At 72.0% G+C, this 55,899-nt stretch carries 56 protein-coding genes, 1 pseudogene and 1 riboswitch (2 of these 58 cut by a window edge); of the genes and pseudogenes, 23 read left to right on the top strand and 34 right to left on the bottom strand.

Annotation, left to right across the window (positions count from 1 at the left end):
• Positions 1-112: the 3' end of an RNA polymerase sigma factor gene (locus LADH09A_RS14305; RefSeq protein WP_238645569.1), read on the top strand. Its footprint begins 1,142 nt before the window's first position; the window shows 112 of its 1,254 coding nt (coding positions 1,143-1,254); the start codon falls outside the window, past its left edge; its stop codon occupies positions 110-112.
• A gap of 6 nt (positions 113-118) precedes the next feature.
• Here LADH09A_RS14305 and LADH09A_RS14300 read toward each other — a convergent pair whose 3' ends face one another.
• On the bottom strand, positions 119-703 hold the full coding sequence (locus tag LADH09A_RS14300; RefSeq protein ID WP_238645568.1) for a helix-turn-helix domain-containing protein: 585 nt from the start codon (positions 701-703) through the stop codon (positions 119-121).
• 86 nt (positions 704-789) lie between these two features.
• Here LADH09A_RS14300 and LADH09A_RS14295 point away from each other — a divergent pair, with 86 nt between their 5' ends.
• The gene (locus LADH09A_RS14295; RefSeq protein WP_238645567.1) at positions 790-1,422 is read left to right on the top strand and encodes an SAM-dependent methyltransferase; all 633 of its coding nucleotides are present in this window, start codon (positions 790-792) and stop codon (positions 1,420-1,422) included.
• Positions 1,423-1,477: 55 nt separating this feature from the next.
• Here LADH09A_RS14295 and LADH09A_RS14290 read toward each other — a convergent pair whose 3' ends face one another.
• The 7 genes from LADH09A_RS14290 to LADH09A_RS14260 form a co-directional block, all read right to left on the bottom strand.
• Positions 1,478-2,950: an alpha/beta hydrolase gene (locus LADH09A_RS14290; RefSeq protein WP_238645566.1), complete on the bottom strand. Its 1,473-nt coding sequence runs from the start codon at positions 2,948-2,950 to the stop codon at positions 1,478-1,480.
• Positions 2,951-3,074: 124 nt separating this feature from the next.
• Positions 3,075-3,344 carry a hypothetical protein gene (locus LADH09A_RS14285; protein ID WP_238645565.1) on the bottom strand — a complete coding sequence of 90 codons (270 nt, stop codon included), beginning with the start codon at positions 3,342-3,344 and terminating at the stop codon, positions 3,075-3,077.
• On the bottom strand, positions 3,341-3,688 hold the full coding sequence (locus LADH09A_RS14280) for an ArsR/SmtB family transcription factor (RefSeq protein ID WP_238645563.1): 348 nt from the start codon (positions 3,686-3,688) through the stop codon (positions 3,341-3,343). Before LADH09A_RS14280 ends, LADH09A_RS14285 begins: the two co-directional genes overlap by 4 nt.
• A gap of 162 nt (positions 3,689-3,850) precedes the next feature.
• Complete coding sequence (locus tag LADH09A_RS14275; RefSeq protein ID WP_238645561.1) at positions 3,851-4,024, bottom strand: CsbD family protein; 174 nt, start codon at positions 4,022-4,024, stop codon at positions 3,851-3,853.
• Between the two features lie 77 nt (positions 4,025-4,101).
• Positions 4,102-6,354: a heavy metal translocating P-type ATPase gene (locus LADH09A_RS14270; protein WP_238645560.1), complete on the bottom strand. Its 2,253-nt coding sequence runs from the start codon at positions 6,352-6,354 to the stop codon at positions 4,102-4,104.
• A gap of 12 nt (positions 6,355-6,366) precedes the next feature.
• Positions 6,367-7,323, bottom strand: coding sequence for a DUF8832 domain-containing protein (locus LADH09A_RS14265; protein WP_238645559.1), 957 nt, complete (start codon positions 7,321-7,323; stop codon positions 6,367-6,369).
• A 13-nt stretch (positions 7,324-7,336) separates the two neighbouring features.
• A complete protein-coding gene (locus tag LADH09A_RS14260; RefSeq protein ID WP_238645558.1) occupies positions 7,337-7,546 on the bottom strand; it encodes a heavy-metal-associated domain-containing protein in 210 nt (69 codons plus the stop codon).
• Between the two features lie 99 nt (positions 7,547-7,645).
• Here LADH09A_RS14260 and LADH09A_RS14255 point away from each other — a divergent pair, with 99 nt between their 5' ends.
• The 3 genes from LADH09A_RS14255 to LADH09A_RS14245 all read left to right on the top strand — a co-directional run bounded on the left by LADH09A_RS14255 (position 7,646) and on the right by LADH09A_RS14245 (position 10,936).
• Positions 7,646-7,942 (top strand): metal-sensitive transcriptional regulator, encoded by a 297-nt coding sequence (locus LADH09A_RS14255; RefSeq protein WP_088951268.1) that lies wholly within the window; start codon positions 7,646-7,648, stop codon positions 7,940-7,942.
• 302 nt (positions 7,943-8,244) lie between these two features.
• A complete protein-coding gene (locus LADH09A_RS14250) occupies positions 8,245-9,615 on the top strand; it encodes a YibE/F family protein (RefSeq protein ID WP_238645557.1) in 1,371 nt (456 codons plus the stop codon).
• Between the two features lie 166 nt (positions 9,616-9,781).
• Positions 9,782-9,912: riboswitch (cyclic di-AMP (ydaO/yuaA leader) on the top strand.
• Positions 9,913-9,916: 4 nt separating this feature from the next.
• The gene (locus LADH09A_RS14245; RefSeq protein ID WP_238645556.1) at positions 9,917-10,936 is read left to right on the top strand and encodes a coiled-coil domain-containing protein; all 1,020 of its coding nucleotides are present in this window, start codon (positions 9,917-9,919) and stop codon (positions 10,934-10,936) included.
• Positions 10,937-10,992: 56 nt separating this feature from the next.
• Here LADH09A_RS14245 and LADH09A_RS14240 read toward each other — a convergent pair whose 3' ends face one another.
• Positions 10,993-11,721 carry a carbonic anhydrase gene (locus tag LADH09A_RS14240; RefSeq protein WP_238645554.1) on the bottom strand — a complete coding sequence of 243 codons (729 nt, stop codon included), beginning with the start codon at positions 11,719-11,721 and terminating at the stop codon, positions 10,993-10,995.
• 226 nt (positions 11,722-11,947) lie between these two features.
• On the opposite strand from LADH09A_RS14240, the gene LADH09A_RS14235 reads away from it, so the two are divergent.
• Positions 11,948-12,283, top strand: coding sequence for a helix-turn-helix transcriptional regulator (locus tag LADH09A_RS14235; RefSeq protein WP_238645552.1), 336 nt, complete (start codon positions 11,948-11,950; stop codon positions 12,281-12,283).
• 71 nt (positions 12,284-12,354) lie between these two features.
• Positions 12,355-13,587 (top strand): type VII secretion-associated serine protease mycosin, encoded by a 1,233-nt coding sequence (gene mycP, locus LADH09A_RS14230; RefSeq protein WP_238645550.1) that lies wholly within the window; start codon positions 12,355-12,357, stop codon positions 13,585-13,587.
• Between the two features lie 143 nt (positions 13,588-13,730).
• Here the strand turns inward: mycP and LADH09A_RS14225 are convergent, their stop codons facing one another.
• The 3 genes from LADH09A_RS14225 to eccCa form a co-directional block, all read right to left on the bottom strand.
• Complete coding sequence (locus LADH09A_RS14225; protein WP_238645548.1) at positions 13,731-14,009, bottom strand: WXG100 family type VII secretion target; 279 nt, start codon at positions 14,007-14,009, stop codon at positions 13,731-13,733.
• 25 nt (positions 14,010-14,034) lie between these two features.
• Positions 14,035-14,343, bottom strand: coding sequence for a WXG100 family type VII secretion target (locus LADH09A_RS14220; protein WP_088951260.1), 309 nt, complete (start codon positions 14,341-14,343; stop codon positions 14,035-14,037).
• Positions 14,344-14,549: 206 nt separating this feature from the next.
• A complete protein-coding gene (gene eccCa / locus LADH09A_RS14215) occupies positions 14,550-18,515 on the bottom strand; it encodes a type VII secretion protein EccCa (RefSeq protein WP_238645546.1) in 3,966 nt (1,321 codons plus the stop codon).
• Positions 18,516-18,587: 72 nt separating this feature from the next.
• On the opposite strand from eccCa, the gene eccD reads away from it, so the two are divergent.
• On the top strand, positions 18,588-20,078 hold the full coding sequence (gene eccD, locus LADH09A_RS14210; protein ID WP_238645545.1) for a type VII secretion integral membrane protein EccD: 1,491 nt from the start codon (positions 18,588-18,590) through the stop codon (positions 20,076-20,078).
• Positions 20,079-20,091: 13 nt separating this feature from the next.
• Here the strand turns inward: eccD and LADH09A_RS14205 are convergent, their stop codons facing one another.
• Positions 20,092-21,279 (bottom strand): type VII secretion protein EccE, encoded by a 1,188-nt coding sequence (locus LADH09A_RS14205; RefSeq protein ID WP_238645543.1) that lies wholly within the window; start codon positions 21,277-21,279, stop codon positions 20,092-20,094.
• Positions 21,280-21,439: 160 nt separating this feature from the next.
• Between LADH09A_RS14205 and eccB the strand changes: the two genes are divergently transcribed.
• The 9 genes from eccB to LADH09A_RS14155 all read left to right on the top strand — a co-directional run bounded on the left by eccB (position 21,440) and on the right by LADH09A_RS14155 (position 28,120).
• Complete coding sequence (gene eccB / locus LADH09A_RS14200; RefSeq protein WP_238645542.1) at positions 21,440-22,972, top strand: type VII secretion protein EccB; 1,533 nt, start codon at positions 21,440-21,442, stop codon at positions 22,970-22,972.
• Positions 22,973-23,061: 89 nt separating this feature from the next.
• On the top strand, positions 23,062-23,430 hold the full coding sequence (locus LADH09A_RS14195; protein ID WP_238645540.1) for a hypothetical protein: 369 nt from the start codon (positions 23,062-23,064) through the stop codon (positions 23,428-23,430).
• Positions 23,423-24,703, top strand: a complete 1,281-nt coding sequence (locus tag LADH09A_RS31660; protein WP_308194556.1) for a WXG100 family type VII secretion target — start codon at positions 23,423-23,425, stop codon at positions 24,701-24,703. The genes LADH09A_RS14195 and LADH09A_RS31660 overlap by 8 nt, the downstream gene beginning before the upstream one ends.
• Before the next feature lie 205 nt (positions 24,704-24,908).
• Complete coding sequence (locus LADH09A_RS14180; RefSeq protein ID WP_238645538.1) at positions 24,909-25,073, top strand: hypothetical protein; 165 nt, start codon at positions 24,909-24,911, stop codon at positions 25,071-25,073.
• Between the two features lie 9 nt (positions 25,074-25,082).
• The gene (locus tag LADH09A_RS14175) at positions 25,083-25,439 is read left to right on the top strand and encodes a hypothetical protein (protein ID WP_238645536.1); all 357 of its coding nucleotides are present in this window, start codon (positions 25,083-25,085) and stop codon (positions 25,437-25,439) included.
• A 155-nt stretch (positions 25,440-25,594) separates the two neighbouring features.
• Positions 25,595-26,392 carry a hypothetical protein gene (locus LADH09A_RS14170; protein WP_238645534.1) on the top strand — a complete coding sequence of 266 codons (798 nt, stop codon included), beginning with the start codon at positions 25,595-25,597 and terminating at the stop codon, positions 26,390-26,392.
• Between the two features lie 33 nt (positions 26,393-26,425).
• On the top strand, positions 26,426-26,767 hold the full coding sequence (locus LADH09A_RS14165) for a YkvA family protein (protein ID WP_238645532.1): 342 nt from the start codon (positions 26,426-26,428) through the stop codon (positions 26,765-26,767).
• 31 nt (positions 26,768-26,798) lie between these two features.
• Positions 26,799-27,206 carry a pyridoxamine 5'-phosphate oxidase family protein gene (locus LADH09A_RS14160; protein ID WP_238645530.1) on the top strand — a complete coding sequence of 136 codons (408 nt, stop codon included), beginning with the start codon at positions 26,799-26,801 and terminating at the stop codon, positions 27,204-27,206.
• A gap of 269 nt (positions 27,207-27,475) precedes the next feature.
• Positions 27,476-28,120 carry a C39 family peptidase gene (locus LADH09A_RS14155; RefSeq protein ID WP_238645528.1) on the top strand — a complete coding sequence of 215 codons (645 nt, stop codon included), beginning with the start codon at positions 27,476-27,478 and terminating at the stop codon, positions 28,118-28,120.
• Between the two features lie 10 nt (positions 28,121-28,130).
• Here LADH09A_RS14155 and LADH09A_RS14150 read toward each other — a convergent pair whose 3' ends face one another.
• Entirely contained in the window at positions 28,131-29,474 is a 1,344-nt protein-coding gene (locus LADH09A_RS14150; RefSeq protein ID WP_238645526.1) for an FUSC family protein, read from the bottom strand.
• A 149-nt stretch (positions 29,475-29,623) separates the two neighbouring features.
• On the opposite strand from LADH09A_RS14150, the gene LADH09A_RS14145 reads away from it, so the two are divergent.
• Complete coding sequence (locus tag LADH09A_RS14145) at positions 29,624-30,229, top strand: hemerythrin domain-containing protein (protein ID WP_238645524.1); 606 nt, start codon at positions 29,624-29,626, stop codon at positions 30,227-30,229.
• Positions 30,230-30,299: 70 nt separating this feature from the next.
• Here LADH09A_RS14145 and LADH09A_RS14140 read toward each other — a convergent pair whose 3' ends face one another.
• Entirely contained in the window at positions 30,300-30,470 is a 171-nt protein-coding gene (locus LADH09A_RS14140) for an antitoxin (RefSeq protein WP_274529508.1), read from the bottom strand.
• A 226-nt stretch (positions 30,471-30,696) separates the two neighbouring features.
• Between LADH09A_RS14140 and LADH09A_RS14135 the strand changes: the two genes are divergently transcribed.
• Complete coding sequence (locus LADH09A_RS14135) at positions 30,697-31,800, top strand: AI-2E family transporter (protein ID WP_238645519.1); 1,104 nt, start codon at positions 30,697-30,699, stop codon at positions 31,798-31,800.
• Here the strand turns inward: LADH09A_RS14135 and LADH09A_RS14130 are convergent, their stop codons facing one another.
• Positions 31,801-32,454, bottom strand: coding sequence for a dienelactone hydrolase family protein (locus tag LADH09A_RS14130; protein WP_238645517.1), 654 nt, complete (start codon positions 32,452-32,454; stop codon positions 31,801-31,803). It lies immediately after the preceding gene.
• 146 nt (positions 32,455-32,600) lie between these two features.
• Here LADH09A_RS14130 and LADH09A_RS14125 point away from each other — a divergent pair, with 146 nt between their 5' ends.
• Positions 32,601-32,786 carry a hypothetical protein gene (locus tag LADH09A_RS14125; RefSeq protein WP_238645516.1) on the top strand — a complete coding sequence of 62 codons (186 nt, stop codon included), beginning with the start codon at positions 32,601-32,603 and terminating at the stop codon, positions 32,784-32,786.
• 46 nt (positions 32,787-32,832) lie between these two features.
• On the opposite strand, the gene LADH09A_RS14120 is transcribed toward LADH09A_RS14125, so the two are convergent.
• The 10 genes from LADH09A_RS14120 to LADH09A_RS14075 all read right to left on the bottom strand — a co-directional run bounded on the left by LADH09A_RS14120 (position 32,833) and on the right by LADH09A_RS14075 (position 46,323).
• Positions 32,833-35,205: a glycoside hydrolase family 65 protein gene (locus LADH09A_RS14120; protein ID WP_238645515.1), complete on the bottom strand. Its 2,373-nt coding sequence runs from the start codon at positions 35,203-35,205 to the stop codon at positions 32,833-32,835.
• Positions 35,202-36,005 (bottom strand): HAD family hydrolase, encoded by an 804-nt coding sequence (locus LADH09A_RS14115; protein WP_238645514.1) that lies wholly within the window; start codon positions 36,003-36,005, stop codon positions 35,202-35,204. The genes LADH09A_RS14120 and LADH09A_RS14115 overlap by 4 nt, the downstream gene beginning before the upstream one ends.
• Positions 36,006-36,064: 59 nt before the next feature.
• Positions 36,065-36,529: a DUF4442 domain-containing protein gene (locus LADH09A_RS14110; RefSeq protein ID WP_238645512.1), complete on the bottom strand. Its 465-nt coding sequence runs from the start codon at positions 36,527-36,529 to the stop codon at positions 36,065-36,067.
• 62 nt (positions 36,530-36,591) lie between these two features.
• Positions 36,592-37,590 (bottom strand): hypothetical protein, encoded by a 999-nt coding sequence (locus LADH09A_RS14105; protein WP_238645510.1) that lies wholly within the window; start codon positions 37,588-37,590, stop codon positions 36,592-36,594.
• Between the two features lie 94 nt (positions 37,591-37,684).
• Entirely contained in the window at positions 37,685-38,986 is a 1,302-nt protein-coding gene (locus LADH09A_RS14100) for an ABC transporter ATP-binding protein (protein ID WP_238645507.1), read from the bottom strand.
• Between the two features lie 134 nt (positions 38,987-39,120).
• On the bottom strand, positions 39,121-41,331 hold the full coding sequence (locus tag LADH09A_RS14095; RefSeq protein WP_238645505.1) for a bifunctional glycosyltransferase/CDP-glycerol:glycerophosphate glycerophosphotransferase: 2,211 nt from the start codon (positions 41,329-41,331) through the stop codon (positions 39,121-39,123).
• Positions 41,332-41,346: 15 nt separating this feature from the next.
• Positions 41,347-43,308 (bottom strand): DUF5941 domain-containing protein, encoded by a 1,962-nt coding sequence (locus LADH09A_RS14090; RefSeq protein ID WP_372492267.1) that lies wholly within the window; start codon positions 43,306-43,308, stop codon positions 41,347-41,349.
• Positions 43,305-44,051: an ABC transporter ATP-binding protein gene (locus tag LADH09A_RS14085; RefSeq protein ID WP_030329600.1), complete on the bottom strand. Its 747-nt coding sequence runs from the start codon at positions 44,049-44,051 to the stop codon at positions 43,305-43,307. The genes LADH09A_RS14090 and LADH09A_RS14085 overlap by 4 nt, the downstream gene beginning before the upstream one ends.
• Position 44,052: 1 nt before the next feature.
• Entirely contained in the window at positions 44,053-44,880 is an 828-nt protein-coding gene (locus LADH09A_RS14080) for an ABC transporter permease (RefSeq protein WP_238645503.1), read from the bottom strand.
• Between the two features lie 72 nt (positions 44,881-44,952).
• Positions 44,953-46,323 (bottom strand): L-serine ammonia-lyase, encoded by a 1,371-nt coding sequence (locus tag LADH09A_RS14075; protein ID WP_238645501.1) that lies wholly within the window; start codon positions 46,321-46,323, stop codon positions 44,953-44,955.
• A 460-nt stretch (positions 46,324-46,783) separates the two neighbouring features.
• On the opposite strand from LADH09A_RS14075, the gene LADH09A_RS14070 reads away from it, so the two are divergent.
• Complete coding sequence (locus tag LADH09A_RS14070; protein WP_238645500.1) at positions 46,784-46,993, top strand: PspC domain-containing protein; 210 nt, start codon at positions 46,784-46,786, stop codon at positions 46,991-46,993.
• Between the two features lie 677 nt (positions 46,994-47,670).
• On the opposite strand, the gene LADH09A_RS14065 is transcribed toward LADH09A_RS14070, so the two are convergent.
• The 8 genes and pseudogenes from LADH09A_RS14065 to pdxH all read right to left on the bottom strand — a co-directional run bounded on the left by LADH09A_RS14065 (position 47,671) and on the right by pdxH (position 53,833).
• Entirely contained in the window at positions 47,671-48,486 is an 816-nt protein-coding gene (locus tag LADH09A_RS14065) for a DUF4230 domain-containing protein (protein WP_238645497.1), read from the bottom strand.
• Positions 48,425-48,637 (bottom strand): annotated as a pseudogene (locus LADH09A_RS32085) (pentapeptide repeat-containing protein); the annotation flags it as partial. The pseudogene LADH09A_RS32085 and the gene LADH09A_RS14065, both read right to left, overlap by 62 nt.
• Positions 48,638-48,657: 20 nt before the next feature.
• Positions 48,658-49,821 carry an acyl-CoA dehydrogenase family protein gene (locus LADH09A_RS14060; protein ID WP_238645496.1) on the bottom strand — a complete coding sequence of 388 codons (1,164 nt, stop codon included), beginning with the start codon at positions 49,819-49,821 and terminating at the stop codon, positions 48,658-48,660.
• 44 nt (positions 49,822-49,865) lie between these two features.
• The gene (locus tag LADH09A_RS14055; RefSeq protein WP_030329612.1) at positions 49,866-50,171 is read right to left on the bottom strand and encodes a type II toxin-antitoxin system VapB family antitoxin; all 306 of its coding nucleotides are present in this window, start codon (positions 50,169-50,171) and stop codon (positions 49,866-49,868) included.
• A gap of 187 nt (positions 50,172-50,358) precedes the next feature.
• Positions 50,359-50,961, bottom strand: coding sequence for a nitroreductase family protein (locus LADH09A_RS14050; protein ID WP_238645495.1), 603 nt, complete (start codon positions 50,959-50,961; stop codon positions 50,359-50,361).
• Positions 50,961-51,890: an aldose 1-epimerase family protein gene (locus LADH09A_RS14045; protein WP_238645494.1), complete on the bottom strand. Its 930-nt coding sequence runs from the start codon at positions 51,888-51,890 to the stop codon at positions 50,961-50,963. The genes LADH09A_RS14050 and LADH09A_RS14045 overlap by 1 nt, the downstream gene beginning before the upstream one ends.
• An 18-nt stretch (positions 51,891-51,908) precedes the next feature.
• Positions 51,909-53,207 (bottom strand): MFS transporter, encoded by a 1,299-nt coding sequence (locus LADH09A_RS14040; RefSeq protein WP_238645492.1) that lies wholly within the window; start codon positions 53,205-53,207, stop codon positions 51,909-51,911.
• A complete protein-coding gene (gene pdxH / locus LADH09A_RS14035; protein ID WP_238645616.1) occupies positions 53,204-53,833 on the bottom strand; it encodes a pyridoxamine 5'-phosphate oxidase in 630 nt (209 codons plus the stop codon). The genes LADH09A_RS14040 and pdxH overlap by 4 nt, the downstream gene beginning before the upstream one ends.
• 279 nt (positions 53,834-54,112) lie before the next feature.
• Between pdxH and LADH09A_RS14030 the strand changes: the two genes are divergently transcribed.
• Entirely contained in the window at positions 54,113-55,219 is a 1,107-nt protein-coding gene (locus tag LADH09A_RS14030) for a citrate synthase 2 (protein ID WP_238645490.1), read from the top strand.
• A gap of 206 nt (positions 55,220-55,425) precedes the next feature.
• Positions 55,426-55,899 carry the 5' portion of a phosphoserine transaminase gene (gene serC / locus LADH09A_RS14025; RefSeq protein ID WP_238645489.1) on the top strand. It continues 654 nt past the right edge of the window, so the window shows 474 of its 1,128 coding nt (coding positions 1-474); its start codon is at positions 55,426-55,428; its stop codon lies off the right edge, out of view.

The raw sequence follows: 55,899 nt of genomic DNA, 5'->3' as shown, positions 1-55,899 counted from the left end.
GGACGCCGAGGCGGCGCGGGAGGCGTACCTGGCCGCGGCGCGCGGCACCACGAGCCTGCCCGAGCAGCGGTACCTGGAGCTGAGGGCCGGCCGACTGGCCGGGCAGCGATGACCTGGGTCAGTCGGCCTTCGGGGCGGCGCGGACGTGGGCGCGTTCGCCCTGTTTCCCGATCAGGCTGAGGAACTCGACGGGGCCGGAGCTGGTGGCCCCGAACCAGTGCGGGGTGCGGGTGTCGAACTCGGCGGCCTCGCCGGGGCTGAGGACGAGGTTGTGCTCGCCGAGCACCAGCCGCAGCGTGCCGTTGAGGACGTAGACCCAGTCGTATCCCTCGTGGGTGCGCAGGTCGGGTTCGCGGTCGTCGGCGCTGGCGGGGAGCACGTACTTGTAGGCCTGGATGCCCCCGGGCCGCCGGGTCAGCGGCAGGATGACCGATCCGTCGCTGCACGTGATGGGGCGCAGGTTGATGCGGGGATCGCCGGTCGGTGGCGCGCCGACGAGCTCGTCGAGCGTCACGCCGTGGACGCGGGCGAGCGGGAGGAGCTGCTCCAGCGTGGGGCGACGCAGGCCGGCTTCGAGCCTGGACAGGGTGCTGGCGGAGATGCCGGTCTCGGCGGCGAGGTCGGTGAGCGTGATGTCGCGGCGGAGCCGGAGGTGCTTCAGTCTCGGTCCGACAGCGTCGAGGGTGCGGTCCGGCTCGTCCATGTCCCCGATTTTGCCATTCGGCAAGATGCTTTGCGGACGGGTGGGCGGGTCGGTCACAGTCGCTACCGACGCGAAGGAGCAGGCAGATGGCCGAGCAGCACGAGTTCGACAAGGGCTACTGGGATCGGCACTGGCACGAGGTTCAGCATGATCATCCCGGTGCCGTCGGCGCGGCTCCCCCGCACCCGTACCTGGCCCGGGAGACCGCCGGCCTGACGCCGGGCACGGTGCTGGACGCCGGGTGCGGCACCGGCACGGAGGCTATCTGGCTCGCCTCCCACGGCTGGCAGGTCACCGCGGTCGACATCGCCTCCGGGGCCCTCGCTCTCGCGGCCGGACGCGCGGAGAGCGCCGGGGTGGCCGAGCGCGTGCGGTGGGTGGAGGCGGACCTGACGACCTGGGCCCCGGGGACGCGGTTCGATCTGGTGACGACGCACTACGCGCACCCCGCGATGCCGCACCTGGCCTTCTACGACCGCATCTCCCGGTGGGTGGCGCCGGGCGGCAGCCTGCTGATCGTCGGGCACCTGCACACCTCGCAGGCCGCCGGGCACGGCCACCACCCGCCCGAGGAGGCATCGGTCACCCTCGCGGACATCACCGCCGGCCTGGACAGCACCACCTGGGAGACGGTCACCGCCGAGGAGCACCGCCGCTCGGTGCCCGGCCGGGAGGTCCCGCTGTACGACGTCGTCGTCCGCGCCACTCGACGCCGCTGAGCAGGGCACTGCCGGCCGTCGGGCGAACCTGACCACCCGACGTCCGGCGGCGGGCTCACACGTCGGGGTCGACGGCCGGGCAGGTGGCACCTCGGGCGGGCACCACCTGGTCGATCAGGTAGGCGTCGACGGCTCGTTCCACACAGGGGCTGCTGGTGTAACTGCCGTGCCCCCACCCCTGGTAGGTGAGCAGAGCGCCGTGCCTGCCCAGTTGCCGGGTCACCGTGCGGGCCCAGTCGTACCCGCTCGCCGGGTCGTGCACGGTGGCGGCGAGCAGCAGCGGCACGTCGGTGCGGACCCGCAGTCGGTGCTGCGGGTTGGCGACCGGCGTCGGAGTGCCCAGGCAGGTCACGAGGGCGAACAGGGCCGGCGGGTACCGCAGGTCCGGTGCGAGCAGGGCCGCCCGGCGCACGTGCGCGGCGTACTCCCGGTAGTCGCGGACGGGCAGGCTCCAGTCCTGGCAGAAGACCGCGAAGGGGTACGGCGCGACGGCGTCGGCCGTCACCGTGGCGTCGGCCGGGGGCACGGCGGTCGGCGGGGCGGCGGCGTCCATCCTGCCGAACCATTCGGCCAGCCCCGGCCACCGCCACGTGTCGTAGAACTTCTTGTGGGTGAGCCGGGCCAACTCGAACGGGGTCAGCACGACCCCGGCCCGGTCCGGGTCGGTCAGGGTGCCGCGCTCGGCCCGGGCGCGCAACCCGACCCAGATCGCCCGGACGTCCCGCCCGTTGAGCCCGCAGGTAGCGGACCGGTCACACCAGGCGACGAACTCGTCGAACGCGTTCTCCGCGGTGACCGCCTGGCTGTCGAGGAAGGCGCGGGTGCCGGCGCTGTGGTCCATCGATGCCTCCAGCACGACGGCCCGGACCCGGTGCGGGTACAGCTCCGCGTACCGCTGCCCGAGCAGCGTGCCGTACGAACTGCCGTGGAAGGTCAGCTGTCGCTCGCCGAGCGCGGCCCGGACCGCGTCCAGGTCGCGGGCGGCGCTGGTGGTGTCGACGTGGTCGTAGAGCGCTCCGGTGCGGGCCCGGCAGTCGGCGCGCAGCAGCGCGTTGCCGGCCAGGGTCGCGTCGAACTGGGCCTGGTCGGCGATCAGCTGCGGTTGCCGGGCGAGCAGGTCCCGCGCGCAGATCACCGGGTGGCTGCCGCCGGTGCCGCGTGGGTCGAAGCTGACGATGTCGAACCGGGCACGCAGGTCGGCACTGAACCGGGAGCTGCCGTTCACCACCCGGTCGACCCCGCTGTCGCCCGGCCCACCCGGGCCGAAGACCAGCGCACCCTTGCGGGTGGTCCGGTCGGCGGCCCGACGCGCCAACGCCAGGTCGAAGCGCTCACCTCGGGGTTGGTTCCAGTCCACCGGCAGCGACAGGGTGCCGCACTCGGCGTCGGCGTCGGAGGCGCAGGGCCGCCAGTCGATCGTCGGACCGGGCTGTGGTCGGGCGACGGCGGGGCTCGCCGGGGTCAGGCCGGTGGCCGTGAGGGCCAGGGCAACCGCCCAGATCCCGGCGGATTTGCGTACGCGCAGCATGAGGTGCTGTCCTCTCCTCGAAGGAGCGTTACCGGTGAAGCTCGCCCACTGGGCGAGGTGATGCTGCTTCCACCCGGGCCGTCGAGTAGCCGCTCGGCGGCCCGGGGCCCTGCGCCTCAGCGGGTCACTCGACCTCGCGCAAGACGCGTTCGAGCGTGGTCATCCGGGTTTCCATCCCGCCCAGCCGCCCGTCCATCGCGGCGAGCAGTCGGGCGTTCTCGGCCTGGGCCTGCGTCGCCGTCTCGGCCAGCCGGCGGTAGTCGTCCGCGCGGGCCAGTTCGAGCCGGGTCCGGCGGGTCTTGGCCAGCTGGACGACGCTCACCGTGAACACGCTGATGATCAGGGCGAAGATGCCGATCGCGCCGACCACCTCGGTCCAGTCGTGTCCGCTCATCGGTCCGCTCCCGGCTGCTCGACCGAGGCGGGCATGGTCAGCGTCTCGACCGCGATCGCGATGACCTCGGGGGTGAGGGTGAGCACGAACGGCGTCACCTCGTAGTAGTTCATGGCCTTCCCGTCCTCCGACAACTCCAGGCTGGCGGTGACCAACCCGGCCGCCGCCAGCTTCCGTAGGTGGACCTGCAACAGCGCCCGGCTGATGCCCAGTTGCCGGGCCAGCCCGCTGACGTACGCACGTTCGCGGGTCAGCGCGGCGATGACCCGCAGCCGGTGCGGGTTGGCCAGGGTGGCCAGCACACGGACCAGGTCGTCGCCGGCCGGCGGTGGGGCGCTGCTCATAACCCTCCCTCGCAGGTGCAAATGGAAGTTAGCAGGTAGAGGCGTGCGGCGGTGGGGCCCGGAAACGGAATCAGGGGGATCTCAGGGTCACGAAGAGGGCCGGACACGCAGAACGCCGGGCCGGTGATGATCACCGGCCCGGCGTGCGATGTGCGTCGTACGTCAGCTCTTGAAGGCGTCCTTGATCTTCTCGCCGGCCTGCTTGAGCTTGGCCGTGGACTGGTCCGCGCGACCCTCGGCCTCGAGCTGCTCGTTGTCGGTGGCCCGACCGGCGCCTTCCTTCAGCTTGCCGGTCGCGTCCTCGGTGGCATTGTTGATCTTGTCATCCATACCCATTGCGAACCTCCATTGCAAGCGTCGCTGCTACGACACCAGCAATACCCCCGCCGTCACCGGCCCAACCATTCCTCTCGTCACAGTCCGCGATCGGCGGCCGGACGGAAGCGGCGCAGCCGCAGACTGTTGGCCACCACGAAGACCGAGGACAGCGCCATCGTGGCACCGGCGATCATCGGGTTGAGCAGCCCGGCGGCGGCCAGCGGCAGGGCCGCCACGTTGTAGCCGAAAGCCCAGAACAGGTTGCCCCGGATGATGCCGAGTGTGCGCCGGGACAGTCGGATGGCGTCCACCGCGGCGTCGAGGTCACCCCGGACGAGGGTGAGGTCGGACGCCTCGATCGCCACGTCGGTGCCGGTGCCCATGGCCAGCCCGAGGTCGGCCTGGGCCAGCGCCGGAGCGTCGTTGACCCCGTCGCCGACCATCGCCACCGACCGCCCCTCGGCCTGGAGCCGCTTGACCACGTCGACCTTCCCGACCGGCAGCACCTCGGCGATCACCTCGTCGATGCCCACCTCGGCGGCGACCGCCCGGGCCACTGTGGTGTTGTCCCCGGTCAGCAGGACCGGAGTGAGCCCCAGTGCGCGCAACCGGGCCACCGCCGCCCGGCTGGTCGGCCGCACCACGTCGGCCACCGCGAGCACACCCCGGGCCTGCCCGTCCCAGCCGGCGACGATCGCCGTACGGCCGGCGGCCTCCGCGTCGCGCACGGCCCACTCGACCTCTGGGGGTACGTCGACGTCCCGCTCCCGCAGCAGCCGGACCCGACCGACCAGCACGACCCGCCCGTCGACCGTGCCGGTCACGCCCAGCCCTTCGAGGTTGCGGAAGCCGCTCACCGGGGGCAGCTCGCCGGCCTCGGCGGCACCCGCGGCGACCGCACGGGCGATCGGGTGCTCGGAGGCGGCCTCCACCGCGCCGGCGAGCCGGAGCAGCTCGGCCCGGCCCTCCCCGCTCGCCGGCACCACGTCCACCAGGGTCATCCGGCCGGTCGTCACGGTGCCCGTCTTGTCCAGCACCACCGTGTCCACCCGGCGGGTCGACTCCAGGACCTCCGGCCCCTTGATCAGCACACCGAGCTGCGCGCCCCGGCCGGTGCCGACCAGCAGCGCGGTCGGGGTGGCCAGGCCGAGCGCGCACGGGCAGGCGATGATCAGGACGGCCACGGCGGCGGTGAACGCGGCGGTCGGGCCCGCTCCGGTGCCGAGCCACCAGCCGAGAGTGCCGACCGCCAGCGTGATGACGATCGGCACGAAGACGCCGGAGATCCGGTCCGCGAGCCGCTGCACGGCCGCCTTGCCGCTCTGCGCCTGCTCGACCAGGTCGGCCATCCGGGCGAGCTGGGTGTCCGCGCCGACCCGGGTCGCGGTGACCACCAGTCGGCCGCCCGCGTTGATGGTGGCGCCGACCACGCCGTCGCCGGGGCCGACCTCGACCGGCACCGACTCACCGGTCAACATGCTGGCGTCCACGGCGGAGGTGCCCTCGTCGACCACCCCGTCGGTGGCGATCTTCTCCCCGGGACGGACCACGAACCGGTCACCGACGGCGAGCTGGTCCACCGGGATCAGGGTCTCCACCCCGTCACGCAGCACCGCCACCTCCCTGGCGCCGAGTTCGAGCAGGGCGCGCAGGGCGGCACCGGCGGTCCGCTTGGAGCGGGCCTCGAAATAGCGACCGGCCAGGATGAACACCGTCACACCGGCGGCCGCCTCCAGGTAGATGTTGCCGGCGCCGTCGGTGCGGGTGATGTCGAAACGGAACGGGTGCGTCATCCCCGGCACCCCGGCGTCGCCGAGGAAGAGCGCCCAGAGCGACCAGCCGAACGCGGCCAGGGTGCCGAGCGACACCAGCGTGTCCATGGTCGCCGCGCCGTGCCGCAGATTGGTCCAGGCGGCCCGGTGGAACGGCAGCCCACCCCAGACCACCACCGGGGCGGCCAGCGTCAGCGACAACCACTGCCAGTAGTCGAACTGCCAGGCCGGGACCATGGCCAGCAGGACCACCGGCACGCTCAGTGCCACCGAAACCCAGAGTCGGGTACGCGGGCCCTTCAGCGGGTCCACCGACTGCTCGTCGGTCGGCGGGCTGGGCAGCGCGGCCGTATAGCCGGTCTTCTGCACGGTCTCGATCAGGTCGTCCGGCGTGACGGCGTCGGCGTACCGGACGGTCGCCTTCTCGGTGGCGTAGTTGACGGTGGCACTCACGCCGTCCATCCGGTTGAGCTTCTTCTCGATCCGGGCGGCGCAGGCGGCGCAGGTCATCCCGCCGATCGCCAACTCGATCCGGTTCGGTGCCTCGGGCAGTGGTCTGCTGCTGGTGGTGGTCATCGTCTGGTCCCGTCAGTTGTGCCCGTGCCCGGGGGTGCCGTGGTCGGCGCCCCCGGTCGGTGCGGGTCCGCTCGGGTCGCCCCCGGTGGGTGGGGTGCCGACCGTTGGGGTGCCGGCGACGACGGTGAACTCGGCGGTGTGCACCGCCCCGCCGTGCCGAAAGTCGAGGTAGAGCCGGTAGCTGCCGGCCGACGGCACCTCGGCGAGGAAGGTGACCGCCGGGCCGGGCCGGGTCCGCCCGTCGCCGGGAACCCCGTCCGGGTGCACGTGCAGGTACGCCAGGTCACCCCGGCGCAGGGCCACCAGGTGCCCGTACGCGCCCAGGTAGGGCTCCAGGTCGGTGACCGGCTGCCCGCCCCGGCTCACCGTCAGGGTCAGCGGTGAGGTGCGGCCGGGCTGCGGCGAGCCGGTCAGGGTGACCGTGTAGCCGTCGACCGTGGTGCTGGTCGAGGGGGCGGGCAGCGGCCGTTCGGTCAGTTCACCGGGGACGGTCACGTCCACACCGAGGGTCAGCGGCTCGCCCCCGGTCGGGGTGAAGTCGGCGAACGCCCGCCACTGCCCGGCGCCGGCCAGTGGGGTGTCGACCCGCCAGGTGCCGTCCGGGGCCAGCTCGGGGTGCACGTGACGGAAGCCGGAGAGGTCCCGCCGGGCGACGATCAGGTGCATCCGCTTGTCGTGCGCCACGTCGTAGCGGGTCACCGGGCGACCGTCCGGCCCGGCGATCCGGAAGGCGAACTCGTCGGCCGGGGCGTCGAGGTGTTCGAGGGTGTAGCCCCGGTCGGAGACGAGCAGGCCGCCGGGGAGCCGGTCGGTCGCCTCGTCGTGCTCGCCCGTCGCGTGGGCGGCGTCGCCGTCGTGCCGGCCCTCGACCACGGGGGCGCGGTCGACCACCCGGCCGATCCCGTACGTCGTGCCGAACACCGCCGCAAGGCCCACGGCGAACCCGGCCAGTCTCGTCACGGTGCGCATGCCCGCCCCCCGATCACGCGTCGACGAGGTCGTAACCGGCCTCGTCGACGGCGGCCCGGACGACTCCCGGGTCAAGTGGCTGGTCGCTGCTGACGGTGACCCGGCCGGCAGCGAGGTCGACCTGGACGTCCTGCACGCCCGGGATCGCACCGACCTCGGCGCTCACCGCGCTGACGCAGTGCCCACAGGTCATGCCCTGCACCTGGTACGTCGTGTTGACCATCGCGAACGCCTCCCAGAACCGATTACCCGTACCCGGTGGGGGTATCCCACCCGAAGACGACCGTACCATACCCCCCAGGGGTACGCTATCCTGGTTCGCATGACCGCACCCACCCCGATCCGCGGGTACACCGCCAGCAAGGACCAGCTGCTCACGCGGCTCCGCCGCGTCGAGGGGCAGGTCCGCGGCATCGAGAAGATGGTCGACGACGACCGCTACTGCATCGACGTGCTCACCCAGATCTCCGCCATCCAGGCCGCGCTCGACAAGGTTGCGCTGGGGCTGCTCGACGGGCACGCCCGGCACTGCATGCACGAGGGGGCGGCCGAGGGTCGGGCCGACGAGATGGCCACCGAGATGATGGCGGCGGTCGGCCGGCTGATGAAGCGCGGCTGAGGCCCCTCACCCCGGCGGCGGTACGCGGCGGTTCGACCGACGACACTCCGTCACGACCTGCGCCCCCGGGCCGGGCTGGTTAGCATTCCCCACGATGACCCCCCGCATGCCGCTGCGCGAACGGGCACCGGCGCCGCCACCAGGCCGCGACGCTGCTCACCGTCCGGGCCGGGCACTGACCATCCGTGATCAGCTGGTCGCCAGTCAGCGATCCGCCGCGTCTCCCGCCGCGATTCCGCGGCGCGGATGAACCGACCGGCCCACTGACACGTATCCCGCACCGGATCGTTGGGAGTCTCGCCTTGGGTTCCGACCACACCCGCCCTGCTCCGTCCGCCCCGCCCCGGGTCCGGCGGATCCTCATCATGACGGTCGTGCCGCTCTTCGTCGCCACCGTGCTCGCGGCGCTGCTGCTCTGGCCGCGCGGCGGGTCACCCGACTCTGTCGGCGGGGCGGACGTGCCGCGCTTTCCCGGCACGGTGACCCGGGTGGTGACCGAACCATGCCCGCCGACGCCGTCGAGCCCGGAGGGCACGCCACGCGTCGGCGGCGGGCCGTGCGGCACGGTCGACGTCCGGGTGGACGACGGGCCGTCCGCCGGCCAGCAGGTGCAGACACCCGTGCCCGACGGGCCCGGCGCACCCCGGGTCGAGGTCGGCGACGAGGTCATCCTGGTCGAGCTGACCGATCCCACCGATCCCACCATCAGCAACTGGAACATCGCCGAGCACCAGCGTGGCACCCCGATGCTGTGGTTGGCGGTGGTCTTCGCCGCCGCGATCGTCGCGTTCGGTCGGTGGCGAGGCCTGGCCGCGCTGGCCGGGTTGGCGGCCAGCTTCGCCATCCTGCTCACCTTCGTGCTGCCGGGCATCGGCGCTGGCAAGTCGCCCCTGCTGGTGGCGGTGGTCGGTGCTGCCCTGATCATGTTCGTGGTGCTCTACCTGACGCACGGGGTCACCGCACAGACCTCCGTCGCGGTGCTCGGCACCCTGGGCAGCCTGGTGCTGACCGGCGTGCTCGCCACCATCGCCACGGCCGCGACACACCTCACGGGCTTCGGCAGCGAGGACGCCACCACCCTGTCGATGTTCCAGGGCGACGTGGACCTGCACGGTCTGCTGCTCGCCGGGATCATCATCGGCTCGCTCGGAGTCCTCGACGACGTGACGGTCACGCAGGCGGCCACCGTCACCGAGCTGGCGCACGCCAACCCCGGCCTGACCCGGTTGCAGCTCTACCGCGCCGCCACCCGGGTCGGGCGCGCGCACATCGCCTCCACCGTCAACACCATCGTTCTGGCGTACGCGGGCGCGTCGCTGCCCCTGCTGCTCCTGCTCACCGCCGACGCGCGACCGATCGGGCAGATCCTCACCAGCGAATTCCTCGCGCAGGAGATCGTCCGCAGCGCGGTCGCGACCCTCGGACTGATCGCCGCCGTGCCGCTGACCACCGGGCTGGCCGCGGTCGTCACCGCGGCCGGGCGCGCGGACGCCCCGCCGACCACCGGCGATTCCGCCCCGCGACCTCAGCCGGATCGGGCGGAGGCACTGGCCGCGCTCATCTCACCGCGAGCGAGCCGCGCCGACGAGCCGGATCCGACCCGGACCCCACCCCCATCCACGGCCACCGACCGGTGGCCGGAACCGAACAGGAGCACGGATACGGCATGGTGACACTCCTCAGCGTGACCAGATCGGGCCCCCACCCTGAGAACCACGTCACTGGTCACTCAACGCTATGGCGAAATGACGCTTTTGGTCGGCATCCAGGCGTAGCCCACCCGGTCGACTCTCCGGTAACCTCGCTGCCGGTTACCGATGAAGGCGCGAAGCGGCGCCTGCGGTGCCACCGCCCAATCGCCGAACGGCGAATCGGGGACCCAGGTACGTGGGGTGAATCCGCGTCAGCGGTAGGGGCCACTTCCGCCCCGAACCCGTCAGCTAACCCGGTCGGCGGTCGAGGGAAGGGAACATTGTGACGGCACCCCTACGCCGCTGGTTGACTCCCGTGGTGGCCGTGATCGCCGCACTGACCGTGCTCGCCGGGCCCCTGCCAGCTCACGCGGCCCCGACGACGCCGACACCGTCAGGGCACGAGGAGGACGGCGAGCCGCAACTGCTCACCGACGTCATCGAGCGGGCCAATCGCGACTACTCCGCTGCCAAGTCCCAACTGGACAAATCCAAGAAGCGGCAGCTGGAACTGGCCCTGGAGGTCGACCGGGCCAAGGCCGACCTGGACGCGCTGACCCCGCAGGTCGGGCAGATCGCCGCCCAGTCGTACCGGACCGGCCGGATCGGCGCGCTCGCGATGCTGCTGGAGAGCAAGGCTCCCGACGCCTTCGTCCAGCGCGCCGCGGTGCTCGACGAGATGAACATGGTCAACGAGAAGAAGCTCGTTGAGGTCAACACGGTGAAGGCCCGCGCCGAGAAGGCCAAGCTGGACCTCGACGCGGAGGTCCGCGAGCAGCAGAAGCAGGCCGCCCTGATGGCGAAGCGCAAGAGCGAGGCGGACAAGGCGCTCGCCCTCGTCGGCGGCAAGGGCTTCACCGGCGGCCTGGTGGACGCCACGTCGAAGGTCGCCAAGATCGGCCCCGGTCGCACCGCCGACGGTGACTGGAAGCCGCAGTCGTGCAGCGAGAAGGACCCGACCACGTCCGGTTGCGTCACGCCGCGGACGCTGCACGCGTACAAGGAGGTCAAGGCGGCCGGCTTCAACCGGTTCGTCGGCTGCTACCGCTCCGGTGGGCCGTGGGAGCACCCGAAGGGCAAGGCTTGCGACTGGTCGCTGCAGAAGAGCGGCTTCGCCCCTTGGCACAACGACGACACCCGGAAGTACGGCAACAACGTCGCCGCCTTCCTCATCCGTAACGCCGATCGGCTGGGCATCTACTACGTGATCTGGAACCGGCAGATCTGGTTCCCGGCGACCGGTTGGAGTTCGTACAGCGGGCCGTCGAACCACACCGACCACGTCCACATGTCGCTGCTCTGACCCGCAGGACCCTGGCCGAGGGCCGTTCCGCGTCGCGCGGAGCGGCCCTCGTCGCGTCAGGCGGCGGCGGGCGCGGCCGGGTCGAGGGACCCGGCCTCCTCGTCCAGCGTCGTGAACCCGGTCGGTACGGCGGCCACCGGGCGGACCACTCCGGCGGCGAGCCGGTACGACACACCCACCACCGCGCACCGCCCCTGCGCCACCTCGTCGGCCAGCACCGGCGACTGCCCGAGCAGCGTCTCGACGGTCTGCGCGATGTGGATGTCGACGATGCCGTCGATGTCCTGCACACCCTCGGCCTCGGCCCGGCGCAGGCTGGGCAGCACCGCGTCGACCACCGCCCGCAGGTGCCCCGGAGGTTGGGTGCCGGTCGTGGCGACCTCCCGGGCCGCCTGCACCGCACCGCACGAGTCGTGCCCGAGCACCACCACCAGCGGGGTGCCGAGGACGGTCACCGCGTACTCCACGCTGCCGAGCACCTCGGGGCCGGCGGTGTGGCCGGCGGTGCGGACCACGAACAGGTCGCCCAGCCCGCGGTCGAAGATGATCTCGGCGGCCAGGCGGGAGTCGGAGCAGCCGACGATCACCGCGAACGGGTGCTGCCCGTCGGCCACGGCGGCCCGGTGCCCGGCGTCCTGGTTGGGGTGGCGGGGGGCGCCGTCGACGAAGCGCCGGTTACCGGCGACCAGCTCGGCGTACGCGCGAGCCGGCTCGCTCAGCGCGGGCGCCCGGTCGCTGGTCCGCTGCGGGCCCGGCTGTCCGCCGGGCGTTCCGGAATGACTCATCCCCGCACCTCGTCTCGACGCATCTGACCTGGTCAACCGGCTCTTCAGCCGGGCCGGCGGCGGGCGCTGGCTCGGCTTCCACGGTCACACGCACCGTAAGATGCGTCAAGGTATGCGTGATATAGATTTCATACGTTGACCTCACCTCGCCCCTGGGTAACCCTCCGCGGGCAGGGCCGACGAGACTCCCCGAGGGCAGGTCGGCATCCGGAGAGGCGGTCACACGATGGCGAAGACGGCGGCGGGCGACACCGGTGGTGGCCGGAACTGGACCTTCCTCACCAACCACGGCCACGTTCTGCTGGCCATCGCCCGCGACCCCACCGCCCGGTTGCGGGACGTCGCCGCCGAGGTCGGCGTGACCGAACGGGCCGCGCAGGCGATCGTCGCCGACCTGGAGGCGGGCGGATACCTGCACCGCACCCGCGTCGGGCGACGCAACGAGTACACCCTCAATCCGTCCGGCCGGTTCCGGCATCCGGCCGAGGCCGACCGTCAGGTCGGTGACCTGCTGGCGCTGTTCGCCGATCCGCCCACCGCGGAGGTCGGTCCCCAGGCCTGACCATCGGCCGCCGCGCCTCACCCTCGATCGCCGGGCCGCTGCCCGACCGGGCACAGCGGTAATCTCTGCGGGTGCGCGAATGCCGGCCGTCGAGCGCGACCACCCTGTCCCGTCGTCCCACCGCAGCGGTCCTCAGTGGAGCGTTGGCGGCTCTGCTCGGCGTCGGTCTGGTGGCACCGATCCCGGCAGCCGCGGCGGCACCCGCCTGCGGCCCCGCCAGCGCGGAGAGCCTGACGGAGACGCCCTGGGCGTTGCGCCGGCTCGAGCCGTCCTCGGCGTGGCCGCTGTCCCGGGGCGCCGGCGTCACGGTGGCGGTGATCGACTCCGGGGTCTCCGCGACCCACCCGTTGCTCAACGGCCAGGTGCTCGAAGGCCGCGACTTCAACGACCTGCCGGCCCGTCAGGGCCAGTGCGACCTGGTCGGGCACGGCACGATGATCGCCGGCATCATCGCCGGCCGGGAGGGCACGGGCGTCCCGTTCAGCGGCATCGCGCCGGCAGCCCGCATCCTCCCCGTCCGGGTCCTGCCGGACCTCAGGGACACCAACGACCCGCAGCTCCCCGGGCAGATCGCCGCCGCCATCGACTGGGCGGTCGAGCAGGGCGCGGACGTCATCAACCTGTCCCTGACCACCGTGCCCGGCCCCGAGCTGACGGCCGCCGTCGAGCGCGCGCTGGCCAAGCGGGTGGTGCTGGTCGCCGCCGCCGGCAATCGGCAGGAAGGCCAGCAGGACAGACCTGGTTACCCTGCCGCGTACCCCGGGGTGATCGCCGTCGGCGGGGTCGACGAGCAGGGCGGCCACGTTGGCAGCTCGATCAGCGGCGACTACGTCGACATCGCGGCGCCCGGGTTGAACATCATCGGGCCGGCACCACAGGGCACCGGCTACCGCGGCGAGCCGAACGGCGGCACCAGCTACGCCGCCGCGTACGTCTCGGGGGCGGCCGCGCTGGTCCGGGCCGCGTACCCGGACCTTGGTCCACAAGAGATTGCCGAACGGCTGGAACGCACGGCGGACAACCCGCCCGAAGGCCACAACGCCGACATCGGCTACGGCATGGTCAACCCGTACCGGGCGGTGTCGAGCCTGCTGGGCACCCGACCGAACCCGCCTGCCGGCGCGCTCCCGATGCCCCCGGCGCAGGACGACCCGTTGGCCTGGCAACGGCCCGCCGCGATCTGGGCGGCGGCGGTCGGTGGCCTGCTCACCGTGCTGCTGCTGATCGCGCGACCGATCGTCACCCGTGGTCGCCAGCGGGGCTGGCGCCCGGGTCGGCGCACCGACTCACCGGCTGCCGGCTGACCGGCGCCGCCGCACGGCAGCACGGCAGCACCGCCGCAGCACGGCACCGCAGCACCGCCGCGCCTCAGCACCTCCGTGCCAAGGCCAGACACAGTGCGGCTCCGGCCCGGATCAACCGGACCGGAGCCACCCCGACGAATGCCTCAGCCCCACACCTTCGAGTTGCTCATCTCGGTGGTGAGGTAGTTCTCCCGGGCGATGCCGACGGCGCCGCCGATCTCGTTCAGGATGCGGTTGATGTCCTGGACCGCCGCATCCCACTTCGCCTGGTGCTGCTCGTAGGCAACCCGGTCCTCGCCGTCCCAGTGGAGCTTGCTCAGCATCGACCGCAGCGTGTCGAGCTTCTCCTCGAGCGTCTTCGAGATGGCCTGCATCTGCTGGTTGCTGCTCTCGAGGACCGCATAGTCAACTTTGATCGTCACGATTTCCTCCTCTGCTGGCTGCGGATCACGGGTTGAGAGCAGAGTGGAACTTGTCCAGCATCTGCTGCTGCTCTTCGTCGTTGACCTGGTGCGTCGTACCCGACTTGTCGAGCAGATCGGCGATGTTGTCCATCGCCGTCAGCAGCTTGCTGGTGTCCTCGCTCCAGCGCGTCATCAGCGACTGGAAGCCCGTGGACGCCTGGCCCTTCCACGCCATAGCCAGGTCGTCGACCACGTTCCAGAGCTTCTTCAGCTCGCCGTCAACCTCGCTGCGCGTGGACCGCACGTCACTCGCGGCGGTATGCAGAGTCGCTGCTTCGACCTCGAACGCCATGCTTCACACCCTTCCGTCATGTTGTGGTGGCGGATTCGCCGCACCCCTCCCCCGCGGCAAGGCAGCAACACCCCACCGACGGACACTCCAGTGAAGACCGTAGCGGAAGCCGACCAGCCCTCGCAGCCCTGAGCACCGCCGCCCGATGGATGGTGGTGAATCGGGCCTGAGCGGCCGGTCACCCCACGCCGGACGGCGGACACCGGTCAGGACGGCTCCGCCCAGGCGGTCTGAATGAGCTGCTGACCATCCCGCCGCCGGACGAGGGTGCCGCGACCGGGCGGCTGAGGACTGGGCCGCAACGTCCCGAAGACCGCGCCCTCCTCCCGGTTGCCCGACATCAGCAGACCCGGCGAGTCCAGTTCGCGCAACCGTTGCAGCACCGGCTCGTAGAGCGCCCGGGACACCCCACCGACCCGACGCGTGACGATCAGGTGCAGACCGATGTCGCGTGCCTGCGGCAGCAACTCCTGTAGGGCGCTGAGCGGGTTGCTGCCGCCGGAGGCGACCAGGTCGTAGTCGTCCACCAGGATGTACAGGTCCGGGCCCTTCCACCAACTGCGGTCGCGCAGCTGGGCGGTGGTCACGTCCGGGCCGGGCAACCGGTTGGACAACGCGCTGCGGATCGAGGCGAGACCCTGCGCGAACGCCTGGTTCGACGGGGCGTAGTCGAGCAGGTGATCACCCTCGACCGCACCCAGCAGACCACGCCGGTAGTCGGCGATCACCAGACGGGCCTGCGCCGGGGTGTACCGCTCGGTGATGCCCCGGGCGATCAACCGCAGCAGGTTGGTCTTGCCGCACTCCGCGTCACCGAAGACCGTCAGGTGCGGCTCGTTGACCAGATCCAGGTAGACCGGCGCGAGCGCCGACTCGTTGACGCCGATCGGCAGGCCGGGTGCGGACCGGTCGATGAGCCGGGCCAGCTCGGCCACCGGAAGCCGGCGCGGCAGCAGCCGTACCTTCGGCGCCGGACGCCCCGGCCAGTTGGCCGCCACGTGCCCCGCCAGGGACAGCGACGCCTCACTCAGGTCGTCGATGTCCCGACGGCCGTCGATGCGCGAGATGGCCGTGAGGAAGTGCAGCTTGTCCCGGGTCAGACCGCGACCGGGCGACTTCTCCGGCACGTTCGTCGCCGCCCGACGATCGATCTCCGACTCCGACGCGTCACCGAGGCGCAGCTCCAGCTTGGTGCCGAGCAGATCCCGCATGTTGATCCGGATCTCCGCCCAGCGCACCGCCGTGAGCACCACGTGCACGCCGAAGCCGAGACCCCGGTTGGCCAGCGTGGTGATGGTCTGCTCCAGCTCCTCGTACTCCTGGCGCAGCGTGTTCCAGCCGTCCACCACCAGGAAGACGTCGCCGAACGGGTCGTCCGCGAACTCACCTGCGGCCCGCCGACGACGATAGCTGGCCACCGAGTCGATGCCGTGCTGGGCGAAGCGCGTCTCCCGGTCGTCCAGGACGGCGACCACCTCGGCCACCGTCCGGCGGACCGCCTCGACGTCGCGACGACCGGCCACCCCCGCCATGTGCGGCAGCCGATCGAGACTGCGCAGCGCGCCCCCACCGAAGTCCAGGCAGAAGAACTGCACCTCACGCGGCGTGTGGGTGAGTGCCAGCGAGGCGAGCAGCGTACGCAGCATGGTGCTCTTGCCACTCAGTGAACGGCCGACGATGACCACGTTGCCGCCGGCGCCGGCCAGCTCGACCATCATCGGGTCACGGCGCTGCTCGTACGGGCGGTCCACCACACCGACCGGTACGGTCAGCCGCCCGCGCCCCGGCCAGGACGCGGTGCACAGCCCGTAGGTCGGGTCGACCGCCAGCGCGCCGAGCAGCTCGCCCAGGCCCGGCGGATCGGCCAGCGGCGGCAGCCACACCTGGTGTGCGGGACGCCCCCGACCCTTGAGCTGCTCGATCAGCACGTCGAGCATCGCCACGGCCTTGCCGTCGGCCGGTTGCTCCGGCTCGGGCGTGGTGGCCACCGGCGTCTGCGGGACCTGGGCCGGAACGAAGTCGAGGCCGTACGGCACGATCCGACGCTGCACCAGCGCCTGCGACGTGGAGGCCTGCTGCCCCGGCGCCCGGTACGCCCCCGACACGTACGCGGCCCGGAACCGCAGCATCGTGCTGGTGTCGGTCTTCAGGTAGCCGTGACCGGGTGCGTTCGGCAACTCGTACGCGTCCGGCACACCGAGCACGATCCGGCTCTCCACCGCGGAGAAGGTCCGCAGACCGATCCGGTACGACAGGTGCGTGTCCAGACCGCGCAGCTTGCCCTCTTCGAGTCGCTGGCTGGCCAGCAGCAGGTGCACGCCGAGCGACCGACCCAGTCGGCCGATCATCACGAACAGGTCGATGAAGTCGGGCTTGGCGGCGAGCAACTCGCTGAACTCGTCACAGATGATCAACAGGCTCGGCATCGGGGCGAGCGGCTCACCGGCCGCGCGGGCCTTCTCGTACTCGAAGCGGGAGACGTAGTTGCCGGCCGCCCGCAGCAGCTCCTGCCGGCGCACCATCTCGCCGGCGAGCGCGTCGCGCATCCGGTCGACCAGGGGCAGCTCGTCGGCCAGGTTGGTGATCACCGCGCTGGTGTGCGGCAGCGCCTCCAGCGAGGCGAACGTCGCGCCACCCTTGAAGTCCACCAGGACGAAGTTCAGCTCCTCCGACGAGTGGGTCACCGCCAACGCGGCCACCACCGTCCGCAGCAGCTCGCTCTTGCCCGACCCGGTCGCACCGATCACCAGACCGTGCGGGCCCATGCCCTCGTGCGCCGACTCCTTGAAGTCGAGCTCGACCACGTTGCCGTCCGGGCCGACACCGAGCGGGATACGCAGCCGATCCCGGTGGCCGCGCGGACGCCAGGTGTTCTGCACGTCCACGGTGGCGGCGTCACCCACACCGAGCAGGTCCGGTAGTTCCGTGCTGCGGGCCAGCGGCTCCTCGCTGCTGGTCTGCTGCTGGGAGAGCCGGTACGGGGCGATCTGCCGGGCCAGCCCTTCGGCGGCCTCGGCGCTGAGCTGGTCGGGTCGACCCAGCGGCGACGACGAGCTGCCCCGGACCAGGTCGAGTGAGCTTCCGTCCGCCACGTCGAGGCAGAGCAGCCAGCGGCCGGCGTCGCGCGGCACCGTCCCGGACAGGTCGATCACCGTGGTGCCGAGCAGACCCGGCCCCACCAGTTGGCAGGTCGGCGAGATCTCCCCACCGTCGATGACGACGACCAGGTGAGCGGCGGTGGTCAGCGGCTTGGCCTCGGGAGCGAACCGGGGCCGCCCCGCCAGCTCACCGGCGAGCGCCGCCTCGGCCTCGGCCAGGCTGGCGAAGACCAACCGGCGCGCGCCGGCCGCGTCCGTACGGGCGCTGTGGTGGGCGTGTGGCAGCCACTTGACCCAACCCCAGGACGACTGTCGGTCCGGAGCGGCGACCACCGCGACCACCAGGTCGTCCGGTGCGTGGAAGGTGGCCAGCTGCCCGAGCGCCGCCCGGGTCAGGTTGAGCACGGGCTCGCGGTCGCCGCGCAGCACCACCCGGCTGAACGCGCGCACCGACAGAGCGGTCGGCAACTCGGGCACGGTGGAGTGCGCGCGGACGAACCGGCGGAGCGCGATGGCGCTCATCGGCTCCAGGTCCTCCACCGGCTTCGTCTCCGGTGGGACGATCTCCACGGCCAGTCGCTGCGGGCCGAGGGCGATGCGGGTCTCGCCGAAGTCGTCCTCGGTGATCCGTCGCTCCCAGAGGCGACGGGACGCGGCGATCGACCAGAGCGCGTCGGGCTCCGGGTGCCGCCAGGCCATCGCGGCGCGCTGCTGCTCGGCGGCCCGCCGGGTGCGCTTGCGCATCTGGGCCAGGTAACGCATGTAGTCGCGGCGGTCGGCGTTCAGCTCGGCCTTGTCCTTGCCACCGTTGTTGGCGAGTGACCCGATCGCCATGCCGAGCATCGAGACGCCGAAGAGACCACCGGCGACGTACGTCATCATGCCGCCGCCCCTGCCGGCGTAGAGGAAGGCCATCGCGCCGACCCCGCAGAACATCGGCAGGATCATGAGCAGCTGCCCCATGCCGCGGGGCGTCGGCTCCGGCAGCTCGGGCGGCGACTCCAGCAGCACCTCGCCGCGAGGTAGGGCCGGTCCCGGCTGACGCGGGAGCCGGCGGAACACCACCGTGCTCACGGCTGTCTCCTCCCCAGAAGCGGCCCTGATGACGTGCCGCCGCGGACCGGAGCCCGCGGGTGGGCATCGTACGTGCCCGCCATCGTAGGTAATCTGCCGTGGGCGCGGTGGACCCGGACGCCGCATCGCAACCAGCCGATCACGGACGCACACCTGGAGGCCACTGTGGCGACGAAGACGGCGACCGGTGGCCTGAGCCGGATCACCATCGTGGCTCCGCGTACCCGGATGGATCTGGCGCTGCCGTCGGACGTCCCGATGGCGGACCTGCTTCCCACCCTGCTGCGCTACGCGGGTGAGGACATGGCCGACGAGGGTGCCCGGCACGGCGGGTGGGCACTGTCCAGACTGGGCGGTGCGCCGCTGGACGGCGGGCGTACGGCTGCGCAGCTCAGTGTCCGCGACGGTGAGGTGCTCTACTTCAACCCCCGGTCCGCCGCCACGCCGGAGATCGTCTTCGACGACGTGGTGGATGCGGTGGCCACCGCGACCAACCAGCGCCCCGGTGCCTGGCAGGTCGGTGCGACCCGGTCCTTCGCGGTGGCCTTCGCGGCGGCGGCGCTCGGCGTCGGTGCGCTGGCCGCGCTCTTCGCCGGCCCGCCGCACCTGCCGGGTGCGGTGGCCGCCCTGCTGGTCGCGGTGGCGTTGCTGGTGGGTGCGGCGGTGCTGTCCAGGGCCGCCGGTGACAGTCAGACCGGCGCGGTGCTGGCCATCGTCGGCCTGGTGCACGCCGCCACCGGCGGTCTGCTGCTGCTTGCCGGCGATCGGCCGCTGACCGACCTGAGCAGCCCGCACGTGTTGCTGGCGGCGACCGCCGCGGTGGTCGCCGGGGCGGTGGCCGTGCTGGCGGTCGGTGACCGGTACCCCCTGTTCTTCGCCGCGATCGGGGTGGGGGCCGCGACCGGCCTCGGCGCGCTGCTCTGCCTGGCCTTCGGCCTGGACGCGCCGGCATCCGCCGCGGTGGTGGCCGCTGTGGCGTTCGGCGTGGTGCCGGCGCTGCCGATGATGGCCTACCGGCTGGCGAGACTGCCGGTGCCGTCGATCCCTACCGGCCCGGAGGACCTGAAGACCGACACCGAGTCGGTGGACGGCCGGCAGGTGCTCCAGCGCAGCGAACGCGCCGACCAGTTCATGACGGGTCTGCTGTGGACGGTGTCGGTGCTGGTGCTGGGCGCGCAGCTCGTGCTGGCCCTCGACGGACGCCTGCCGGCGGTGCTGCTGTGCCTGGTGCTGGCGCTGTTGTCGCTGCTGCGGGCCCGACCGCTCCTCGGCCGCGCGCAGCGCACCCCGGTGCTGCTGGCCGGCACCGTCGGGCTGGGCCTGGCCGCTGCGGCCACCTTCGCCGACGGGTCGCTGTCGGTCCGGCTCGGTCTGATCCTCGGCGGGCTGGTGCTGGCCGCCGTGATCAGCCTGATCTACGGTCTGAGCGTCGCCGGCAAGCGCATCTCGCCGGTCTGGGGCCGGCTTCTCGACATCGCCGAGATCCTGCTGATCATCGCGCTGGTCCCGCTCGCCTTCTGGGTGTGCGGGCTCTACGGCTGGATCGTCAACCTCCGGCCCTGACCGCCCGCATCGGTCACCGCGGTTGCGGGCCGGTGGCGACCCCCGGCGCGGACGCGACCGGCGCGGTGGCGTAGACGCCCGGGCCGTGCTGACCGTCCAGCGGTCGGGTGGGCATACCCGAGCGATGGGCGACGTCACGCACGACCTTGACCAGCGCCTCGACGTGGTTGTCCATCGCGGCGACCCGCAGCAGCGGCGCCGCCACCCGGCCGTCCACCGACACCGTCGCGGCAACCGTGTGCGACGGCGCCGAGGTCGCGGTGATCGCGTCCACGAGCGGGCCGAGTGGCGCGCCCGAACGACCCCGCAGCGTCATGCACCGGTGGGTCCAACCGCCGCCGCGCAGCCCTCGCCAGGTCTCCGTCGGCGCCTCCGGCCCCAGGTCCAGACCGGCGGCCGAGACGACGGCGGCGCGCAGCTCCTCACGGCCCAGCGGCCGATGCGCCAGCCCCGCGCTGGTCAACGCCTTGCCGAGTCGACCGATGCCGGCAGCCACCGTCCGGTGCACGCCGGGCAGCCCGCCACCCCGGCTCACCGCCTCGACCCGCGCGTCGCGGACGGTGAGCCGCAGCGCCACCCAGACCGTCCGGTGCGCCGCCGGCGGCGCACCGGGCGCCGGGTACCACACCAGGGTGTGTGCGACGACCTGGGCCCGGGAGACCGGGGCGCTGAAGTCCGTGAGCACTCCCAGCACCTGGTCCACTGTGGCGGAGTGCGCCGAGCCGACCGTCGTGCCGCTGGCCGACTGCAACGCGACAGCGGCGAACCACCCCTGAGCGTCCTGCCCGATGCCGAGCCGGGTGCCCCGGTCGGTCAACTCGATGAAGCTCAACTCGGGGGCGAGTGCGACCAACCGCGGGTCGGTTGCGGTGCCGCCGGCCAGCGCGGCGGAGGCGCGCTCGCCGCGACGTCGCATCCGCCGACGCAGCAGCAGGTCCTCGAACCACCAGCGGCCACCCCGGCGGGCGAAGGCGGCCAGGACGACCAGCACCGCCGCGCCGCCCGCCACGGCGAGCACCCAAACGGGCCCGGCCGAGGCGGCCCAGACGCCGACCACGCACAGCTCCAGCACCACGAGCTGCCCCACCAGCAGCGGGCCGACCCGTCCACGGCCGGGCCGGTCGGTCGGGGGCGTCGACCGCGTCGCAACGGTGGACGGATCCGTGGCCGCTCGGGCGGGTCGTGCCTGAACCTGCGTCATCGCTGACTGTCCCTCCTGCACGTACGGCTCTGCGCCGGGTCGGTCCGGTGCCGGCCACGAACGGTGGTCCCGAGGAACCCCGGTCGGCCCCTTATCGTAGGGAAGCCCGCGACGGCACCCCGACCTGATCGTCGCGGATCCACCCCGCCGGAGGTAAGTCATGCGGACCCGCCGCGATCAGGTGCAGGCGTACCGCTTCGTCACCCGCCGGATCGTCTCCGCGTTGCTGTCGGGCGATCCGGAGACCACCAACCTGCCGATGCGGCGACTCGGCATGGCTGTCTTCGGCAGTGTCATCACCGCGGCCGTCGTTCTCGGTGGCGTCGGCGCGTACGGCCAACTGACCGGGAACACCGCACCGCTGAACGACCAGACGCTGGTCATCGAACGGGAGACCGGCGCGACGTACGTCTTCATGAGTGGGCAGCTGCACCCGACGCTCAACTACGCGTCGGCCCGCCTGATCCTCGACAAGCCGGACACCGAGGTGCGGACGATGTCCCAGGCGTCGCTGCGGGACCGTCCCCGCGGGCTGACCCTCGGCATCGTCGGGGCACCGGACGCTCTGCCGGACCGCAAGTCGCTGACCGGTCTGCCCTGGTCGGTCTGCGACGTGCCCGACCCGGTCGACCCGCAGCGATCCCGCACCCGGGTGGTGATCGACCGGGCGCTGCCCGGCGGCGTGCCCCTGGGTGACCGGGCGGTGCTGGTCGTGGTGGACGATCAGAAGTACCTGGTCACCAACAACATCCGACTCCAGGTCGTCGGCGGGGACCGGACGATCACGGCGTTGAAGTTGCCCGGCGCCGCGCAGTTGCGGGTCGGGCAGCAACTGCTCAACGCCGTACCGGCCGGGCCGCCGCTGCGCAAGCCGTCGCTGGCCGGCGAGGGTGAGTCCAGCACCCGGATGGTGGCGGGCCGGCCCGCCACCATCGGTCAGGTGTTCAGTGCCGCCGGGCGGCACTACGTGCTCACCCGGGAGGGGCTCGCGTCGATCAGCGAGATCACCGCCCTGCTGATGGTCGGCGGTGGTGGTCAGATCACCGACATCACCCCCAATCAGGCGGGCGAGCTGTATGTCGAGCAGCGGGTCGAGGAGGAGGGGCTGCCGGAGACGATGCCCACCCTCCACCCGGCCACGTCGGGTCGGACCGCCCTCTGCGCGACGTACCGGGCGAGCAGTTCCGGCGGCCCCCCGACCACGACCCTGGAGGTCTTCGACCGGGTGCCGACCGAGTTGACCGCCACCGACCCGGGCGCGGTGCCGGTGCCACAGACCAGGCGGGACGCCGTACGCACCGCCGAGGCGGTGCTGCTGCCTGGCGGCAAGGGCGTCATCGCGCAGGCCTCGCCGGGTGCCGGGACCAGCGGTTCCGGAGCCGCCGGTTCGACGATCTACCTGATCAGCCCGCAGGGCATCCGATACCCGCTCGGCTCGGCGGCGACGCTGGCGGTGCTCGGCTACGGCGGGGTCACCCCGCTGGCGGTGCCCGGTTCGTTGCTCGCGCTGATCCCGACCGGGCCCACCCTGAACCGTGCGGACGCGCTCTCGGTCTTCTCGCCCGACGGGTCCCGGGCGACCGCGTCTCCGGCCGCGCCGGCACCGTCTCCTCCGACCAACGGCGCGGCGTCGCCGACCGGCGGGACGGGCGGAACGCCGACGGCGTCGGGATCGACCGAGGCCGACGGCTGAGCAGCCGTGACGGGTCGCCCCGCGTCGTAGTGGTGGACTAACCTGAATGCCGCTGACGGTTGTCAACCAGAACGACGGGGATGTTTGCCATGACCGGGCGTACGGAAGTCGACCTGCTGTCCCTTGAGGACTTCCACCTGCACCTGGCGTCGCGGTTGAGCCAGGTCGAGTCGGTGCTGCGCAAGCTCAACACCGAGATGCAGTGCCGCCCACCCGCGTTGGGTTCGTTCTTCGACGCCACCGACAAGGCGCGCCGCTACAGCGAGGTCCACCAGTCCTATGTCGACCAGGCTGAGCGTGTGCGCCAGGCGGTGGTGGCGGCACAGCAGGCGACCAGCACGATCCTGAGCAACTACCGCACCGCCGAGGCGCGGAACGCGGCCAACGCCACCGACGTCACCGCCGCGCTGACGGGGGTCGACCGGGCGTTGCAGCCGAAGGAGGACGGGCGTGTCTGACTACACCCAGCGCTACGAGGGCAGCAGCCACCAGCAGCTCTATGACGGCGTGATGGCCGGCGAGCCGGAGCAGATCGAGGGTGTGGCCACCCAGTGGGCCGAGCTCAAGGGAATCCTGGACGGGCTGAGCCGGGAGCTGAGCGGTGACCTGCAGAAGCTCTCGAACACCTGGACGGGCTCAGCGGGTCGGGAGTTCCACCGGCGACTGAGCCTGATCGTCGCCCACTCCGACGCGCTCGGTGACGGGATGTCCGGCATCAAGCAGGGGCTGACCATGATGGCCGACCATCTGCGCACCGCCCGCCAGCAGGCCGAGAGCCCGGAGGAGACCGACGACAACGACAAGGCGCTCTCCGGTGTGGTCAAGGGTGCCGCCACCTTCGGTCTGCCCGGTGCGGTGGTCATGGGCCTCGCCGGTCACCAGCAGGACAAGGAAGAGCAGGAGAAGGCCCACCAGCGGATGGTGAACCTGGTGGCCGAGTTGGCCAACGGCTACGAGATCTCCGCCTACGACCGGGTGGTCGACCCACCCCTGCCGGACCCGGACACTCCCAGCACCGTCAGCAAGGACCCGACGTCCCCGCAGAGCATTCCGACCGTCGCCAGGGCCACCGCCGGGCCCGGCAGCACCGACGTCACCGCCCGCACCGGCGACGCGACCATCGCGAGGCCCGACCGCGCCTCCCCGCCGCCGGTCACCGGTGACGGCTCGTTCCCCGGCCAGACCACCCCCGGCACCGGTGGCGCGCCGACCGTCGGCAGCGGCACGGTCGGTGTCGGCGGCGATGTCGACATCCCCGGCACCTCACTCGCCGGGGCGGACCCGCTGGTCGGCGGCGCTCTGGTCGCTGGTGGTGCCGCCGGGCTGGCTGGCCTGTCCGGCCCGTCCACCGTGACCGCCGGCACCGGCGCCGGCCCCGGTCTGCTCTACGGCGGGCAGGGTGGGGCGCCGGCCGGCGGCGTCCTGCGCACCGCCGGGCTCGCCAGTTCGAGCGGCACGCCCACCACGTCGGCTCGTCCGACCGCTGGGGCCGCTCCGGCAGACAGTCGCTCCGCCAGCGGGATCGGGCGCAGCATCGACGGTCAGCGTGGCGGCCGTGCGGGCGCGGCCGGCAGCGGTCGCGGAGCGAGCGGCGGTCCCGGCGTGCTCGGTGGGCGGGGCCGACCTCAGGAGGACGACTCCGATGAGCGGCTGACCTGGTTGACCGAGGACGAGATGGTGTGGCACGACGGCGACCGGGCCGCGCCGCCCGTGCTCGGCGCCAACGACTGATCGCGATCCGCCACCGGCGGCAGTCGCCTCCGGCGCTGCCCGACGAACGAGACGCGGTGCCCCCGACCGGACCCGATCCGGCCGGGGGCACAGTCTTTCCCGGGTCTCCCGACGCGGCGTCCACAGTGAGCAGGGTGGTGGCGGTCACGGCCTGAGCGGCCCTCGCCGTGCTGCGGCGCGCCGGGGCGGGCGATAGGTTGGTCGGGTGTCGTCCGCAGCCTGTGTCCGCCCAGCCCGGTGGGCTGTGCTGCGGTCACTGCGCGAGCTGACCCGACTGGCGGTCACCGCGCTGGTGCTCGCGGTCGGCCTCGGTGGCGGTCACGGCCTGAGCGGCCCTCGCCGTGCTGCGGCGCGCCGGGGCGGGCGATAGGTTGGTCGGGTGTCGTCCGCAGCCTGTGTCCGCCCAGCCCGGTGGGCTGTGCTGCGGTCACTGCGCGAGCTGACCCGACTGGCGGTCACCGCGCTGGTGCTCGCGGTCGGCCTCGGTGGCGCTCTCGCTGCGACCACACCGCCCGCCCCGACGTCTGCGCGGCCGAGCGCCGTGAGCAGCCGGGTGGCCACGGTCCGCCCCGACGCCGTACCGGCCGCCGAGCGCACGGGCCAGCCCGCCACCCCTCCCGCCGGCACGGTCGACACCGTCGCCGCACCGGGTCCGGTCACGGCGGTCCCGGGGCACGCGCCGGCCATCGATCCCGGCCGTGGCACCCCGGCGCGACGCGGCCCACCCACCCGCTGATCCAGGCCCGGCGATCCCCGGGGCCCGGTTGCGGGTAATCCGTCGCGGCACCTCCGGTCGCGCCCGACGGCACGATCCCACCTCCCGGCCGACCGGTGCCGTCGGGCTACTCCCGCCACCCGTCGATACCCGCCTTCGACCGCGAGGTGCTGATCATGCAAACCGTCCTCTCCGCCGTCCTGCCCGACCTGTCCCGAGCCGCCGTCATCTGGCTGAGCCTGCTCGGGGTGGTCGGGGTCGCTGTCGCCGCTCTCCTGCTGCGCCCCGGTCGACTCCGCCTCGACCCGGTCGCCCGGATCCGTCGCGCGGCCATGCCGAGTCAACTCGAACAGGCGCAGGAGGAACGGGAGCAGAGCCGCTACGCGCAGGAGGTCGCGGTGGCCGCCCAGCGGGCGACCACCACCGCGCAGCGCCGCCGGGCTGAGTGGGTGGCCGCGCAGGAGGCGGTGGAGACAGCCTGGCAGACGTACGAGGCGGCCGAGGCAGCCGTGCGACGGCTCGCCGCCGCGGCCGCGATGCCGCTGCCGCACACCGTCCGGACCCCGGCGGAGTACGTGGACCGTGAGCGCTACCTGCACCGTGCCGCCCTGGATGCGTACTGGCGGCGCGAGTTGTCGGTGGAACAGCTCAGTGAGGTCTTCGCGCACCGGGACGGCTGGGACCCGCGGCTGCACCCGGTCGAGCAGGAGTTGGTGTTGCAACGGGCGATCCGCGACAACCTGGCGGCCAGGCACGCCGCCGCCCGCGAGCAGGAGCAGGTTGCGTGGCGTGCCGCGGAGCTGGCCGTGGCGGCGGCGCGCAGTCTGCGTGAGGAGGCCCATGCCGCCACCGGACGGCGGGTCGCGGAGTCGGCGTCGGTGTTGCCGCTCAGCGAGGTGGCCCGGCCGGCGGTCGAGCAGACCCGGGAGAACGCGGTGATCGCTCGCGGTCGGGCGACGGTGCCCGCCTTCTGAGCCGTACGGCGTCGGGTGGGTTAGCGTGACGGCATGTCCCGACAGGCGTGGGTGCTCGTGGTGGTCGCCGGCATCCTGGCGATCGCCACACTGGTCGGTGCCGTGGTGCTCGCGGTGCGGGTGGTGCGTACGCGGCGGATGTTGACCGGGCTCGGCGCGGGCGGCAAGTTCGCCTTCTACGGGGCGCTGATCTACACGATCTTCCCGGTCGACGTGCTCCCGGACCCGATCTACCTGGACGACATGGGTGTCCTGGCCGCCGCGCTGATCTACCTCACCCGGCTGGTGCACCAGCGCCGGGCGGCCGGCCGGCAACTGCCCGGTCAGCCGGATGCCCTGCCGGATGGGAACCGCGCCCACCGTCGCGTGCCATGATCGGGGTCGGTGCGGCGGACAGGGGACGGGCATGGCGGGCGATCATCGACTGGACGTACGGGATGAGCGCGTTGCCGCCTTCTGCGCGGAACGTCACCTCGCGACGCTGACCACCCTGCGTGCCGACGGCACCCCGCACGTCGTACCGGTCGGGGTGACTCTCGACCCGACGGCCGGCCTGGCCCGGGTGATCACCTCCGGCACGTCCCGCAAGGCGCACCAGGTGGCCGCTGCGGGCCCGGCGGGCGCGGCGGTGGCGGTGTGCCACGTGGATGGCCGCCGCTGGCTGACGATCGAGGGCCGCGCCGTCGTGCGGTCGGATCGCGCCTCCGTGGCGGAGGCGGAGCGTCGCTATGCCGAGCGGTATCGGGCCCCGCGTCCGAATCCGGAGCGGGTGGTCATCGAGATCACCGTGACCCGGCTCCTGGGGAGCCTCTGACCCCGACCGTGTGACGAGTCGCCCGGACGGGTCGCGGCCAACCCGCGGGGTTCGCCGGAATCCCTTCCGGCCGGTAGCCGTTACACCTGGTCGCGACGACCCGCACCCCGCAGCCGGCGGAATGCCCGCCGCGGCAGGGCTGTTACGTCCCCGGTACGACAGCGGCCCAGACCTCCGCTGGTCGTCGCCCCCGTGATGAGCCGAGCGCCATTCCCGGTGCTGCGCCCTCCGCCAGTCGGAGGCGCCAACCCCCGAACGGAGACTCGACCATGAACCCGATCGTCCAGAAGAGCGGTCTGTCCGTCGTCGGCCTGCTGGTCGCCGGCGGTTGCGCCCTCGGCCCGGCGGTAGCCGCCCAGGCCGCCCCGGTGCAGACCGCGTCGACCTCGTCGAGCCAGACCGAGCGGTCCGCCGAGCGGGTCCTCGGCGTCGACTACCAGGCCCAGCCCAACTTCTACTACTGCGGCCCGGCCGCGACCCGGATCGCGTTGTCCGCCCAGGGCAAGGCGCTCTCCCAGGACGAGGTGGCCAAGCTGCTCGGCACCACCGAGGCAGGCACCCCCTCAGCCCTGGACACCACCCGGGTGCTGAACGAGCTGACCGGCGGCAAGTACCGGACGACCGAGATCCGGGACTCCGTGGCCCGCCCCGACCAGGTCGAGCAGTTGCGCCGGGACGTACTGGCCGCGGTGGACGCCGGCCGTCCGGTGGTGGCCAACATCAAGGGCACGACCGTGGACACCGACGGCAACCCGCACTCGTACGAGGGCGGCCACTACCTGACCCTCGTCGGCTACCGCGACGGTGGCGACAGCATCCGGGTCGCCGACCCGGCCGACCCGGCGCTGGGCGAGTACTGGATGAGCCTGCCGAAGGTCGCCAACTGGATCGCCGAGCGCGGCTACTCCTCCTGATCTGACGGATTCACCGGGCCGGTCTCCCCTGCGGGGAGGCCGGCCCTTTCGCCATCCGCATCCGGGCGGCCAGGTGCGCCCGTCGACGCGCTCGCAGGGCCCGCGTCGGCCGGACGCGGTGCAGCTGTCGCCGGACCAGCGGGTGCACGGCCACCTCACCGGCGCCGGCGGCCCGCCGCACGATCCGGTTGGCGTCGTCCGGTTCACAACCGCAAGCCCGCAACAGGTCGCTGGCTGCGGTACGCAGCCCGGTGACCAGTGACTCGCCGAACGACTTGACCCCACTCGCGGCGGCCTGCCCGGCCAACTCGGCGCACTGCTCGATCAGCTCACGGGTGCGTCGGGGGTCGTCACCGACCCGGCACTCTGTACGCATCTCCGTCACCGCCTGACCCAACCGGCTCACCGCTTCCGCCAGCTGCGGCGGGATCGGTTCGTCGTACTGCAGTGCGGTCGACGACCAGCGGGCCAGGGCACGGGTGTCCAGCAGCAGTCGTTCCAGGTGGTCCGCGGTGCGGGCGTACCGGTGGTACTGCTCGCGGCGGTGCCAGCGGACCGGGGCGAGCGTCACCACCTCCTCCGCCCCGCTCAACGCGTCGTGCAGCCGGCTGACGTCGTCCTCGGTGCCCCGCAGCCGTTCCAGGACGCGCATCGTCCGGTCCCCGTCGCGGTCCCGCAGCCCGTCTGCCAGCTCGGCGAGCTGTTCGGAGAGAACCGCGAAGATCGGCGCAGCGGCCCGGTCCAGGACCCGCATCGGGTTGATCGGCAACAGCAGCGCGACCACCACCAGGCCGACCACCCCGCCGACGAGCGCGTCGAAGATCCGGGGCACCTCCAGGCCACGGTCCATCGGAGCCAGCGTGGCGATCAGCACGGCGGTACCGCCGGCCTGACCGACCAGCGGACCGCCCCTCCCCGCCACCAGCAACGCGACGGCGATGGCCAGGGCAACCACCACGCCGGTCTGCCACGGGCCCGAGCCCAGCAGGAAGCGCAGCGTGTCGCCGATGACGATGCCCAGGGCCACGCCGCCCAGCAGCTCGAACGTGCGTCGGGCCCGCTGACCGATGGCGGTGGCGATCGTACCGACGGCGGCTGCGGGCGCGAAGACGTGCGATCCGGGACCGAGCAGGTTCTTGGCCAGCAGGGCGGCGATCGCCGCGGCCAGCCCGGCCTGGATGGAGATCACCAGGGTGACCTCCCACTGGCGGGCTCGGATCCGGCTGGCTTTCCCGCCCCGGTGCCGCGCCCGCTGGACCGCCTGACCGCTCCGCTCGGCAGCCGCGTCCAACCGCGACCGGTCGCGGTCGGCGGGTGGGCGGTCGTCGGCCATGGCGGCGCTTACCCCGGTCACGGCGGGGCAATCGTGCCGGTCCGGCCCCACGAACACCATCGGCCCCAGCGGAATCGTTGCACCCATCGTTGTCCATGGGTTCGTGCAGCCCCGTGGGGGTACCAGGCCTCACACCTCCCACCGATCCGCAACCGGTTAGGGGCCGTGACATGAGCTACCCACAGACCGACGACGACCACGACGTCGTCGACATCCTGGTCGCCGACCACCGTGAGGTCGAGGCCCTCTTCGTCGAGTTGGAGACCGGACAGTCCACCCTCGAACGCCGCCGCCAACTCGCCGACGTGGTGATCGCCGAACTCGTCCGCCACTCGGTCGCCGAGGAGGCGTACGTCTATCCGATCGCCCGCAAGGCGCTGCCCGACGGCGACCAGATCGCCGACCGCGAGATCGCGGAGCACACCGACGCCGAGCGGACCATGAAGGAGCTGGAGTCCGTCGACCCGTCCGACCCCCGCTTCGACGAGTTGCTGGCCCACCTGATGGGCACGATTCGCGACCACGTGCGCGAGGAGGAGAACGAACTCTTCCCCCGGCTGCGCGCGGCGACCGCCCGGGAGGAGCTGGTCGAGGCCGCCGCCAAGGTGACGGCGGTCAAGGAGATCGGCCCGACCCGGCCACACCCGGGAAAGCCGGACCACCCGCCCGCGAACAAGCTGCTTGCCCCGGGCATCGGTCTGGTGGACCGGCTGCGCGACGTGTTGAGCGGCCGGCCGACGTCGACGGACGACCTACGCGAGGAGCAGCAGCGCTGACCGGCAGGACGTCCACACGCAACGCTCCCGGGTCGCCGACGGCGCGGCGGCCCGGGAGGCGTCGGACGAGTCAACGGACCTGGTCGCCCTCACCGGTGCGTGCCTGGGCCTGATCGACGCCCTTGTCGATCTGGTCGTCGTACTTGCCGCCGGTGCGCTTGTCGGCCATGTCGCCGGCCTTCTCCACACCCTGGTCGACCTGCTTGTCGTGCTTGTCCGCGACATCCTTGGCCTTGTCCATGAAGTCACCCACGGCGCTCCTCCTCCGGTCCGGTCACTCCCGATGGCGTTCCCTCGGGCGGACAGCGCAAACGCCGTCGTCGCGGACGCGGTTCTCGAACACCCACCCGGGGCATTCCGAGCGGCGTACGATCCGCGCGGGCAGCGGCCAGCGCGGAGTTCGAGCGATACGGGTGTCGGCGCGGGACCGGCTGGGTACCGACTCGCCGAGATCGAGGAGGACCGACATGGCGGCAGAGGATCCCGGAGCGACACCGAGCGGCGCCGGGCCGCGCCAGTCGTGGGCGGCGCTCCCCTGGCTGGTCCGCACCGCGGTGTTGTGGAGCGCCTGCCTGGTGGTGATCGTCGCCGGGCTGTATCTGCTGGGCAGGATCGCCGTCCTGCTGGCGCCGCTGGCCATCGCGCTGGCGGCCACCATCTTCCTCACCGCGCTGCTCGACCCGGTGCTGCTCCTGCTGCGTCGGCTGCGTCTGCCGGCGGCACTGGCCGCTCTGTGCACCGTCCTTCTGCTGCTCGGCATCCTGGTGGGCGTCGGCGCGTTGGTGTGGAACCTGACCGCCAGTCAGTTCGACCAGCTCAGTCAGGAGTTGACGCAGGGCGTCGAGCGCAGCCGGGACTTCGTGACGTCGACGCTGCCGGTGACCGAGGCGCAGCTGGACCGCCTGGTGGACCAGGCCCGGCAGGGGCTGAGCGGCAGCTCGCCGGACCCGGTGGCGGGCGCCCGCACGGCCACCGAGGTGTTCGGGTCCGCACTGCTCGCCCTGGTGCTGCTCTTCTTCCTGCTCAAGGATGGCCGGTCGATGTGGCACTGGCTGCTCTCCCGGGTGTCCGGAACGACCCAGCCCGTGATGGCCGAGGCCGGCCGGGCCGGGTGGCAGACCCTCGGTGCGTACAGCCGGGGCACGATGTTGATCGCCGCGATCGACGCGCTGGGCATCGGGTTGGCACTGGTGGTGCTGCGGGTGCCGCTGGCCCTGCCGCTGGCGCTGATCACCTTCCTCGGCGGGTTCGTGCCGATCATCGGGGCGACGGTGGCCGGCGCGGTGGCGGTGCTGGTGGCGCTGGCCGCGAACGGCCCCACCACCGCGCTGCTCACCCTCGCCGCGGTCATCGCCGTGCAGCAGATCGAGGGCAACCTGCTGGAGCCGTTGGTGATGAAACGGCAGGTACGCCTGCACCCGGCGGTGATCCTGGTGGCGGTCACCGCCGGCACGCTGATCGCGGGGATCGCGGGCGCCTTCGTCAGTGTCCCGATCACCGCCGTCCTCTGGCGCGTCATCGACACCGTCCAACAGCGCCGCGCGACCTCGGCTCTCCTACCGGCGGAGTGATCATCGGCTGAGATGCGTGGTGAACCAGGTGCCGGCCTGGTCGGCGACCTGCTCCAGCGTGCCCGGCTCCTCGAAGAGATGGGTGGCGCCGGGGATCACCCGCAGCTCGCCGACCTCTCCCAGCTCGGCCAGCGCCCGCTCGTTGAGCGTGATCACCTCTTCGTCCAGGCCACCGACCAGGAGCAACGTGGGGGTACGCACCTGGGCCAGCGCTTCCTCGGCCAGGTCAGGTCGGCCGCCCCGGCTGACCACGGCACTCACCCGATCCGCCCGGGACGACGTCGCGACGAGCGCGGCGGCGGCCCCCGTGCTGGCGCCGAAAAGGCCGATCGGCACGTCACCGGCGGGGCGTTGCACCGCCAGCCAGTCGACGATCCCGGCCAGCCGACTGGCCAGCAGCCCGATGTCGAACCGGAGTTCGGCGGTGCGCGCGTCCACCTCGTCCTCGGTCGGCGTGAGCAGGTCCACCAGCACCGTGCCGAGCCCTCGACCGTTGAGCGCACGGGCCACCGCCACGTTGCGCGGGCTGTGCCGGGAGCTGCCGCTGCCGTGTGCGAACAGCACGACACCGACCGGCTGAGCGGGCAGCATCAGGTCGGCGGGGAGTTGGGCGTCGCCGACCGGAATGGCCACTGTGTTGCGCTGCTCGTCCATCCCGCACCTCCGTGAGTTCGCCTACGGCCCGGGTACCCGGCCGGCCGCGCCGCACGCCGCGTTTGCCCCTTGGGGCGTCGGGTACGCGCCGAGTGACCGCAGACCGTGTCGGCGCAACCGCGCCCCGACGGATCGCGAGGATCGCCATGGCCAAGCAGCAGATTTCCCGGCAGCAGCAGATGACCGAGCGGGCCCAGCGTGAACAGGACGCCGAGCCCAACCAGGATCAGGACTTCGGGGACCAGGCCGCTTCGGCCCGGCTGCCCGACGATCCCAAGGCGGCTGCTCCCCGGGACGCGATCGGCCGCCCGTCCACCGGCGAACCGGTCTGAGCACTGGTGCGAGGCGGTCGGGGCGGGAGCACTCCCGCCCCGACCGTCACTCTCCGTGCTCGGGCAGCCGCAGCAGCGGTGACCGGCCCGGTGGCTGCTCTGGCGCGGGCCCGGACGGCTCCGCCGGGGGCACCGGCACCGTCACCGGCTCGTCGCAGGTGACCCGTAGCACCTGGTCGTGATGGCGCAGTTCCACCACGTCATCCGGGCCGCCGTGGCGGAGCGAATAGGTCGTCTGGTGCGGTCGGACGTCCACCCGCAGCGCCAGCCCCCGCCACTGCAGGGAGAACTCCAAGCGGCTGAGTCGGCTGGAGAGCCGGGGAGCGAAGGACAGCTCGCCGTCGTGGTCGCGCAGGCCGCCGAACCCACTCACCAGGGCGAGCCACGCGCCGGCCAACGACGCCATGTGTACGCCGTCGCGGGTGTTCTCGTTGAGGTCGTGCAGGTCCATCAGCGCGGCCTCGCGCAGGTAGGTGTGCGCCAGCTCCGGGTGACCCACCTCGGCGGCCAGCACCGACTGGGTGCAGGCCGACAACGACGAGTCGCGTACGGTGCGGCGCTCGTAGTAGAGGAAGTTGCGCACCTTCTGCTCGGGGGTGAACGCGTCTCCCCGCCAGTGCATCGCGAGGACCAGGTCGGCCTGCTTGATCACCTGTTTGCGGTACAGCTCGAAGTACGGGTAGTGCAACAGCAGCGGGTACTTCTCCGCCGGCGTGTGCGTGAAGTCCCATTCCTGGAGCCGGGTGAAGCCCTCCACCTGCTGGTGGACCTCGAGCTCCTCGTCGTACGGGACGTGCATCGAGGTTGCCGCGTCCCGCCAGCTCGCGGCCTCCTCGTCGGTGACCCCGAGGTGGAAGGCGTCGTCCCGGTAGCGCATCACCACCTCGGCGGCGGCCAGCAGGTTCCGCTGTGCCATCAGGTTGGTGTAGATGTTGTCGTTCTTCACGGCGGTGTACTCGTCCGGGCCGGTGACGCCGTCGATGTGGAACTGCCCGTGCCGGTCGTGGTGGCCGATCGAGCGCCACAGCCGGGCGGTCTCGACGAGCAACTCCAGCCCGATCTCCCGTTCCAGCTGGGTGTCCCCGGTGACCATCACGTAGCGACGCATGGCATCGGCGATGTCGGCGGCGATGTGGAAGGCCGCCGTGCCGGCCGGCCAGTAGCCCGACGATTCCGGCCCCTCGATGGTGCGCCAGGGGAAGGCCGCGCCCCTGAGGTTGAGCGTCTCGGCACGCTCCCTCGCCGAGTCGAGCGTGCTGTGCCGCCACTGCAGGGCGCTGCGCACCGCGCTCGGCTGGGTGTACGTGAGCACCGGCAGGACGAACATCTCGGTGTCCCAGAACGCGTGCCCGTCGTAACCGGGGCCGGTCAACCCCTTCGCCGAGATCGGCCGCTGCTCGGCGCGGGCGCCGGCCTGGAGCACGTGGAACAGACCGAACCGGACCGCCTGCTGCACCTCGGGGTCGCCCTCGACCAGCACGTCGGACGCGTCCCAGAACGCGTCGAGGTAGTTGCGCTGCTCGCGGTGCAGGCCGTCCCAGCCGTCCAGCCGGGCGCCGGCCAGCGCCGCGCCGACCTGGTCGCGCAGTGCGGGCAGCGACCGCCGGCTCGACCAGCTGTACGTCAGGTACTTGACCACCCGTAGCTTCTCGCCGGGCTTGAGCACGCAGGCGATCGTGGTGCGGACCCAGTCCTGGTATCCCTCGGACTCGATGGTGGTGTGGTCCGGGCCGTGGACCTCGTGCTCCATGGCGGCGGCCACCCGCAGCCCGGAGACCTTGGTGCGGTGGATCAGCTGACCACCGTCCGGGGTGGTCAGCTCCTCCTCGGCCTGTAGGGGCGACTCCAGCACCGCCGCCACCCGGGGGTCCTTGCTCTGCGCGGGCAGCGACTCGTTCGCCACCAACTCGGACTGCACGATCAGCCGCAGCGGACCGTCGACGGCCTCCACCTCGTAGCTGATGGCGGCGACCGACCGCTGGGTGAACGACACCAGCCGAGTGCTGCGGACCTTGACCTCGCGGCCGGCCGGCGAGCGCCAGTGCAGCTCGCGGTGCAGGGTGCCGGCCCGCAGGTCGAGGATCCGCTCGTGGGCCAGCAGCTCGCCGTAGCGCACGTCGAGCGGCTCGTCGTCGACGAGCAGTCGGATCAGTTTGCCGTTGGTGACGTTGACGATGGTCTGCCCGGACTCGGGAAAGCCGTAGCCCGCCTCCGCGTACGGCAGGGGCCGCAGCTCGTAGAACGAGTTGAGGTAGGTGCCGGGCAGCCCGTGCGGCTCACCCTCGTCGAGGTTGCCGCGGAGGCCGACGTGCCCGTTGGAGAGCGCGAAGACCGACTCCGACTGGGCCAGCACGTCCATGTCCAGCCGGGTCTCCCGGACGTGCCACGGCTCGACCGGATAGGCCCGCTCCCGGATCACGCGGAGCCTCGTTCGCCAGCCGGGTGCGCGGTGGCGGCACGGTTCGGCGGCGGCGGGTCGACGACGCTGAGCAGCTCGGCGAGATCCTGCACCACGATGTCCGCGCCGTGCGCGAGCAGTTCGTCGGCCTGCCCGACCCGATCGACGCCGACCACGTAGCCGAAGCCACCGGCGCGGCCGGCGGCCACCCCGGAGAGCGCATCCTCGAAGACGGCGGCCTGTGTCGGGTCGACGCCGAGCAGGGTGGCCCCGGCGAGGAAGGTGTCGGGCTGCGGTTTGCCGCGCAGCCCCTGGGCGCGAGCGACCAGGCCGTCCACCCGGGCTTCCAGCAGCGGTTCCAGCCCGGCGGCGGCGACCACCTCACCGCCGTTGGCGCTGGCCGTCACCACGGCTCGGCGCAGCCCGGCGGCGGTCGCCGCCTCCAGGTACCGCACCGAGCCCGGGTAGACCTCGACGCCGGCGGTGCGGAGGCGCTCCAGCAGCAGGACGTTCTTGCGGTTGCCCACACCGTTGACGGTGTCGGCGTCCGGTGGGTCGTCCGGGCTGCCCTCGGGGAGCACGATGCCGCGGGACGCGAGGAACGAGCGGACGCCGTCGGCGCGGGGTCGCCCGTCGACATAGCGGTTGTAGTCCGGGCCCGGGTCGAACGGTTGGAAGGGCTCGCCGGAGACGGTGGCGCGCTGCCGGAGGAACTCGTCGAAGGTCTGCGTCCAGGCGGCGTTGTGCACGCGGGCGGTCTGCGTCAGCACACCGTCCAGATCGAAGAGACAGGCGGTCACATGAGCAGGTAGGCCCAGCACGGTACGAATCTATCCACCCCGCTGGGCCCGCAAACCCGTTTCCGCCGCCCCGGCGCGGTTCAGTTCGGCCGCAGCGTCCAGATCACGGTCATCGCCGCGGTGGACTTGCCCTCCTCGGTGGCGATCTCCACCTCGACCGGGAACTCCGGACGTTGACCGGACTCCAGCTCCTCGATGACCTCGAGCGCCGGCCGGCCGAGCCGTGCGGTGGCCAGCACCGGGCCCATGGCGAGCTTGCGGTAGGCGATGTCGGCCCGGACGGCGAGCGGCACGGCCCGGTCGAGCAGCTGCCCGAAGGCGGCCAGCACGACCGCGCCGGAGGCCGTCTCGCCGAGGGTGAACAGGGCACCGGCGTGCGGGCCGCCGATGTGGTTGTGGGTGGTCGGCGAGTCGGGCAGCCGGACGACCGCCCGCACCCCACCCTCCGCCTCGGGTGCCACCTCGACGAATTCGAGGCCGAGAGTCCGGGCGAAGGGCACCGCTTCCAACATGCCGGCCGCCACCTGGCGGGAGTCGATGGTCATGACCTGACGTTACTTGTCGGTAACCAGGCCGGCAACCAGGGATTTCCTCACTCGACCTGGGCTCAGAGGTTGGCGATCGTGCGCAGGATCTCCGCGTAGAAGTTGCCGTCGATGCTGCGGAAGAAGGCGAAATCCTGACCCGGGTCACCGAAGAACGGGCGCAGCGTCCACGCCAACTGGGTGCCGACGAAACCGAACAGCAGAATCCAGATGTAGAGCAGGGTCATGCTGGCCGGACGCTGCGACGGCTCGCCGCGTCGAACGGGCGGGCTGCCCCACGGGCGTTGCGCCCCCGGACCGCCCGGAGGGAACGAGGCGCCAGCCGGATGGCCGGCCCACTGAGCGGGCACGTGCGCCGGAACCGGCGCGGCGGTCGCGGCACCGTTCGACGTCGACTCGGCGACCGCGGCTCCGGCCGGCACGGCCACCGGCTCGGCATTCTGACCGGCGGCCGGGGTCGCGGCGGCGGGCACGGTGGCCGGCACAGCCTGGACCGGGGCCGGAGCGCTGACCTGCGCCGCGACGTACGCGTTGGCCTGCGCGCCAGCAGCCTCCGGCGCCAGCAGCCCGTGATCGTTGAGCACCTGCATCCCGCCGGTCAGGAAGCGCAACCCGACCAGGGCCGACAGGGTCAGGATCGCCACGTTGAGCAGCTTGAAGAAGCCGTAGTCCGGTGCGGTGATCAGGAAGAACAGGCTGATCGGCGCGAACGCCACGGCGAGCATCGAGGTGACAGTGATGGCCACCATCACCAGCGCCAACGACTGACGCACCGACAGCCGGGCACCGAAGACCAGGTTGAACAGGTAGAGCGTGGGCAGGCAGATGGCCAGCGTGACCAGGAACAGCAGCGGCAGCTTCAGCGCGGAGGTCAGCGCCATCAGCGGGCTGTGGAAGGCGCCCAGCACCGCCCCGTAGCAGGCCAACGCGATGGCGGAACTGGTCAACATACGGCCGGTCAGCGCATTGAGGTCACGCTCGGCAACGATCTGCTGCCAGATACTCCCGCGATCGCGCAGGATGCGCTCGATGACGAGCGGGCTGGGACGGTCACCCGACACGGGTGCACCCCTCTCGGTGGTCTTTCACAGTGGACTGGGTGCGCAGACGGTAGGACACCGGACGGCGGGCCCGCCACCCCGCTCCGGCGAGTCGTCAGCGCCAACCCACGTCGATCCGGGCGCCACGCTCGTCGAAGAAGTGCAGCGCGTCCATCCGGACCGAGACGGCGAGCGGGTGACCGGCGCTGACCGCCGGGTACGGCGCCAGCCGCACCGCCAGCTCCGCCGGGCGGCGGTGGTGCCGGCCCGGGTCGGGAAGCACGCTGGTCTGGGTGCCGCCGCCACTGGGTGCGTCCTGCGGCTCCACCGGCTTGCCGGTGAGCCGTTGCATCACCGAGCCGAACCGGCGCAGGCCACGCTGACCGACCGGTGGCGACTCCAGTGGCGCGCCCATCTCGTCGACCACGACCGCGGTCGCACCGATGTCGAGGAACGCCAGGGACTCGTGCCCGTGGTGCTCCAGGTAGCGGATCCGCCCCCGCAGCACGTCGCCGGGGGTGTCCGGGGCGACCGGGGTGAGTGCCTCGGCCCGCATGCCGACCACGATCCGCTCACCGTGGTAGTGCGCCACCGCCCGACTGCGGATGTCGTTCCACGGCAGGTAGAGCGACTGGTCACCGAGATTCAGCGTGACGTACCGGTCGAGGTGGACGTAGACCGACGCCTCCAGCAGGTTCATCCGTGGGCTGCCCAGGAAGGCGGCCACGTAGAGAGTCGCCGGCCGGCCGTACACCTGGGTAGGTGTGCCCACGTCCTGGAGCACGCCGCGGCGCATGATGGCCACCCGGTCGGCCATGGTGAGCGCCTCGGCCTGGTCGTGGGTGACGTAGACGGTGGTGACACCCAGCTCCCGGGTCAGGCCGGAGATCTCCGCGCGCAGCTCGGCGCGCAGGCCGCTGTCCAGATTCGAGAGCGGCTCGTCCATCAGGAACAGGCCGGGCCGCCGGACGATCGCGCGACCCATCGCCACCCGCTGCCGTTGGCCACCGGAGAGCTGACCTGGCTTGCGGGCCAGCACGTCACCGATGCCCAGCGCGCTGGCCACGTCGCCGACCCGCTCGTCCCGCGGCGCCTGCTCGATCCCCGCGAGGCGCAGTGGGAAGGCGATGTTGTCGCCGACGCTCATGTGCGGGTAGAGCGCGAAGTCCTGGAACACCATCGCGATCTTGCGGTCGCGCGGAGGCAGGTCGTTCGCCAGTTCCCCGTCGAGCAGCACCGCGCCCTGGGTCGGGTCCTCCAACCCGGCGATCATCCGCAGCACCGTCGACTTGCCGCAGCCGGACGGCCCCAGCAGCACCATGAACTCGCCGTCGTTCACATCGAGATTGATGCTGTCGACTGCCAGCGTGCCGTCCCTGAAGACCTTGCTCACGTCCTTGAGCGTGACGGTGCTCACCGTCGTCCCCCCCAGCTCGTCTGCCGAACCCCAGAAGACTGTGACCAGGATCATTGGATCCGCACATCGGGTAAACGTCTCATGTTCGACGGATGACACTGCTATTACACGACAAAGGAGACGGACAGCGCGGGTCAGCAGCGCGAAGATCGCCCGCTCGGCTCCCCGAGGAAAACCTCGCGCACCACCCGTTCCGCCGCGTGCCCGTCGTCCAATGTGCAGAATCGGCCCCGGAAATGCTCGCGGGCCTTGGTCGCCGCGTCCGCGCGCACCGCGTCGGTGCGGAACAGGTCGACCAGGTCGGCGAACGTGGTGGCCACCGCACCCGGCGGCTCGGCCGTCACGTCGAAGTAGACCCCTCGGGCCAGCCGGTACGCCTCCCAGTCCGGGGTGTAGAGCACGATCGGCCGGTCCAGCACCGCATAGTCGAACATCGCCGACGAATAGTCGGTGATCAACACGTCGGCGATCAGGTAGAGATCCTCCACCCGTTGGTGGCCGCTGACATCGCGGACCCGTTCCCAGTCAACGGGCCGACCGGGGCGGCGGTCCCGGTCGTGGAAATAGTGGCTGCGCATCAGCAGCCGGCCCGAGTCACCCAGCGCCCGCACGAACCGGTCCGGGTCGAACGGCGGCCGGTAGCCGGGAAGGTGCTCGCGGTGCGTCGGGGCGTACAGCACGACCTGCTCGTCGGGGTCGACGCCGAACTCCGCGCGCAGCCGGCGCACCTCGTCCGGACCGGCCGTGACCAGGCGGTCGTTGCGCGGGTAACCCACCTCAAGGGTCGTGTACGTGGCCGGGTACGCCCGGTCCCACATCTGGGTGGAGAAGCTGTTGGCGCTGACGCTGTAGTCCCAACGGTCGACCCGGCGCAGCAGCCCGGCGAAGTCCATCCGACCTGCGCCGATCGGATAGCGCTGCTGGTCCAGCCCCATCACCTTGACCGGGGTGCCGTGGTGGGTCTGCAGGTGCACCTGCTCCGGCCGCTTACGGACGAAGTCCGGAAAGTTGACGTTGTTGACCAGCCACCGGGCGCGGGCGAGGACCCGGTAGTACGCCGGGGTGCCGGCGACGACGTACTCCACCCCGGCCGGCACGCTGTCCACCCGGTCCCGGCGCACGATCCACACGCCGCGCACCCCCGGCGCCACCGTCCGGGCCGCCTCGTAGATCGCCGCCGGGTTGCAGGAGTAACCCCGGAACCAGTAGGCGGCGTACACCGCGAGGGTCGGGTCGACCGGCCGACGCAACTCGGCCCGGTAGTACTCGCGCAGCAGCCCGTCGCGGGTCAGCCGGGCACCGCGTCGCGCGGCCGGGCCGACCCGACGCCGGGCGGTGCGGGTCTGCCGGCGGGCGGTGTCGCGGGCACGGCTGGCGGCCCGCAACGCGCTGAAGGTGCGCCAGCGGCCGGACGCGACGAGCCGGTGCTTGATCCCCTCCACCCCGCCCGGCACCGGGTAACCGCCGGACGGCAGCCAGCGCTCGTAGTCGGCGGTGATCTGCGCGAAGAACGCCGGTCGCAGCTCCGGGGCGATCCGCTGGCCGTTGCCCAGCACGGTCAGGTAGTGCCAGATCATCCGCTCGAAGACCGCCGGCCGCAGGGCGTCGGTCACCGAGCCCCACGCGTCCATCAGGTGGAAGACCCGGTGCCACTGCGGGAAGACCTCGAAATGGCGGTCACCCCGGGTCCGGGTGATCGCGCCGGCGCGACGTTGCCGGTAGTTGACGCAGACCCGGTCGAGTACGCCGATCCGCTGCGCCGCCATCAGCACCGGATAGCTGAACGAGACGTCCTCGTACCAGCCCGGCGCGAAGCGCAGACCCAGGTCGGTCAGGAACTCCCGGCGGACCAGCCGGTTCCACGCGGTGTGCAGCAGGTGCATCGCCTCGGGCCGTTCCCGCAACCGGAAGGTGTCCGCTCCGGGCGACTCGGGGAACACCTCGGCCATCGCGCTGCGGGTCGCGGTGTCGTTCCAGTGGGTGCGGACGTGGTCGACCAGCAGCACGTCGGGGCGGGTCACCCGCAACCGCTCGGCGACCTCGGTCAGGCACTCCGGCGCCAGCCAGTCGTCGCCGTCGAGGAACCACACGTACTCGCCGACGGCCCGGTCCAACCCGATGTTGCGGGCTGGACCGAGGCCGACGTTCTCCGACAGCCGAACCGAGTGGACCCGCTGGTCGCGGGCGGCGTACTCGTCGATGATCTCGCCGCTGGCGTCCGGCGAGCAGTCGTCGACCGCGATCACCTCGATGTCGGTCTCCGGCTGACCGAGGACGGAGTCCAGACACTCCCGCAGGTATCCCTGCACGCGGAAGGCCGGCACCACGAAGCTGATCAGGGTCATCCGGCCGTCCCTCCGTCAGTGCGGCGCGGCACCTCCAGCGCCCACCGGCGCGACCGACGCCCGCGCGCTACGGGCCGGTCGCACGAACCAGGCCAGGACGACGCTCACCACGAAAACCACGAGAAGGTACGCACCGAGTGTAGCCAGCCCGCTACCCACCATGCCGGCAATCGCCGCGAGGGCCAGCAGCGCCGAGCGCCCCTCCCAGCCCAGCGTGAACGCGTGCAACGGCGGTGCCGCCTGCCGCTTCTCCAGCCGAGCCGTCAGGTCGTAGTGGTGCACGGTGAGCACGAAGACGTACCCGAAGATCAGCCAACCCGGCGCCCCGCCGACCACCCCGACCGCGATGGCGAACAGGTACTCGGCGGCCCGCAACGCGGCGGGCACCAGCCAGTCCAGTGGGCCGTTGTGCGCGGCCCCCGCGCCCAGGCCACCGACCAGCAGCACCAGCAGCGCCACCGGCACCGCCCAGCGCAGCCCGTCCGGCGAGTCACCCCACAGCGCCGCGACCAGCAGCACCGCCGGGCCGAGCGCGGCGATCACCGCCAGGGTCAGCGGCCCCATCGGGCGGACCACCGGCAGCCAGCGGGCCAGCGGGCCGTCGTCACGGTGCAGCGTGGCGTCGACCGTGTCCAGCACCGGCACCCACATCCAGCGGGCCCGCAACGTCCGCAACGCCCCGGTGTACGCGAACGCCAGCACACCCCAGACCAGAACGGCGATCAGGCTGACCAGCGGGTTGAACAGCGCCACGGTCAGCGCGATCAGCGCCCACCGCTCGCCGATCGGGAAGACCACGGTCCGCTTCAGCCAGTACGACAGCGACCCGGTGTCCGCCTGCACCCGGGTCGACGCCGCGTTGAGGCGGTCACCGATCCCGCCGCTGGCGGCCGACGCCGCTCTCGGTCGGCGGGCCGCCTCGTCGTGCAGCACCCCGTACCAGGTGTCGGTCATGTGCCGGACGGTCTGCAACGTCATCGCGGCGATCGCGAGCGCCCAGCCGTTGCCCAGCCCGGCGTGACTCACCCCGAAGCCCAACCCGGCGTAGACCAGGTACTCCTTGGCCCGGTCCGCCATCGTGTCCAGCCAGCCACCCCAGGCGCTGAAGTGCCGGGTGTAGCGGGCCAACTGGCCGTCCACGCAGTCCAGCACGAAACCGAGGTAGAGCAGCACCGCGCCGCCGACCAGCGCGGGCCGCCCGCCGACCCCGAACAGCACCGCCGCGGCCAGCGCGAACAGTACCGAAATCGCCGTCACCCCGGTCGGGGTGAGCCGGAGCCGGGCGCACCAACGGACCACGTACGGGGACCAGGTGCTGACGAAGTAGGTGGTGAAGAAGTCGTCCTTCTCCTTCACCGACAGCCGCAGCTCGGCCCGGTCCTCGTCGACCGCGGTCACCGCCGCCTCGGCAGCGGTCAGCCCGGCCTCGTCCTCGACCCGGTGGGCGACGAGCAGGCGTACCCGCTGGGCGAAGATCAGGGTGCCGAGCGCCGCGAGACCCGCGAAGAGCCGGTCCACGGCGGACCCGGGGCCACCCGCCGCGGCGCGCGCGGCGGCGGCGAGGGTCGGCAGGTCGTCCACGCCGACCCGCAGCGCACCGCCGAACACGCCGGTGGCGTCCCCGTCGAGGGCGTCGGGCGCACCGGCGTCGACCACCTGGCCGCGCTCCTCCCGCACGGCCGTCCGCCCGGGCACCGGCGGGTCGCCCAGCACCAGCGCCACCGTGGGCCCCACCGGGCTGGTGGCCAGGTGCCGCAGCACGGCGGTGTGCGCCACCAGGTCGGTGCCGGTGACCAGCACGGGGGCGGTGGCGGTGGCGACCAGCGCGGTCAACTCGTCGAGGGTGGCGGCGAAGCGCACCTCGTCGGCCCCGGCCCGGCGCAACTGCGCGGCCAGGCGGTCGGCCAGCGGCTCACCGGTCGCGGTGGTCAGGCCCGCTGCCGGCGACCCGGCGGCGAGCACGATCGCGAGCGTCACCGCGGGACCGCGGCGTGGTACGCGTCGAGCGCCTCGGCGATGGTGCCGTCGAGCGTCAACCGGCCCGCGTCGAGGTACAACCCCCGACGGCAGAACCGGGTCAGGTCCTTTTCGTTGTGTGACACCAGCACCAGCGTGCGCCCCTCCCCGAGCAGACGATCAATAGTCGCGTAACACTTCTTGCGGAACTCCGCGTCCCCGACCGCGGTCACCTCGTCCATCAGCAGGATCGGGTGCGGCAGGTGCGAGATGATCGCGAAGCCGAGTCGCACCTTCATACCCGACGAGTAGTGCCGGACCGACGTGTCGATGGCCCGCTCCACCTGCTCACCGGCGAACTCGACGATCTCGTCGAAGTGCCGCTTTAGGTAGCCCGTCGACAGCCCGTGCAACCCACCGACGAGGTGCAGGTTCTCCCGCCCGGTCAGGTCGTTGGAGAAGCCGGCGGACAACTCCAGCAGCGGTGCCACCGCGCCGTGCACCCGGATGTCGCCCTCGTCGGGGATGAGCACCCCGGCGATCAGCCGCAGCAGGGTGCTCTTGCCGGTGCCGTTGCGGCCGATCACGCCGACCGTCTCGCCGGGCTCGACGGTGAACGACACGTCCCGCAACGGCCAGAACTGGCCGGGCAGGGCACCACGTGCGCCCCGGTGGATGAACAGCTCCCGCAGGCGCAGTTGACGGCGACGGTTGCGGACGAAGCGGATGCCCAGGCCGTCGGCCTCGATGATCGGCGTGGCCACGTCAGAGTTCCTTGAGTACGGCGGGTTCCAACCGGCGGAACGACCACCAGCCTGCGGCCAGCACCAGCACGCTGCCGACGACCGTGGTGGCGAGCAGCCGGGCGTCCGGGAACTCGTCCGGGTACCAGATCGCGTGGTGCAGCTGGAAGATCCCGACCAGGGGGTTCAGCTCGTACACCACCTTCAGCCAGCCGGGCAGGCCGGACTCCCGGACCAGGCTGAGCGGATAGATGATCGGCGTGGCGTAGAAGAGCACCCGGATGATCAGCCGCATCAACCGTTCCACGTCGCGCATCAGCACGTTCCAGGCGGACAGCAGCAGGGCGAGCCCGGTCAACAGGACGGCCTGGACGGCCACCGCGAGCGGCAGGGAGAGCAGCGACCAGCCGGGGTGGATCCGACCGTGCACCGCGTAGACCACCGCGATGGCGACCAGGATCGGCAGGCCCGCCGCGTACTCGGCGAACCGACCGGTGACCCGGCCGATCGGGAAGACCTGACGCGGCACGTTCATCGTGGTGATCAGCCGGGACTGGCCGGTCAGCGCGTTCGTGGCCTCGCTCAGCGCCGAGCTGGTCCACATCCAGGCGAAGATCCCGGTGATCAGGAACAACGGGTACGACCCGGCCGCCTCACCGAGATGCCGGCCGGTGTCGCGGGAGTAGAGCACCCCGAACACGAACCAGTAGATGGCGCCCATGCCGAGCGGCTCGATCAACGACCAGAAGTAGCCCAGCACCGACTGCTGGTACTTGACCGCCAGGTCCCGCCTGACCAGGATGCGCAGCGAGTTGCGGTGCGACCACAACGCCGCGACGCCAGAGGTCACCGCGAGCCTCCCGCCTCCTGAAACGGACGACAGGTTAGCAGTCGGTGAACGAATGCCCCGAATCGGCCGGACTCAGCACTCGATCACGTTGACGGCCAGACCGCCACGCGCCGTCTCCTTGTACTTGACCTTCATGTCGGCGCCCGTCTCCCGCATGGTCTTGATGACCTTGTCCAGCGACACCTTGTGCACACCGTCGCCGCGCAGCGCCAGCCGGGCGGCCGTGATCGCCTTGATGCTAGCCACCGCGTTCCGCTCGATGCAGGGGATCTGCACCAGGCCACCCACCGGGTCACAGGTCAACCCGAGGTTGTGCTCCATCCCGATCTCGGCCGCGTTCTCCACCTGCTCCGGGGTGCCACCGAGCACCTCGGCCAGCCCCGCCGCCGCCATCGAGCACGCCGAACCGACCTCACCCTGGCAGCCCACCTCAGCACCGGAGATCGAGGCATTCTCCTTGAACAGCACCCCGATCGCGCCGGCCGTCAGCAGGAACCGCACCACACCGTCGTCGGACGCCCCCGGCACGAACCGGGCGTAGTAGTGCAGCACCGCCGGGATGATCCCGGCCGCGCCGTTGGTCGGCGCGGTGACCACCCGGCCACCGGCGGCGTTCTCCTCGTTGACCGCCAGGGCGAACAGCGTCACCCAGTCCATCGCGTGCAGCGGGTCGGGCGTCCCGGCGTCCGCCTCTAGGCCGCGCCGCAGCTCCGCCGCGCGCCGCCGGACCTTCAAACCCCCAGGGAGTACGCCGTCGCGCTCGCACCCGCGCTCCACGCACTCCCGCATCACCCGCCAGATCTCCAGCAGGCCCGCCCGGATGTCCGCCTCGCTGCGCCAGGAACGCTCGTTGGCCAGCATCACCTCACTGATCGACAGACCGGTGCGGGTGGTGACCTCCAGCAGTTGCTCCCCGGTCAGGAACGGGTACCGCACCACCGTGCTGTCCGGCTTGATCCGGTCCGCGCCGGCCGCGGCCTCGTCCACCACGAAGCCACCACCGACGGAGTAGTAGGTGCGGCTGCGCACCTCGGCACCGGCCGCGTCGTACGCCGCGAAGGTCATCCCGTTCGGGTGGTACGGCAGCGAGCGGCGGCGGTGCAGCGTCAGGTCCCGGTCCGGGTCGAAGTCGATCTCGTGTGCGGCCAGGATGTCGATCCGCCGCTCGGCCCGGATCCGCTCGACCCGAGGACCAACGGTGTCCGTGTCGACCGTCTCCGGCGACTCGCCGGAGAGCCCCAGCAGCACCGCCGGGCCGCTGCCGTGCCCGTGCCCGGTGGCACCCAGCGAGCCGAACAGCTCAGCCTGTACCCGTGCGACGTCGGTCAGCAGCCCGTCGGCCTTGAGCCCGGCAACGAACGTACGCGCGGCCCGCATCGGCCCCACCGTGTGCGAGCTGGACGGCCCGATACCAACGCTGAAGAGGTCGAAAACACTGATCATGGCCGCGCTTCCTCGCCGTCGTCCCGGCGTACGGGACCCGGCCGGGTCGTGACCGCCGGTCTGGCGGCCCCGCTCGTGACCGCCCGGGGTATGGGTGCCGGTCACCCGGGGTGTGGGTGGCCGATCTGCCAGCCTACCCGCCCAGGTCAACGCCCACCCGGCCACCGGGACGTGAGCACCTGACCGCCGCCTGCCGGCCACTGCAGGATCACGCTCGATCCATGTTGCAGTGGTGTTGGCCCGTCCCCGAGGCCACCACAACCAGGAACGAACGCGATCTCGGTCCCGCCGAGCGAGCCGTGGGCGGGATCGCGGCGGAGGCGTCAGCGAGGGGCTACCCGGGTAAAGCACCTACGGGTCCACGGGTCACCGCTCCTCCTCGGGACCGAGGGCGAGGTGGCCACCCCCTTCTACCGTGGATTGCAGACGCGGCGCACTGCCGCAGAGTGGGAGTACGACGATGAGTCGCAAACTGGTCCGGCCCCGCGAGGGGCGCATGCTCGCCGGTGTCTGCGCTGGCCTCGGTCGGCGGTTCGGCATGTCCGCCGGGATGGTCCGGCTGCTGTTCCTGCTGTCCCTGCTGCTGCCCGGCACACAGGTGATCGTCTACCTGGTCCTCTGGTTTCTCATGCCGAACGAGGACCGCTACCTGGCCTCCACCCAGCACTGACCCCATCCCTCACGCGCGCCGCGCACCGGCGCCCCGACGAGGCGACATCGCGTCCGGGAGGCCACTACAACTCGGTTGTAGTGGCCTCCTCAGCGTTCAAGGCCCCTGTTTCCACGAACTTGCGGGCGTGTATCCGCCCCACCCGGCACCGCCACTCCGACCAAAGCCCCGCCGGTCCACTGACTCACCGCCCCGGTCCCGCGCAGGCAGCAACTTCGGCGAAGTTGCTGCCTCACGAGCGCCCGAGGCACCAACTTCCTCGAAGTTGCGCAGATCTTGGGCAACGGTGACGGTGACGGGCCGGCGACGGTGACGGTGACGGTGACGGCCACGGGCCGGCGACGGTGACGGCCACGGGCCGGTTGGGCGCTGCCGGTCCGGGGTGCCCACCTCGCCGTTGATCGACTCGGGTTTGTTGAATTCGCGGTGTCCAGGCCACGGGGATACCGCGGATTCGGCAAACCCGAGTCGATCATGGAGCGCGCACAGGTCGCGGGCCGAGCGCGGACCTGCACCACAGCACGAACCTGCGATGAGCGACGGCAGACGGACGAACGGGAGGCCGCAGACGCCGACAGCCCAGCGCGAATGCCGACCGCGACCGCCGAAGGCCCAGATGGAAGCGCCCGCTCCGACGTTCGTCGGGGCGGGCGCTTGCGCGTACGGGGTGTGGCCGGTCAGGGAGCCGTGTAGGTGACCGTGATCTGTTGGTAGCCGAGGGAGCGAAGCAGCCCCTCCAGCATCTTGCGGGTGTTTTCCTCGGCTCGGGCGGAGAGGCCGCTGTCGCGGGCGGCGGCGGTGATCCGGTCCTCGGCGAGCTGGTAGACCTGCTGCTGCCGGTTGGGGTCGTTGCCGACCAGGTCACCGAGCCGGTTGAGCAGACCGCGCTGCTCCGCGAAGACGTAGCTCTTCTCCATGTCGAGGTTGGTCTCGCCGAGCTGCGGGGCAGGCAGTTTGATCTCGACGGACTTGCCGTCGGCCGACTGGACGACGGCACCCTCACCGATCTTGGTGAAGTCGACGTACGCCTCGACGCTGCCGGCCCCGACGAACAGGGTGCGCTCGTTGAGCAGGAAGTCGGGAACGTTGCGCCGGTCGTTCTGGGTGTCGACCACGACCTGGAAGTTGCCTTCGGCGGCCACGTAGCGGCTGAGGTCCTGGATCGACTTCAGCAGTGGCGGCTGGCTGCGGTCGGTCTGCTCCTTGGCGAACGGGTTGCGGAACTCCGGCAGGATGCCGGTCGCCTGGATGCCGAGCAGCACGACCACGGCCAGCGCGGCGGCCCCGAGCAGCAGGAGCAGGCCACGGGCCGCCCCACCACCGCCCGACGGACCACCACCGCCCGTCGGGCCACCGCCCGTCGGACCACCGGGGCCACCCGGGGTATCCGTGGTCGGCTCGGGTGTCACGGCCGACCGCTCCTTGAGATCGTCACCGGTCGGGTAACCGGGAAACTCCCTCGTGGGCTCGTTGATGCCAGCGTCGCGGGCCATCACCCTCACCGTCCTCGTCAGACACGTCGTCTGTCAATGACGGTACGGCCCCCGTACGACAGTCGCGCGTCGAGCGGCCGGAAAGCACAAACGGGCAGGTCAGCCCCGACAGATCAGCACCGGACAGATCAGCACCGGACAGATCAGCACCGGCAGATCAGCACCGGCAGGTCAGGCGAAGGCGGAGATCCCGGTGAGCCGCTGCCCGACGACCAACTGGTGGATCTCCGACGTGCCCTCGTACGTCAGCACGCTCTCCAGGTTGTTGGCGTGCCGCATGATCGGATATTCGCCGGAGACACCGTTGGCACCGAGGATGGTGCGGCACTGTCGGGCGATGGCCAGCGCCTCCCGCACGTTGTTCAGCTTGCCCACGCTGACCTGCTCGGGTCGCAACCGGTGGGCGTCGGCGAGCCGGCCCAGGTGCAGCGCGAGCAGTTGACCCTTCACCAACTCGACGGCCATGTCGGCGAGTTTCGCCTGGGTGAGCTGGAAACCCGCCAGCGGTCGACCGAACTGGGTGCGGGTGGTGGCGTACGCCAGGGTGGTTTCCAGGCAGTCGCGCGCGGCGCCAACCGCGCCCCAGACGATGCCGTACCGGGCCTCGGTGAGGCAGCTCAGTGGCGCCTTGAGCCCGATCGCCTCGGGCAGCCGGGCGTCCGCCGGGAGCCGGACGTCGTCGAGGGCGATCTCGCCGGTCACCGACGCGCGCAGCGACATCTTGCGGCGGATCTCCCGGGCCGTGACACCGGGCGTGTCCATGGGTACGAGGAAACCCCGCACGCCCTCGTCGGTGCGCGCCCAGATCACCGCGGCGTCGGCGATCGGCGCGTTGGTGATCCACATCTTGGCGCCGCTGAGCACCCAGTCGTCGCCGTCGCGGCGGGCGCGGGTGGTCATCGAGGCGGGGTCGGAGCCGTGGTCCGGCTCGGTCAGGCCGAAGCAGCCGATCGCCTCGCCGGTGGCCATCGACGGCAGCCAACGTTGCTTCTGCTCCTCGCTGCCGTAGCGCCAGATGGCGTACATGGCGAGTGAGCCCTGCACCGAGACCAGGGATCGGAGGCCGGAGTCGCCGGCTTCCAGCTCCTGGCAGGCCAGGCCGTACGCGACGGCGGAGGCGCCGGCGCAGCCGTAGCCGGTGAGGTGCATACCGAGGAGGCCGAGCTTGCCGAACTCGCGGGCCAGCTCGCGGGCCGGCACCTGGCCCTGCTCGTACCAGTCGGTGACGTGCGGGCGCACCCGGTCGTCGACGAGTTGGCGGACGACGTCGCGGATCTGTCGCTCTTCGTCGGTGAGCGACGGGTCCAGATCGAGCAGGTCCAGCGCAGCGGTCATGGACGCCACCCTAACGAAGGTTCAGTGTGCGACAGAAGGGCTCGTCACTCGATCGGCTCGGAGAGCACCAGCACCCGGGCGTGGATCTGGTTGCGCTGCTGCAGGGCGGCGCGCAACGCCCGGTGCAGCCCGTCCTCCAGGTAGAGCCCGCCGTTCCACTGCACGACGTGCGGGAAGAGGTCACCGTAGAAGGTGGAATCCTCGGCCAGCAGCTTGTCGAGCGCCAGCTCACGCTTGGTGGTGATCATCTGATCCAGGCGCAGTGGCCGGGGCGGGATCTCCGCCCACTGCTTGAGCGTCAGATTGTGCTCCGGATAGGGACGCCCGTCCCGGACCGCTCTGAAGATCACGACGGCACGCTCCCCTCCCCGTGGCCGGGCCGACCGACGGCGCCGAGCCGGGCCGCGGCGGGCACCGCGCGGCGCGGCACCGATGACCGTGCCAGCCTAGCCGCCCAGCACACGACTCGTTTCGCTCCCTGATGTCAGTTTCGCTACCGGTCGTCCGATCCTCAAGCGGACAAACGGGACAGGGTGCTCAACTCCACCGGCCGCGCCGCACCACCTCGTCCATCGGACGACGCCCTCGGCGCAGCGACGGTGACCTATGGTCGGCCGCGCGGTAACCGATTGTGACGGCACCGACGGGTTGGTAGTCCTCCGGCACGCCGAACGCGTCGCGGTAGGTGGCAAGTCGCTGCGGCGGAATGCCGAAGAAACAGGCCCCCAGCCCCTCGTCCACGGCGGTGAGCAACATCAGCAGCGCCGCGAATCCGGTGTCCACGTGCCAGTACGGCACCGGCCAGCGGTCGGGGGACCGGTCCGTCCACCCCTTGTCCGGCTCCGCGTACCGCCGCAGGTAGACCGACTCGTTGGCGTGCGGCACCACGATCAGTGGTGCCCTGCGCATCCCGGCCAGCCAGCGCTCACGCCCACCGCCGTCCGGTGTGGTGGCGGCCCAGAACCGCTCCCGGTCGGTTGGCTCCTCCAGGACCAGGAAACCCCAGCCCTGGGCGAACCCGGCCGACGGCGCGCGGACCGCGTGGTCGAGCAGCCGGTCCACCACGTCGGGCGGGACGGGCCGGTCCGGGTCGTAGTTGCGCACCATCCGCCGACGCCGGACGACCTCGGCGAACTCCATCAGGCCCCGGGCCGGATGCCCCAGGCACCCCGCCAGGTCGTCGCGGGCTTGAGGGTGAGCACGTCCCGGCCCGAACGGAACGCGTCCGGTGGGCAGGTCATCGGCTCGATCGCCACCGAGCGGCGGTGCCGCTCACCGGTGAGCGCGTCTCCGGTGAACACCTGCCACCAGCCGAACTCCGCGTCCGCCCAGATGCTCACCCCCGCCGAACCGTCCGGCGCGGACAGGCTCACCGAAGAGCCGCCGTCGGCGTCGCGGATCACCTCGCCGAAGCAGAGGTCCAGCTCGGCGGCGCCGATCCGGCGCGCGCTGGTCCAGTCGTACTCGGTCCCGGCCACCGGGGTCACGCCGACCGGCAGCAGCCGACCGTCCACCACCAGCCGGCGACGGGCCGGGAGTCGCATGACCAGATCGTCGACCGCGACGCCCGGCAGTTGCAGGTACGGGTGCACGGAGAAGCCGAACGGCGCGGCCTGCCCGCCGATGTTGGTCACCTCGTGCTCGGCGCGCAGCCCGTCCTCGCTGACGCTCCACCGGCTGAGCAGCCGCAACGGCCACGGGTAGCCGGGCTGCGGCGGCAGGTCGTAGCCGAGGGTCACGGCGGCCTCCGACTGCTCCACCAGGTGCCACGGCACCCAGTTGACCAGCCCGTGGATGGCCACGTGCCGCTCCGGCTCGGTCAGCGGGAGCTGGTGCGCCTGCTCCCCGAACGCGTAGCGGCCGTCGCGGATCCGGTTCGGCCAGGGCGCCAGCACCTGCCCGGCGCAGCCGGGGCACACCTCGTCGGTCCGGTACCCGTCGACCAGGTCGACACCGTCGTGCCGGTACGTCCGGAGCCCACCGCCCACCTCCACGATGACGGCCTCGTGACCGGCGGCGGAGATGGTCCACTGGGCGCCGGAGAAGGGGCGCTGATCGGGGCTTTCCATGCCGGCGACCCTAACCGGTCACACCCGGTCGTTGCTCGACGCGGTCGTGGCGCGGTAGCGCAGCAGTGCCGGGAACGCCACCGCGAGCACGATCACGAGCACCGCCGAGGCGAGCCCACCGGCCACCCAGGCCACCCCGCCGCCGAACCCGGCGGCCATGGTGCCGGCCCGGAGGTCGCCCAGGCGCGGGCCGCCCGCCACCACGACCGTGTTGACGCCCTGGAGCCGGCCGCGCATCCGGTCCGGGGCGTAGACCAGCAGCATCGACTGGCGCAGGACGGCGCTGATCAGGTCGGCGGCCCCGGCAACGGCGAGCAGCGCGACCATCAGCCAGAGTTGCTGGGCCAGCCCGGCCGCGGCGATCGCCAGGCCCCAGCCCACCACCGCGAGCACCAGGCCGAGCCCCTGCCGGCGGAGCCGGCCGATCCAGCCGGAGGTCAGCCCACCGATCATCGAGCCGATCGCGATGGCGCTGTAGAGCAGGCCCACGGCCCCACCGCCGCCGAACCGCTCGTGGGCGATCTCCGGGAACAGCGCCCGCGGCATGGCGAGGATCATCGCGATCAGGTCCACCCCGAAGGACAGCAGCAGTACGGGTGTGGTGGCCAGGTAGCGGAATCCGTCGACGACACTGGCCAGGCCGGCTCGTCGGGGCTCACCGTCGGCGCTCGGCTCGGGCGGCAGCGAGGGCAGGCGCAGCGCCGCCCAGAGCATCGCGGTGAACAGCAGCGCGTCCGCCCCGTACGCGATCGGCAGGACCACCGCGGTGTCCGGCGACGCGGCGAGGATCAGGCCCGCGGCCAGCGGGCCGGCCACCGACGCGGCGGTGAAGGTCGTGTAGTTCAGGGTGGTGGCGGCCGGGACGAGGTCCTCCGGGACCAGCCGGGGCAGCATGGCACTGCGGGCCGGCGAGCTGATCGCGAACGCCACCGACTGCAACGCCATCAGCGCCAGCAGGAGCACCGGGCTGCCCACGTCCAGCAGCGCCTGGACCAGCAGCCCGAGGGTGGATGCCCAGAGCAACAATGAGCCACCGAGCAGCACCGCACGGCGGTCGCGGGCGTCGGCGATCGCGCCACCCCAGAGCCCGAAGACCAGCAACGGTACGAAGGCCGCCACACCCAGCATGCCGACCCAGAAGGAGTCCCGGGTCAGGGCGTACATCTCCACCGGCACCGCGACGGCCGTGAACTGGAAGCCGAACATCGCCACGGTGTTGCCGAGCCAGAGCCGGCGGTACGCCGGCACCCGCAGCGGGCGTACGTCGAGGGCCCAGCGGCGCGCTGCGCGCGGCCGAGCCTCCTGCACACCTGTCACGGGGCCAACCGCTCGACGGTCCAGCCACCCTCGTCGAGGCGACGGAAGCGGAGACGGTCGTGCAACCGGCCGGCCCGGCCCTGCCAGAACTCCACCGACTCGGGGTGCACCCGCAACCCGCCCCAGTGCGACGGCGTCGGGATCACGTCCTCGTCGGCGAACCGCTCGGCCACCTCCCGGTAGCTCTCCTCCAGCGCCGCCCGACCCGACACCACCTGCGACTGTGGGCTGGCCCAGGCGCCCAGTTGGGAGCCGCGCGGCCGGCTGGTGAAGTACGCCTCGCTCGCCGCGCGGTCGACCGGCGCGATCCGCCCGGCGACCACCACCTGGCGCTGCATCGGGAACCACGGGAAGACCAGGCTGGCGTACGGGTTGGCGGACGCCTCGACACCCTTGCGCGACAGGTGGTTGGTGAAGAAGACGAACCCCTCGGGGTCGTACCCCTTGAGCAGCACCGTCCGACCGCTCGGCCGGCCGGCCGGGTCCGCGGTGCCCACCACCATCGCGTTCGGTTCGGGCAGCCCGAAGGCCACCGCGTCGGCGAACCAGCGGTCGAACTGGGTGTGCCAGTCGACGGCCAGGTCAGCCTCGGTCAGGCCCAGGTCCGCGGCGTACTCGTTACGCATCGCAGCCGGGGCGGGTGTGTCACCCGTCACGTGCCCACTCCTTCTCGGCGGCCCCACCAGCACCCTCCCGCGCTGGCCAGCCCGCACTGCCCAGTCTCACCGAGTGGAGCGGAGATTGCGCGTCCGGGGATGTCGCGTGCAGCACAGTCGCAGCGGGTCGCGTATCCCTTACTCAGCAGGCAAGATGTTCCGAACACATCCCTGAGGGTCGCCTAAGGCGCCCGGCCGACCGGGCCGGATGAGCTGTTCGGGCGCACCGACCAGATCCAGGAGAGCGACATGGCTGATTTCAAACCCGGGCTGGAGGGCGTCGTCGCCTTCGAGACCGAGATCGCCGAACCTGACCGTGAGGGCGGCGCGCTGCGCTATCGCGGGGTCGACATCGAAGATCTGATCGGGCAGGTGTCGTTCGGGAACGTCTGGGCGCTGCTGGTGGACGGCCGATTCGGGCCGGGCCTGCCGCCGGCGGAGCCGTTCCCGGTGCCGGTGCACTCCGGCGACATCCGCGTCGACGTGCAGTCCGCGGTCGCCATGCTGGCCCCGTACTGGGGGCTCAACCAACTGCTGGACATCTCCGACGAGCAGGCCCGCGAAGATCTCGCCCGGGTGTCGGTGACCGCGCTCTCCTTCGTCGCCCAGTCCGCCCGGGGCCTCGGCCTGCCCGCGGTGCCGCAGAAGGAGATCGACAAGGCGCAGACCATCGTCGAGCGGTTCATGAAGCGCTGGCGCGGCGAGCCGGACCCGCGGCACGTGAAGGCCGTCGACGCGTACTTCATCTCGGCCGCCGAGCACGGCCTGAACGCGTCCACCTTCACCGCCCGCATCGTCGCCTCCACCGGCGCGGACGCGGCGGCCTGCATCTCCTCCGGCATCGGCGCCCTCTCCGGCCCGCTGCACGGTGGCGCCCCGTCCCGGGTGCTCACCATGCTGGAGGCCGTCGAGCGCAGCGGCGACGCGGAGGGCTACGTCAAGGGTGTGCTCGATCGCGGTGAGCGGCTGATGGGCTTCGGCCACCGGGTCTACCGCGCCGAGGACCCGCGCGCCCGCGTGCTGCGGCGCACGGCCAAGGATCTGGGTGCCCCGCGCTTCGAGATCGCCGAGGCACTGGAGAAGGCCGCTCTCGCCGAGTTGCAGGCCCGCCGCCCGGACCGGGTGCTGGCCACCAACGTCGAGTTCTGGTCGGCCGTGGTGCTGGACTTCGCCGAGGTGCCGGCGCACATGTTCACCTCGATGTTCACCTGCGCGCGGATGGGCGGTTGGAGCGCGCACATCCTGGAGCAGAAGCGCCTTCAGCGGCTGGTGCGCCCGTCCGCCCGCTACGTCGGCCCGGAGACCCGCAAGCCGTCCGACGTCGAGGGCTGGGCCGCCATCCCGCACGGCGTCTGAGTGACACGAAAGGGGCCCCTCCCGACGCCTGGCGTCGAGGAGGGGCCCCTTTCGCATCGCTCGGCGCGCGGCGTACGCCGGGGTGTGGTGAAGGCCTCAGACCTGCCCTCGGGGGCCCGGCTTCCACCGATGGGTCCGGGTGCGAGGATGAGGGCCGGCAGTGTCGCCGGGCCCGCCCTCGCCCTTGCGGAAGGATCTTCAAGACCGTGGCTGACGCACCGAGCATCCGGATTCCCGATGACATCAAGCCCGCCGACGGACGTTTCGGCTGTGGCCCGTCCAAGGTCCGCCCAGCGGCGGTGTCCGCACTTGCCGAGGTCGCGACCAGCTACCTGGGCACCTCGCACCGGCAGAAGACGGTCCGCGACCAGGTGGCGCGGCTGCGCTCCGGCATCGCCGAGTTCTTCTCACTGCCCGAGGGCTACGAGGTCGTGATCGGCAACGGTGGCACCACCGCCTTCTGGGAGGTCGCCACCTTCGGCCTGATCCGCGACCGCGCCCAGTTCGCCAGCTTCGGCGAGTTCGGCGCCAAGTTCGCCAAGTCGGTCAAGGACGCGCCGTTCCTGGGCGACCCGACCGTCCGCAAGGCCGACGCGGGCAGCGCGCCGACCCTGGTCGCCGAGTCCGGCGTGGACGCGTACGCGACGCCGCAGAACGAGACCTCGACCGGCGTGGCGGTT

The sequence above is a fragment of the Micromonospora cabrerizensis genome, from assembly GCF_022230955.1.
Lineage (GTDB): Bacteria > Actinomycetota > Actinomycetes > Mycobacteriales > Micromonosporaceae > Micromonospora > Micromonospora cabrerizensis.
This window is presented reverse-complemented; position numbering and strand designations above follow the sequence as displayed.

What these genes read in the sequence shown, in the direction of transcription:
- LADH09A_RS14285 (WP_238645565.1), bottom strand. Translation starts at nt 3,344, where the DNA reads ATGAGCGGACACGACTGGACCGAGGTGGTCGGCGCGATCGGCATCTTC.
- LADH09A_RS14265 (WP_238645559.1), bottom strand. Translation starts at nt 7,323, where the DNA reads ATGCGCACCGTGACGAGACTGGCCGGGTTCGCCGTGGGCCTTGCGGCG.
- LADH09A_RS14155 (WP_238645528.1), top strand. Translation starts at nt 27,476, where the DNA reads ATGAACCCGATCGTCCAGAAGAGCGGTCTGTCCGTCGTCGGCCTGCTG.
- LADH09A_RS14045 (WP_238645494.1), bottom strand. Translation starts at nt 51,890, where the DNA reads ATGGAAAGCCCCGATCAGCGCCCCTTCTCCGGCGCCCAGTGGACCATC.
- LADH09A_RS14235 (WP_238645552.1), top strand. Translation starts at nt 11,948, where the DNA reads ATGGCGAAGACGGCGGCGGGCGACACCGGTGGTGGCCGGAACTGGACC.
- LADH09A_RS14160 (WP_238645530.1), top strand. Translation starts at nt 26,799, where the DNA reads ATGGCGGGCGATCATCGACTGGACGTACGGGATGAGCGCGTTGCCGCC.
- LADH09A_RS14075 (WP_238645501.1), bottom strand. Translation starts at nt 46,323, where the DNA reads ATGATCAGTGTTTTCGACCTCTTCAGCGTTGGTATCGGGCCGTCCAGC.
- LADH09A_RS14110 (WP_238645512.1), bottom strand. Translation starts at nt 36,529, where the DNA reads ATGACCATCGACTCCCGCCAGGTGGCGGCCGGCATGTTGGAAGCGGTG.
- LADH09A_RS14135 (WP_238645519.1), top strand. Translation starts at nt 30,697, where the DNA reads ATGGCGGCAGAGGATCCCGGAGCGACACCGAGCGGCGCCGGGCCGCGC.
- LADH09A_RS14275 (WP_238645561.1), bottom strand. Translation starts at nt 4,024, where the DNA reads ATGGGTATGGATGACAAGATCAACAATGCCACCGAGGACGCGACCGGC.
- LADH09A_RS14290 (WP_238645566.1), bottom strand. Translation starts at nt 2,950, where the DNA reads ATGCTGCGCGTACGCAAATCCGCCGGGATCTGGGCGGTTGCCCTGGCC.
- LADH09A_RS14170 (WP_238645534.1), top strand. Translation starts at nt 25,595, where the DNA reads ATGCAAACCGTCCTCTCCGCCGTCCTGCCCGACCTGTCCCGAGCCGCC.
- LADH09A_RS14030 (WP_238645490.1), top strand. Translation starts at nt 54,113, where the DNA reads ATGGCTGATTTCAAACCCGGGCTGGAGGGCGTCGTCGCCTTCGAGACC.
- LADH09A_RS14280 (WP_238645563.1), bottom strand. Translation starts at nt 3,688, where the DNA reads ATGAGCAGCGCCCCACCGCCGGCCGGCGACGACCTGGTCCGTGTGCTG.
- LADH09A_RS14050 (WP_238645495.1), bottom strand. Translation starts at nt 50,961, where the DNA reads ATGGAGTTCGCCGAGGTCGTCCGGCGTCGGCGGATGGTGCGCAACTAC.
- LADH09A_RS14070 (WP_238645500.1), top strand. Translation starts at nt 46,784, where the DNA reads ATGAGTCGCAAACTGGTCCGGCCCCGCGAGGGGCGCATGCTCGCCGGT.
- LADH09A_RS14270 (WP_238645560.1), bottom strand. Translation starts at nt 6,354, where the DNA reads ATGACCACCACCAGCAGCAGACCACTGCCCGAGGCACCGAACCGGATC.
- pdxH (WP_238645616.1), bottom strand. Translation starts at nt 53,833, where the DNA reads ATGCGTAACGAGTACGCCGCGGACCTGGGCCTGACCGAGGCTGACCTG.
- eccB (WP_238645542.1), top strand. Translation starts at nt 21,440, where the DNA reads ATGCGGACCCGCCGCGATCAGGTGCAGGCGTACCGCTTCGTCACCCGC.
- LADH09A_RS14145 (WP_238645524.1), top strand. Translation starts at nt 29,624, where the DNA reads ATGAGCTACCCACAGACCGACGACGACCACGACGTCGTCGACATCCTG.
- LADH09A_RS14140 (WP_274529508.1), bottom strand. Translation starts at nt 30,470, where the DNA reads ATGGACAAGGCCAAGGATGTCGCGGACAAGCACGACAAGCAGGTCGAC.
- LADH09A_RS14295 (WP_238645567.1), top strand. Translation starts at nt 790, where the DNA reads ATGGCCGAGCAGCACGAGTTCGACAAGGGCTACTGGGATCGGCACTGG.
- LADH09A_RS14130 (WP_238645517.1), bottom strand. Translation starts at nt 32,454, where the DNA reads ATGGACGAGCAGCGCAACACAGTGGCCATTCCGGTCGGCGACGCCCAA.
- LADH09A_RS14205 (WP_238645543.1), bottom strand. Translation starts at nt 21,279, where the DNA reads ATGACGCAGGTTCAGGCACGACCCGCCCGAGCGGCCACGGATCCGTCC.
- LADH09A_RS14195 (WP_238645540.1), top strand. Translation starts at nt 23,062, where the DNA reads ATGACCGGGCGTACGGAAGTCGACCTGCTGTCCCTTGAGGACTTCCAC.
- LADH09A_RS14095 (WP_238645505.1), bottom strand. Translation starts at nt 41,331, where the DNA reads ATGACCCTGATCAGCTTCGTGGTGCCGGCCTTCCGCGTGCAGGGATAC.
- LADH09A_RS14065 (WP_238645497.1), bottom strand. Translation starts at nt 48,486, where the DNA reads ATGGCCCGCGACGCTGGCATCAACGAGCCCACGAGGGAGTTTCCCGGT.
- LADH09A_RS14260 (WP_238645558.1), bottom strand. Translation starts at nt 7,546, where the DNA reads ATGGTCAACACGACGTACCAGGTGCAGGGCATGACCTGTGGGCACTGC.
- LADH09A_RS14240 (WP_238645554.1), bottom strand. Translation starts at nt 11,721, where the DNA reads ATGAGTCATTCCGGAACGCCCGGCGGACAGCCGGGCCCGCAGCGGACC.
- LADH09A_RS14060 (WP_238645496.1), bottom strand. Translation starts at nt 49,821, where the DNA reads ATGACCGCTGCGCTGGACCTGCTCGATCTGGACCCGTCGCTCACCGAC.
- LADH09A_RS14220 (WP_088951260.1), bottom strand. Translation starts at nt 14,343, where the DNA reads ATGGCGTTCGAGGTCGAAGCAGCGACTCTGCATACCGCCGCGAGTGAC.
- LADH09A_RS14300 (WP_238645568.1), bottom strand. Translation starts at nt 703, where the DNA reads ATGGACGAGCCGGACCGCACCCTCGACGCTGTCGGACCGAGACTGAAG.
- LADH09A_RS14125 (WP_238645516.1), top strand. Translation starts at nt 32,601, where the DNA reads ATGGCCAAGCAGCAGATTTCCCGGCAGCAGCAGATGACCGAGCGGGCC.
- LADH09A_RS14255 (WP_088951268.1), top strand. Translation starts at nt 7,646, where the DNA reads ATGACCGCACCCACCCCGATCCGCGGGTACACCGCCAGCAAGGACCAG.
- LADH09A_RS14165 (WP_238645532.1), top strand. Translation starts at nt 26,426, where the DNA reads ATGTCCCGACAGGCGTGGGTGCTCGTGGTGGTCGCCGGCATCCTGGCG.